Genomic DNA, 57,671 nt, shown 5'->3' with positions numbered 1-57,671 from the left:
AGCCATGGCATGCGGCGCGGCGGTAGTGGCCAGTGCCACGGGCGGCATTCCGGAGGTGGTCCAGCATGGCGAAACCGGGCTGCTGGTACAGCTGGAGCAAGTCACCGACGGAACAGGGACGCCCCTTGACCCGGAGAAGTTCGTCAGCGACTTCGCGGCTGCCTTGAACGAGGTGGTGGCAGATCCTGCACGTGCCCGCGACATGGGCATTGCGGGGCGCCGCCGCGCGGAAGAGCACTTCTCCTGGGAGTCCATTACGGAAACAACGTTGGAGGTCTACCGCTCGGTCCTGCGCTGAACCACCAGCGCCGCTACAGCGGAAGACAGGAAAACACGACGGCGCCGCCCCCTTTGGTGGGGACGGCGCCGTCGTGCTGTTCAACAGTTCCGCAGCTGTTAAGCGCGTGGCTGCCCGGGTCTGCTAGCGGGTTTTGGACGCCTTCAGTGCAAGAAGGGTTTTCTCGTCGGCGGGTGCGCTGCCGCTGGCCCGCTGCTCACGGAAGTGCTTCCGCGCCTCGTCCTGACGGGTGGATTCTGCGCCGGTCGCGATCGAGGCCCGCAGGTGCTCAGGTCCGTAGCCGAAAGCATCGACGAGGTCCACAGCGTGCGGGCGGATCTTGACGAGCAACCTGTTGATGTACGTGCCCACCGTTCGGCCACGCTGCATCGAGAGCCGTCCGTTCATGAGGTACCAGGACAGGTGCTTTTCAATCAGGGACAGCCCGAAGAGGTCACGCAGCCACGTCAAGACACGCTTGGTTCCCTCATCGGAGACCTGTGCCAGGGCTTCTGTGAAGGCCTCCCACTGGAGCAGTTCCGCGTGCGCCTGGGCGGCTTCGATGAGCTCGTTCTGATGCTGGTTGAACAGTGCCGCGGCCTGGTGCTGGGGAAGTTTGTTGGCTCCCTTGAGTGCAGCACCGACCTCGGCAACCATGGACTGCACCCGGTCGGCGAGCAACGTCCGCTGGCCTTCCTCGTCCCGCAGGGCCAGGGCGGCTTTCTGGACTGACCCCGTGTCGGCCACGAACTGGGCAACCTGGCGAAGCCCCGTCCGGTGGAGCGCCACTCCGGCCGCCTGGTCCACCACGTAGCGGGCAAGGACACCAAAGTCTGCGCTGCGGAATTCCTTGGCGTAATCGGCCAAAAGACGCTTGGCCACCAACTGCAGCAGCACGGTGTTGTCGCCCTCGAACGTGACGTACACGTCAAGGTCCGCGCGGAGGGAAGCAAAGCGGTTTTCGATCAGGAATCCGGCGCCACCGCAGGCCTCGCGGCATTCCTGCAGCGTGTCCAGGGCATGCCACGTGCTCAGCGGCTTGAGAGCGGCGGCCAACGTTTCAAGGTCCTGCCGGTCGGCGTCGGTGTCATGCGCACCGGAGAAGACGTCGTCGAATTTCTGCAGGAGCTGCTCGTGCGCGAAACTGGCCGCATAGGTAGTGGCCAGCCGGGTGAACAGCCGGCGCTGGTGCCGCTGGTAGTCCAGGAGTACTTCCTCGTCGGTTGCCGAGGAGGCGTTGAACTGACGGCGTTCAGTGGCGTACTGGATGGCAGTCTTCAAAGCAACCTTGCTGGCAGCAACCGCTGCTCCGTCCAGGGAAACGCGTCCTTGGACGAGGGTGCCAAGCATGGTGAAGAAGCGGCGCCCCGGGCTCTCGATGCTGGAGGAGTAGGTGCCGTCCACAGCCACATCGCCGTAGCGGTTCAGCAGGTTGGTGCGCGGGATCCGTACATTTGTAAAGTGCAACCGGCCGTTGTCGATGCCGTTGAGTCCACCCTTAATGCCGTCGTCTTCACCGCCGATGCCCGCAAGGAACTCCTTGGTGGCTGGATCACGGAGTTCCACATAGAACGCATGGACGCCGTGATTGACGTTCCTGGTGATCAGCTGGGCGAACACCACTGCGGCGAGGCCGTCGTTGGCAGCATTGCCGATGTAGTCCTTCCACGCCGCCCGGAAAGGTGTATTGATGACGAATTCCTGGCTGGCTTCGTCGTACGTCGCCGTGGTGGCGATGCTGGCAACGTCAGAGCCGTGGCCGGTCTCGGTCATGGCGAAGCACCCGGGAATCTCCAGGCTCATAATGCCGGGGAGCCATTTGTCCTGATGTTCCGTTGTGCCGAGGTGCATCACGGCAGAGCCGAACAGGCCCCACTGGACGCCGGCCTTGATCTGAAGTGACGGATCGGCGGTGACGATCTCTTCGAAGCCGGCGATGTTGCCGCCATGATCGTCGGAGCCACCCAACCGGGTGGGGAAGGCACGATGGACAGTGTTGTTGTCCACCAGGAACTTCAATTGCTCGAACACGCGGGCGCGGTGCTCGGTGTGGTGCAGTCCTTCGATCTTTTGTACCGCCGGATTGCCTGCCACTTTGCGGGCCTCGTGGCGGATGTGTGCCCACTTGCCGAGAAGCTGCTCTCCAAGCGAGGCGACGTCCACCGCAGGCTCGGCGCCAGTAGCGGCATCCTTGCTGCCTGTGGGGTGCTGGGCCGATGCGGTCCGGTCCACTACTTCAGTCATGTTGCTTCCTTCTTTGGTTTCCGACAACTGATGAGTCATTGCTGGTGTCAGGTGGATGTCTTGAGCGCTGGAGCAATGCCGAGGCACAACCAGTCGGTGATTTGAGCTGCCATGGTTTCCTGGTCCGGCTTGGCGTCGCCTGCCGGGCTCCCCAGCCACATCTCTCCGGCGTTCCTGACGAGGCCGATGGCGGCGGTGGGCCAATAGACAAGCACCGCTTCCTTCTCTTCGCCCAGGTACTCCCGCATGGGGGTGGCGATCATTTCAGTGATTTGCTCAAAGAAGTTCCCCAGCGCTCCCGAGGCGGCAATGGCGTCCTGCGCTGACGCTTCACCTGGAGTAAGCCGGGTAATGAACGCATACACGTGGGGGCTTGATTCGGCCATCTGCAGGTAGGCGGAGACCATGGCGAACAACCCTTCGCGGGGAGTCGATGCCAGCTGTGCGGCTTCCTGCATGCGGCGCTGCATCTGCCCCAGCACTACCTCGCCCATGGCTTGCTGAAGTCCCGCTTTGTCGCCGAAATAGCGATAGAAAACAGACTTCGACGTACCGGCGGCTCCCGCTATGTCCTCCATGGACGCATCACTACCGAGCCTGTGAACCGCTTTGCGCGCTTGCCTGATGAGTTCGGCACGCCGCTCCTCGCGGTGGGACTGCCAACGGGCAGTCCGGCCGTCGACGACGGTATTCTGCGCATCCGCTGCGGCACTGGCGAATTCTTCGTGGCGACTGTTCACGATACCCAGCGTATCAGGTACGCTGGGTATCAGTAACTGGCATTGATCGAAGGAGACCAGCATGGCTGCAGCAGACGTCACCACGGGTGGGACCCGGGAACCGGCTTCCACCCCCCAAGCACCACGCAAGGCGGTCATCGTGGGCGGCAACCGCATCCCCTTTGCCCGCACAGGAGGCGCGTACGTTAAGTCCTCCAACCAGGACATGCTCACCGCGGCGCTGGAAGGCTTGATCGCCAGGTTCGGGCTGCAGGACGAACACATTGGCGAGGTTGCCGCCGGAGCGGTGCTCAAACATTCGAGGGATTTCAACCTCACCCGCGAAGCCGTCCTCGGCTCAGCGCTGTCACCGGAAACTCCCGCCTATGATCTGCAGCAAGCATGCGCGACCGGGCTTGAAACGGTGATCGGGTTGTCCAACAAGATCAAGCTGGGGCAAATTGAGTCAGCCATTGCCGGTGGGGTGGATTCGGCATCCGACGCCCCGATCGCCGTGAGCGAGGGACTGCGTGAGATCCTGCTGGATCTCAACCGTGCCAAAACCCCTATCCAAAAGCTCAAGATCATCGGCCGCATCCGCCCCAAGGACCTGGCACCTGATGCACCGAACACGGGTGAGCCGCGCACCGGTCTTTCCATGGGGGAGCACCAGGCACTCACTACGGCGCAGTGGAAGATCACCCGCGAAGCCCAGGATGAACTTGCTTTCAACAGCCACCGCAATCTTGCTGCCGCTTATGAACGCGGCTTCTTTGATGACCTCATCACTCCCTACCGCGGCCTCAACCGCGACTCCAACCTGCGCGCAGATACCACTTTGGAGAAACTCGGATCGCTGAAGCCGGTCTTCGGCAAGAACCTCGGCGCGGAGGCGACCATGACGGCGGGCAACTCGACGCCACTCACTGACGGCGCATCCACCGTCCTGCTCGCAACGGGGGAGTGGGCCGACGCCCACGGCCTGCCTAAGCTCGCGACGGTCCTGGACGGCGAAGCCGCCGCAGTGGACTTCGTGCACGGTAAGGACGGCCTCCTCATGGCGCCCGTTTTCGCAGTTCCGCGCCTGCTGGCCCGTCATGGCCTGACGTTCGAGGACATCGATTTCTTCGAGATCCACGAAGCATTCGCCGGCACGGTCCTGAGTACACTCGCTGCCTGGGAGGACGAAGACTTTGGCCGTACCAGGCTCGGACTCGATGGAGCGCTCGGAAAGGTTGACCGGGCAAAGCTCAACGTCAACGGATCGTCGTTGGCTGCCGGGCACCCGTTCGCCGCTACCGGTGGCAGGATTGTGGCAAGCCTTGCGAAGATGCTGCATGAGAAGGGCTCCGTGGACGGGCGTCCGGCCCGCGGCCTGATCTCCGTTTGCGCCGCAGGCGGCCAGGGCGTCGTTGCCCTTCTGGAAGCAGCATAGGGGGAACTCCATGACAGACAAATACACACAACTGGTGAGCCACGGGCTGGGAAGGAACGTCGCCAAACGGCTCGGATTGCCTCAGCCGGTGGAGCTTCGCCGCTACCAACCCGGCAGCCCACTGGTCACCGGCCCGGTTCTGGTCAACGGAGACAGTCCAGGTGCGGACGATATTGCCACCACACTCCTCGGGTGGGGTCTTGACGTCCGACGGAACGCGTTGCCCAAGGAAAAACTGGGCGCCATCATTGTGGTCCTCGATGCTGTCCAACACCCCGGAGACCTTGCCGGACCCGTCCTGACCGCAGGCACTTCGCTTCGGGATCTGGGCGCCAACGGACGGGTAGTCACCATCTCCCGGACATCCCAGTCAGCCCAAAACCCTTCCGGGGCCGCAGCGCGCCAGGGCATTGACGGGCTGGTGCGGTCCTTGGCCAAGGAACTCCGTGCAGGCTCCACCGCCAACGGCATACTGCTCGACGACAACCTCGCCACCACGAGCCCCTCGGCATTGGGTGCACTCAGGTTCTTCCTCTCCGGGCGTTCTGCCTACGTGGACGGACAGTTCCTGACGGTCAGCTCGACGTCGGGCACCTTGCCCAGCGACCAGGACAGGCCGTTGGCCGGCAAGGTTGCAGTAGTCACCGGGGCGGCCCGGGGTATTGGTGCTGCCATTGCCCGGACGCTGCACCGCGACGGCGCCAGAGTGGTTGCAGTGGACATCCCGGCAGCCGGGGACCACCTGGCTGCAGTGGCCAACGAGGTACGGGGCACCGCTCTTCAGCTCGATATCAGTCGTGACGACGCCGGTCACCGGATCATCGAGCACGCGGTGGAACGCCACGGCCGGCTCGACATCGTGGTCCACAATGCTGGAATCACCCGGGACAGGCTGCTGGCGAACATGGACGAAAGCCGATGGCAGTCGGTGATCGCCGTCAACATCGCAGCCCAACTGAACATCAATGAGGTCCTTCTCGCATCCGAACACTTCAAGGACGCACCGCGCATCGTGTCGGTGGCTTCCACCAGTGGCATCGCAGGCAACAGGGGACAGACCAACTACGGTGCTTCCAAGGGCGGGGTGATCGGCATGGTGAGGTCCACGGCCTTGCTGATGGAACCCTTCGATGGAACCATCAACGCGGTGGCCCCCGGGTTCATTGAAACCGAAATGACGGCCCGGATGCCCTTTGCCATCCGGGAGGCTGCCCGCAGGCTTAACTCGCTCAAGCAGGGCGGACAGCCGCGGGACGTAGCCGAGGCCATCTCCTTCCTGGCCAGTGACGCCGCTGGTGGAATTTCCGGCCAGGTCCTGCGGGTCTGCGGTCAGCAATTGGTGGGAGCATGACCAATCCCCAGCCAGTGATCCTCGGGGAGCTGCCCTCACTGTCCAAGCTCTACGTCAATGCGGCAACAACCGCGGCCCGCCGTCGGGTATTGGGGGCGGCAACAGGCAAGCTCAGCTTGCCCTCAGTCAGCCACGAAGTGAGGAACGTCAAGGCAGAAGTGGGAAACCTGACGGCGTACCAACATCTGGTGGGGGAGACGGCCAGCGACACCCTGCCGGCCGGTTATGTCCATGCACTGGCCTTCCCGGTGTCCTTGAGCGTCATGAACCGGGATGATTTCCCGTTGCCGCTCCTGGGCATGATCCACCTGAAGAACCATGTGGAGCAACGGGTTCCCATTGCCTTCTCCGAGGCTTTGGACATCAGGTCCTGGGCTGAGAACCTCGCGGGCCACAAAGCCGGAACCCAAGTGGATGTTGTGGCGGAGGTCCGTTCGGCTTCCAGTGGCGAACTGCTCTGGCGTGGCGTCTCCACCTATTTGGCCAAGGGCATCTTCCTGCCGGGCATCGACAAACCAGGAAGCGCGAACGGAGCAACAGCACCCAGCGATTTTTCTCCTCCCAACCCCACCGCTCTGTGGCAACTCGGCTTGGATACCGGACGAAGCTACGCAACGGTCTCCGGGGACTTCAACCCGATCCACCTCAGCGTCCTGTCTGCCAAGGCTCTTGGCTTGCGTGGGTCCATTGCCCACGGAATGTACCTTGCCTCCCGCGCGCTGGCTGACGTGGGGGCCGTCAAGGCCGATGCGTTCACGTGGGACGTTGCCTTTGAGGCTCCGGTGTTCCTCCCGGCACGGGTCGCCGTGGATATCTCGACGGTTCAGTCGGTTTCAGGGGGTTGGGAACGCTCGGATTATGCAGCGTGGAATGCCCGCAGCGGCCGGCGGCATTTCACTGGCACTGTTGCTGCGTTGGGGTGAGTAGGGTCCCGTCGTCAAGCGAAGGGCGGCGGTCACCATATGGTGACCGCCGCCGTCGTCGTCAACCCCGTATCTGCTGCCTGGAACCGCAGGAGCGGACCGTGCGGTTCCACAGCGACACCAGAAAGTTCCGCAAACAAAACAAGGCCCGGAATCCGTGGATTCCAGGCCTTGCGATAGTGCGCGGAGGGGGACTTGAACCCCCACCCCCTTTCGAGGACTAGCACCTCAAGCTAGCGCGTCTGCCATTCCGCCACCCGCGCAGGTGGTGTTCGGTGGAGTCGTTTGCACCTTCCGGTGCTTCACTTTCCTCCGAAGCAGCGAGAAAAACTCTAACACGGTTTCCGGTGGCGAAAAAATCGGCGCTGGCCAGGATGGCCCCAAGGGACACCCGGCGACTTCCGGCGCCATGCATTCCTGACGGGGACCGCGTCCGGTGAGTAGGCTGATGGGACAGGGGACGTCCACGCTGCGGAAGCGGCAGTGCACGTCGCCGAAACCTGCAGCCCAGCCACGCAAGGAGAGTTTCCATGTCTGTCATCCGCCCCGAAGATGAAGTTGTCCGGATCTGCCAGGAGCTGATCCGTATTGACTCCTCCAACTTCGGCGACGACACCGGACCGGGGGAACGCGCGGCTGCCGAATACACGGCCGGCCTCATTACTGAAGTGGGGCTCGAGGCAGAGATCTTCGAATCCGCCCCCGGCCGCGCCAACGTCGTAACGCGGATGGCCGGCGAAGACCCGTCTGCCGACGCCTTGGTGGTTCATGGACATCTGGATGTTGTTCCGGCCCTGAAGGACCAGTGGAGCGTTGATCCATTCAGCGGCGAACTCAAGGACGGGCTGGTTTGGGGCCGTGGCGCCGTGGATATGAAGGACATGGACGCCATGATCCTGTCGGTCATGCGCGACTTCGCCAGGACCGGCCGCAAACCCAAGCGGGACATCATTTTCGCATTCTTCGCCGATGAGGAAGCAGGCGGCACTTACGGCGCCCGCTATGCGATCGAACACCGGCGCGAGCTTTTTGACGGCGCCACTGAGGCCATCTCCGAAGTGGGCGGCTTCTCCGCCACCATCGGCGGCCAGCGGACCTACTTGCTCCAAACAGCTGAGAAGGGCCTCTCCTGGCTCCGGCTGGTGGCACATGGCCGCGCCGGCCACGGATCGCAGATCAACACCGACAACGCCGTCACCCGTTTGGCTGCTGCCGTCACCAGGATCGGCGAATACAAGTGGCCGGTGGAGCTGACCCCTACCACCCGCCAGTTCCTGGACGGCGTCACCGAACTGACCGGCGTCGAGTTCGATGCCGACAACCCTGACATCATCCTGAAGGAACTCGGCACCGTCGCCCGCTTTGTCGGTGCAACGCTGCAGAACACGTCCAACCCCACGCTGCTGCGTTCCGGGTACAAGCACAATGTCATCCCGGAGTCGGCCGAGGCATTCGTGGACTGCCGGACGTTGCCCGGCCAGCAGGAACTGGTGTTCGAGACCATCAAGGAGCTTGCGGGCGAGGGCATCGACATCAGCTATGTCAACAAGGACGTGTCCTTGGAAGTGCCGTTCGCCGGCAACCTGGTGGATTCCATGATTGACGCCCTGCACTCCGAGGATCCCGGCGCCAAGGTGCTTCCCTACACACTGTCCGGCGGCACGGACAACAAATCCTTGAGCAAGATCGGCATCACCGGTTACGGTTTCGCCCCGTTGATGCTCCCTGATGAGCTTGACTTCACCGGCATGTTCCACGGCGTCGATGAGCGCGTGCCGGCCGAGTCCCTCCAATTCGGCGCCCGCGTCCTGAACAGGCTGCTGAGCAACTACTAGACCGATAATCAACGAGAAAGAGGCCTGGTGATGGCACCCGAGGAAATCCTCCCCGACGCCCTGCTTGAGCGGCTGCGCGGCCGCGCTGCCGGCTACGACCAAAACAACGGATTTTTCCACGAGGACCTGGAGGAGCTGGCCGCGGCCGGCTACTTGAAGCTTTTCGTCCCGGAGTCCGACGGCGGATTCGGGCTCGGTCTCGAAGCGGTAGCTGCCTTGCAGCAACGGCTCGCCACGGCTGCCCCGGCCACAGCGCTGGCCGTCAACATGCACCTGGTGTGGACCGGCGTCGCGCAGGTCATGGCTGCCCGGGGCGACAACTCGTTGGACTTCGTCCTCAAGGAAGCGGGCCAGGGTGAGGTTTTCGCTTTCGGTATTTCCGAAGCGGGCAACGACTCCATGTTGTTCGACTCGGGCACCGTTGCCGAGCCGCTGCCCGATGGTGGTTACAAGTTCACCGGCCGGAAGATCTTCACGAGCCTTTCCCGGGGCTGGACCCGGCTGGGCACTTTCGGAAAAGACTCCGATGCCAGGGCCGGTGAGGGAGAGCTGGTCTTCGGTTTCCTGCGCCGCGACGAGCCCGGACACGAAACCCTCAGCGACTGGGACACACTGGGCATGCGGGCCAGCGCTTCAAACACAACGCTCCTGCATGGCGCCGTGGTCCCGGCTGAGCGGATCTTCCGCAAGCTCCCGGTAGGACCCAACAAGGACCTGCTGATCTTCGCCATTTTCGCGTGCTTCGAAACGCTTCTCGCAGCGGTCTATACGGGGGTGGCCCAACGTGCTTTCACGCTGGGAGTAGAAAACGTCAAACGCCGGGTGTCGGCCAAGCACGGTGGACGCAGCTTCGCCCAGGACCCTGATATTCGGTGGAAGGTGGCCGACGCCGCACTGGCCATGGACGGCATCGCGCCACAAATATCCAGCATTGCCCGCGACGTTGACAACCTGGTGGACCACGGGGCCCAGTGGTTCCCCCGGCTGGTGGGGCTCAAATCCAGGGCTACGGAAAACGCGCGCTACGTGGTGGACCTTGCCATTCGGGTCACGGGAGGCTCCAGCTATTTCAGGGGCTCTGAGATGGAACGCCTCTACCGGGACGTCCTTGCAGGAATCTTCCACCCGTCCAATGACGAATCTGCGCACAACACGGTGGCCAACGCCTGGTTGGGGCCGCTGGAGGAGCTAGACGGTCCGCTGCACTGAATACACTTTGCGGCGCAGCCAAAAACGGCGGCCACCGCCAAGGTAGAGCACGCTGCGTTCGAGCTCCCATTTGCCGTATTCGGAATGCTCCGCGAGCCGGCGTCGGGCGTCGGGCAGAGAATCGTCAGGTCCCACCGTCAGTACGAGGTACTCGTACTGACGTGCATAGTCTCGTTGGCGCTCTACGGAGCTACCCGGAAATTGTTCTCTCATCCCTCTCCATTTTCGTCCTTTTCCGGCTAACGTGAAGGCATGAGCATCGATCCGCGTGTCGCGCTTCAATCATTGACCGGCGCCCTTGAAGAGCACCTGGCTGCGGCCTCCGCCCGCCGAGGTGAAGGGGATCCCACCGTCGAGGCCGCGTTCTTCGCTGTTGCCGACGCTTTCGAAGTGTATGAGGACGCACTCTACGAGGCATATTCCGAGGTTACTCCGCTCCAGGTGTTCGATGATGAGGAAGACGAAGACGACGAGGTGCCCGACGAAGACCTCGAAATCGTCGAGGACTAGCCCTCCCACCGACCGGCCGCCTTGGGGCGGTCGGTTTTTTGTGTCCTGCTCTCATCTTTGTAGCTCTTCAGGCCCGGATTTCCGGGGTTTTCTGGAGTCAAGGCACGTAGTCCCTGCACCCCCGGATAGGTACTCGCACGTAGGGGTCATAGGTAATCCTGCGCAAAGTTGAGTATCGACTACTGGTGCGCCTTCGGAGTGCCGCGGCTTCACTGATAGGTAGGCAACGGCAGGTCTGCAAAGAGGGCTGACATGGTGAGAGTTCCAGTCTTGCGATCAGGCAAGGCAGCGGCACCCGAGGGTGCCGCTCATGCCTCCGCGGGGTCAGCCTTCCGGACAGACTCTGCCGCCGCCACCGTCAATCCGCCGGCGTCTCCCTGGATTGGCAAGTCCGCTGCTGCACAGCGGACTGAAAAGGCGGGACTGGCGGCGCTGAGGTCGGATGTCACCCTGGACCACGTGACGCCGCCAGTCACCCACCGCCACGCGCGGATCAAGGCACCGCTCAAAGACCGTTTGACGTGGACTCGCTTCCTGACCACCAGCCTCCTGCTGGCTGACACGGCCTTGGTTGCCGGAGCTGTCCTGGCCGGGACAGCCCTGAGCCCCGATGGAATGGGCGTATCGCCCGGAAGCCCGGCACAGGCCCAACACTTGTCCATGGGGTTGGTCCTGGGAGTGGTCTGGTTGGCGGCCCTGGAGGTGTACAGGACGCGCGATCCCAAAGTCCTCGGAGTAGGCCCGGAGGAGTACAAACGGGTACTTTCCGCCAGCTTCCGGGTTTTCGGATTCCTGGCCATCGTTGCGGTGGTATTCCGTCTGGAGGCTGTCAGTTCCTTTGTCCTGATCTCCTTGCCGCTGGGCCTGGTGGCCCTGACCGGAAGCAGATGGGGCTTCCGCCGATGGTTGAGCCATGAGAAGTCGAGGGGCCGTTGCCTTTCCCGCGCGATCGTTGTGGGCGAACCCCAGGACGTCAGGTACGTCATCAAGCAGATCAACCGTAAGTCCGGTGCCGCCTACGACATCCTGGGTGCCTGCCTCCCAGGTGCCCGCCGCGGTACCGTCCTGGCCGTGGACCACCTGCGCGTACCGGTCCTTTCCTCCATTTACGGCGTGGCGCATACCGTCCGGCAGACCGGTGCCAACGCGGTGATCGTGGCAGGCCCGGTTCCTGGTGGAAAACAGTTCATCCAGGAACTTGGATGGCGGCTGGAGGAAAATGCCGCTGAGTTGGTTCTGGCCGCTACCTTGACCAACGTTGCAGGTCCACGCATCCACTGGCGGCCCGTTGAGGGACTTCCACTCATGCACGTTGACATTCCGCATTACTCCGGTGGCAAGCACACGCTCAAGCGGCTGATGGACATCACAGTCTCTGCAGCGGCTTTGCTCGTCCTGGCTCCTGTCTTGCTCGTCCTGGCCGCAATCGTCCGGGCCGACAGCCCCGGGCCTGTCCTGTTCAAGCAGGAGAGGATCGGAAAGCGGGGCACGACCTTCCAGATGCTGAAGTTCCGTTCCATGGTGGTGGATGCCGAAGCACACCTTGAAGCCCTTGGCAGCCAAGATGAGGGAGCCGGAGTCCTGTTCAAGATCCGCGGAGACCCCCGCGTTACCCGGTGCGGCCGGTGGATGCGCAAGTACTCCCTGGATGAACTGCCACAGTTCTGGAATGTCCTGGTGGGAAACATGAGCCTGGTGGGGCCCCGGCCGCCACTGTCACGGGAAGTCAGCGGCTACGAGCGCCATACTCACCGCCGGCTGTTGATCAAACCCGGAATCACGGGGTTGTGGCAAATCAACGGACGCTCGGACCTTCCGTGGGACGAGGCAGTCCGGCTGGATCTCTACTACGTGGAGAACTGGTCAATAGCGGGGGACCTCATGATCATGTGGCGGACCTTCCGGGCGATGACCCGGCCTTCCGGCGCCTATTAGTGAACGTTACGCATTACCTGATAAGAACCGCGCTTTCAACACAGAAGTCGAGTGGGAAATGAGCATACGAACAATTCCATCGGGACAACTGAATGGCCACGCAGTGCGGCCCAAGCTTCAGATTGCAGTGGTCGGGGCAGGCTATTGGGGTCCCAATCTCGCCAGGAACCTTAAAGCCAGCCCTGACTGGGACCTGGTGGCCATTTGCGACCTGGACGTAGAACGCGGGCTCAGGCTCGCCGAAACGGTAGGTGGCGTGGCCGTCGTCGAGTCCTTGGACGAACTGCTGGACACATACAACCTTGATGCCGTTGCGGTGGCGACACCGGCACACACCCATCACGGAGTGGTGATGACGGCGCTGCGCGCCGGGAAGCATGTGCTGGTGGAAAAACCCTTGGCGGACAGCCGGGCAAAAGGCCTGGAGATGGTGGAAGAAGCCAAAGCCAGGGGTTTGGTGCTGATGGCGGACCATACCTACTGCTTCACCCCGGCAGTCTTGAAGATCCAGGAGCTTGTAGCCACCGGGGCGTTGGGCGATATCCTCTACGTCGACTCGGTCCGTATCAACCTGGGCCTGGTCCAACCGGACGTCAACGTTTTCTGGGACCTGGCTCCCCATGACCTTTCCATCCTTGACTTCGTCCTGCCGGGCGGCCTGCACCCCACAGAGATCGCGGCCCATGGGGCAGATCCGCTGGGTACCGGCCGTGACTGCGTGGGACATTTAACGTTTGGCCTTCCCAACGACGCCATGGTGCACATCCACGTGAACTGGCTCAGCCCCACCAAGATCCGGCAGATGATCATCGGGGGATCGAAGAGGACCCTCGTGTGGGATGACCTGAACCCGCAACAACGCCTCAGCGTCTACGATCGTGGGGTCAGCCTTGAACACCAGCCCCGGTCAGCGGCGGACAAACGGACCTCCGCCATTTCCTACCGCCTCGGCGACACGTGGTCGCCTGCACTGCAGGAACGCGAGCCCCTGGGCCAGGTGGTGGCCGAACTCGCTGCGTCCATCCGTAACCACACCATGCCCCGTACCAGTGGAGAGTCCGGGCTCCGCGTCCTGTCTGTCCTGGAGGCCGTCACCCAAAGCCTGAGCACCGACGGGCAGTCCACAGTGGTGGCCGGCAACGAGGTCAATCTCCAGGTTGCACGGTGAAAAGGCTCCTCGGCGCCAACGTCCTGGTCACCGGTGGCGCCGGAACCATAGGGTCCACGCTGGTTGACCAACTGCTCAACGCCGGTGCCGCGCACGTGGACGTCCTGGATAACCTGGTGCGGGGACGCCTGGCAAACCTGGACGCCGCATTGGCCAGTGAACGGGTGGACCTGGTGGAAGGTGACCTGCGGGACCGCGACCTGGTGCATGACCTCACCCGGGGCAAGGACCTGGTGTTCCACCAGGCCGCCATCCGCATCACCCAATGCGCCGAGGAACCACGGTTGGCACTCGAAGTGCTGGTGGACGGAACGTTCAACGTGATCGAGGCCACCGCCCAACACGCCGTGGACAAGCTCATCCTGGCCTCCAGCGCTTCTGTGTACGGCATGGCCGAAGAATTCCCCACCACCGAACGCCACCACCATCACAACAACGACACGTTCTACGGCGCAGCCAAGTCCTTCAACGAGGGAATGGCGAGGAGCTTCCGGGCGATGACCGGCCTGAACTACGTGGCCTTGAGGTACTTCAACGTTTATGGTCCGCGGATGGACGTCCACGGGCTGTACACCGAGGTGCTGGTCCGTTGGATGGAGCGGATCGTCGATGGCCGTCCGCCACTGATCTTCGGCAGCGGTCAGCAAACCATGGATTTCATCCATACCGCCGATGTGGCCCGGGCCAACGTCCTGGCAGCAGTCAGTGACGTCACCGATGGTGTCTACAACGTGGCCAGCGGGACCGAAACCAGCCTCGCCGGGCTGGCCCAAACGCTGCTGGACGTCATGGAGTCACCGCTGCACCTTGAGCACGGACCGGAAAGAGCCGTCAACGGCGTGGCGCGCCGCCTGGCCGATACCTCGGCCGCGCGGGAGGACCTCGGGTTCGAGGCTGCCGTCGGCTTGGAAGATGGACTGCGCTCGCTGGTTGCCTGGTGGCGGCCACTGCGTGAAGAGATTGCCGCAGCACGCACCACCACCCGACCTGACGCTCCGGTAGCTGGTGCGAGATGACCGCCTCCGGTCTCCACCTGGCACGCATCGACGTCATGAAGCCGTGGCTGGGCGAGGACGAGGCCCAGGCAGTGGCCGAGGTGATCGCCTCCGGGTGGGTGGCACAAGGTCCCAAAGTCCGCCAGTTCGAAGAGGCGTTCTGCCTGCTGCAACAGGCAGGCTTCGCCGTCGCGACCTCCAACTGCACTACAGCCCTGCATCTGGCCCTTGTGGTGGCCGGCGTGGGCCCGGGCGATGACGTAGTAGTCCCGTCGTTCTCGTTCATTGCCACAGCCAACGCAGCAACGTACGTGGGGGCTCGTCCGGTGTTCGCCGACGTTGACGTCACAACCGGTTGTGTCACCGCAGAGACACTGCGTGCCGCCCTGACTCCGGCCACCAAGGCAGTCATCGCCGTGGACCAGGGCGGAGTGCCCGTTGATCTGGCTCCCATCCGGGCGATGTGCGATCCGCTGGGCATCACCGTGGTGGAAGATGCTGCCTGCGCCATCGGTTCCCGCTACCACGGCCGGGCTGTGGGGGCCGGAGCGGAAGTCGCCGCCTGGTCCTTCCACCCACGCAAGATCCTCACCACCGGGGAAGGCGGCATGCTGTCCACCTCGCGGCAGGACTTTGCTGATACATCAAGGCGCCTCCGTGAACACGCCATGAGCGTCTCTGCCGCCGACCGGCACGCCAGCATTCTCGCGCCCCCGGAGGAGTACCTCGAAATCGGGTTCAACTACCGCATGACTGATCTTCAGGCCGCCGTCGGAATCGTCCAACTGGGCCGGCTCCGGGAGGTCATCCAGCGGCGGCGGAAACTGGCAGCTACCTACGCGGACGCTTTCGCAGAAATCGAGGGCTTGCGCCTGGTCAGCGACCCGGACTATGGAATCAGCAACTTCCAGTCCTGCTGGCTTGAAGTCGGGCCAGGGTTTCCCCTGGGACGCGACGGGTTGATGTCTGTTTTGGCCGAGGATGGAATTTCTGCGCGGCGGGGCATCATGGCAGCCCACCGCCAACCGGCCTACGCCGGCAAAGACACCGGGAAGGCAGCCCTGGATGCCACTGAATGGCTGACTGACCACACCCTCATCCTGCCCCTGTACCACCAGCTTTCCCTGCACGATCAGGTCCGGGTCATCGATTCCGTGTATCGGGCAGCAGGTCGACTGACATGAGTGAACTTCTCCTCATAGCAGCCAGCGGCCTGGCCAGGGAGGTCCTGGCCATGGTCCGCAGCAACGGGCCCTTTGACGTCATCGGGATCCTCGACGACGACGAAGACAAACTCGGTCGGGTGGTGGACGGCGCCCACGTCCTGGGCCCCATCCGGGATGCCCTGAATTTCCCCCATGCATTGTTGCTGGTGTGCATCGGATCAGGATCGGGGAGGGAAGCCGTCGTCATGCGGCTCAGGACCCTGGGACTGGATGAAGGCCGATATGCCACGGCCATAGACCCCTCCGTGCAGGTCCCCGAAGGCTGCATGATCGGCAGGGGCAGCATCCTCCTAGCCCACGTGAGCATGACAGCGTCCGTGACGATCGGCAACCACGTAGTAGCCATGCCCGGCGTGACCTTCACCCACGACGACGACATCAGTGACTTTGCGACTTTCGCCTCAGGGGTTTCGCTCGGGGGCAACGTTCATATCGGGCGTGCCGCCTATGTCGGGATGAATGCCAGTGTCCGCGAGCGCACGTCCATCGGCGCAAATGCCACGATCGGGATGGGCGCGGCGGTCCTCACGGACGTACCGGCAGAGGAAACCTGGGCCGGGGTCCCGGCACGGGTGATCAAGCGGGGAAATTCCCCTGCGCTGGAGGGCATCCAATGAAACTGATGCGTCCCGTTCCCCTCCGGCACCCGGTGAGTGTTTCGGTGGTAGTGCCGTGCTACAACTACGGACACTTCCTGCCTGAGGCTGTTGCCAGCGCTTTGACGCAGGAGGGCGTGGACGTTGAGGTCATCGTGGTCGATGATGCGTCCACGGATGGCAGCGCCGCCGTGGCCTGGCGGCTGGCCTCCGAGGATCAACGCATCAGCGTTGTCCTCCACGACAGCAACAAGGGGCACATTGCCACCTACAACGACGGACTCTCCAGGGCGCGGGGCCGGTACGTAACGCTTCTGTCCGCAGATGATGTCATAGCCCCCGGTGCGTTGGCCCGGGCTGCCGCGCTGATGGAAGCCAACCCCCGGGTGGGAATGGTGTACGGCCTGCCCCGGGACTTCACTGACAAGCCTCCTGCCCCTTCCTCCCATGACCACAGCACATGGACTGTGTGGGAAGGCCGGGCATGGATTTCCCTGGCGTGCGCCCGCGGGAGGAACTTCATCCTCTCACCCGAGGTGGTCATGAGGACCGCGGCAGTGCTCAGCGTGGGTGCTTACAGCACCACGCTGCCGCACTCCGGGGACCTGGAGTACTGGCTTAGGGCAGCAGGCTCCTGGGATGTGGGCAGGATCAACGGGCCGGTGCAGGCGTTCTACCGGGTCCATGGGGCCAACATGCATCAGACGGAGTTCGCAGCGGCCGCTGTGGACCTGAAGCACCGGCTGGAGGCATTCCGGGTCCTTGAAGACTCCCGGTTTCCGGGCAATCCGAAGAACCGGGCACGACAGGTGCAGCGGGCCAAGTGCGCCCTCAGCAAAGAAGCCGCGCAGCTGGGGTTCAGGGAAATCAACCACGGCGGATCGGTGGAGGCCGCAGTCGAGCTCCGGAAATTCATCGAGAGCCTGCACGAGGTTCCCGGAAACATCCACCGGGCCAACGCGTTGCAAGCCAGGATCGCCCGGGCAGCCCGCGGCCGGAAACCAAGGGCAGAAAGGCTCGCCGCTGCTTTTGTGCGCAGCCAGCTGGACCGGGTCCGTTGGAGGCTATGGGCCATGACGGGAATCTCATGACCGCCGTCAGCGGCCAAGACCGCACACTGGGCAACCGGGCTGCGAGCGCCACGCTGTGGGGCGGTGTCAACATGGCCTTGGGCAGGATCGTCCAGTTTGCCACCACCATCATCGTGGCCAGGATGATTGCCCCGGAGCACTTCGGCGCGCTCGCCGTAGCCATTGTGGTGCAGACCATCGCCACCAACATGGCCGAGCTCGGTGCGACCGCAGCCTTGGCACGCGGCACCGGGGATCCGGACAAGATCGCCCCCACCGTCTTCTCCATTGCACTGGTCACCAGCGGAGTCATGACGGCGGCAGCAATCGCCCTTGCACCTGCCTTGGCAACAGCGTTTGATGACCCCGCCGCGACGCCCGTGATCCAGGTGCTCTCGCTCACCATCCTCCTCCAGGGAGCCGGCGCCGTCCCTTCCACCATGGTGTGGCGGGAGTTCCTGCAAAAGCCGCGGGTCGTCGTCGACCTCTGCAGCCTGGTCACCGTGCTGGTACTGGTGGTGCCGATGGCATTGGACGGCTGGGGAGCGATGGCGCTCGCCTGGTCCAGAGTGGGTGGACAGTTGGTGGCCCTGGCCGGCTATTGGATCATCACTCCCAAGCGGTACGCCCCGGGCTTTGACCGGACGGTGGCCGCGGAGATCCTGCGCCTGGGAATGCCGTTGGCCATGGCCAACCTGGTGGTGTTCGTGACCTTGAACGTGGACTATCTCCTGATAGGCCGGATGCTTGATCCGACGGCATTGGGCCTGTACCTCCTGGCGTTCAACCTGGCCGGGCTGCCCAGTTCGGTGATCACTGCGATCATCCGGGCCACTGCGGTGCCGACCTTTGGCCGACTGTTCGCGGAGGGCACCCTGGGGGCGGTGGCGGGCAGGTTTGTGGCCGGTACTTCCTACTGCGCATTCCCGATCTCGGCCATGGTGATAGCTCTTTCGCACCCTTTGATAGTGGTGGCCTATGGAGACGCATGGGCGCCGGCCGGGATAGCGCTGGCAACACTGGGAGTCTTCGGCGCTACTCGGATCTTGGTGGAAGTCTTCGCTGACCTGTGCGTGGGCGCCGGTCGTACTGTGTGGCTGTTCTGGTTGCAGGTGGCTTGGCTGGTGAGCCTCACTCCGGCACTCATCGTTGGGATTCAATGGTGGGGGATTGCCGGGGCGGGAATCGCGCATGCTGCAGTGGCCTGTTTGGTGGTCATCCCTTTGTATGTGGTGGCGCTCAAATCCGTGCTGGCTGTTGGCGCCTGGGAATTGGTGCGTGGAAGTCTTGTCCCACTCGCGGCCGCCATAATCGCCGGATCAACGGCGTGGCTTGCAAGCGTCAGCGTGACGGAGCCTTTGATGGCACTTCTGCTGGGGGGCTTCCTGGGTGGAGCGGTGTACGTAGCGTTGACGTACCGGCGGGGGAGGCTGCTGGTGCAAACTTTGCGGGGGCTGCTCCGTGAGAGGACTTCCCTCCCTGCGGGCGGACATACTGGTACGGGGGAATCATGATGGTAAACCTGCCAGTGAATGGTGCCAGTTCCTCACCGGGCAGCGACCTTGCGGTGGTCACACCAAGCTATGTGCCCGATCGTGAGTTGTGCATTGACCTTAACCGGTCGGTCCTCGAGATGACCGGCCCCGGCGTGGTCCATCACATCATCGTCCCGGATCGGGATTTGGGGGTCTTCGCTGTCCTCCGAGGGCCCAGGACAGAGGTGCACGCAGCCAGCGAATTCCTGCCGTCTTCGTTTATCAGGCTTTCGCGATTCAACGTCTGGATCAATGCAGCCCATCCGTGGCCGCCGGTTCGTGGCTGGATCGCACAACAGATACTTAAACTCGCCGTGGTTGCAGCACTCCATGTTGACGGCGCCTTGCTCCTTGACTCCGACAGCCTGCTCATCCGCGATACCAACCTTGATACGTTCCGCAAGGACGGCAGGATCGCCCTTTACCGCGCACCAGGGGCTGTTGATGCGTCCCTTCCCGGGCACAGGCAGTGGCACGTTTCAGGCCGTCGGCTCCTGGGGCTGCCGTCTCCTCCCGAAGGTGACCTGGCTGACTACATCTGCTGGCCGTGCCTTTGGGAACCGGCCGTGGTAAGAAACCTGCTCCAGCACATCCAGAACGTTACCGGCCGAGACTGGCACACAGCTGTCGGAGCGGAGCTGCATTTCTCCGAGATGATGCTGTACGGCCTGTATGTGGACGAAGTCACCGGCGGCCCTGCCGCCAGCATCAGTGAGATGTGCGGAATTGTCCACTCCGACGAGGTGCCCTTGGACCAAGCGGACATCGAACGGCTGCTCCACGGGGCGGCCCCCGGCAAACATGTTGTGATGCTCTCCGCCAAGGCCGGCATACCACTGGATGTGCGCAGGCGTGCCTTGAGGTCGTTCCGGCAGACCGCCCCCGGTTCAGAACGGGGTGATATCCAGTGATCAACGTGCTGGGACGAATTCTGGGCCAAGCCCGCAAGGATGGCTGGGGTTCGGTTGCCGCTAAAGTGCTGCAGAGGACTGCTGGCAAAGCACTGGAAAACCTGGCTTTCACCGAGCCCACGCTGCCGGTTCGGCCTGAGGACATCGTAGATTTTGATGTTTTATGCGCCGCAGGCAACCCCCGCCCCAGAACGGGGAGCCTCGATGTCGGGTGGGTCTGCACACCTCCTGGACCCGGCTCAGGCGGACATACCACCTTCTTCCGCATGGTTCAGGGCATGGCGGACCGCGGGCACCGGTGCACGCTTTTCCTCTACGACCGCAACAGCGATGACGTTTCCCGGCACACTTCCACCATCAGGCAATTTTGGCCGGATCTCGATGCCCACGTGAGAAGTGTTACCGAGGGGTTCGAGGGAATGGACGCCGTGGTTGCCAGTTCGTGGCCAACCGCGTACGCGGCCGCGGCCCGGCGGGGCCCGGACATTCACAGCTTCTACTTCATCCAGGACTACGAGCCATACTTTTACCCCCGGGGCACCCTGTATTGGCTCGCAGAGAACAGCTACCGCCTGGGGTTCACCAACATCGGACTCGGAGAGATGATCACCGCTGTGATGAAGGCAGAAACAGGCCAGGAGCCCGCCGCTTCAGTACCCTTCGCCTGCGACACCGCGACCTACCGCCTGCTGGAGACGAAAGACGGAAAGAATACCCGCCAAGGAGTGGTCTACTACGCGAAGCGGGCGGTGGATCGACGCGGTTACCTCCTTGCCAAACTGGCCTTGGAGCAATTCCACGCTATGCATCCGGAGCAGGAAATACACGTCTACGGCGACAGGATCAGCGGCTGGTCCATTCCCGTGCACAACCACGGCAATCTCAGTCCTGCCGCTCTAAATGAGCTCTATAACCGCACCATCACCGGGCTTGCCATCTCTTTCACCAACATCTCCCTCGTCCCGGAAGAACTGTTGGCTGCCGGCAACGTGCCCGTACTGAATGAGTCGCCCTTCGCTGCACAGGTCTTGAGCGACCCGGACGTCCTGTGGTCACCCGCCATCCCACGCCGGCTTGCCGAAACGCTCGCAGAAGCGGTTGAGGCCCCTGATATCTCCGGGCGTGCGGCAAGGATCGCGCAACGTCAGCGACTGGACTGGTCAGCCTCACGGGAATGCTTTGCCGCAGTGCTCGAATCCGTCTGTGCCAAAGAACCAGGAAGTCCGAGGCTGTCATGAGTGGTGCGCGTAGTTTCCTTGGCCTTCGGCAACCGGCGCAAATTCCAGAGCTGGACGACCTAACCGTGAGCGACCGATCAGCCAGCCCCCGGGTGCCCTTGCTTTTGAAGTTTGCCGCTTTCGGAATCTTCTTCTTTCCCTCCAATATGGTGCTGAAACCGCTGGGCGCGGTGGGTACATTGCCTCTGATTTTTGCATTGCTGCTGTTGGCTGTTTGGCTGTGTTCCGCCCTCTTTGGGTTGACCAACCCGTTGGATACCAGGCACCCCGGCCGCATGGGCTTCGTTCTCCTCTGGGTGGGAACGTGCGCTTCCTATGCGGCCATGTATTCCGGCTACACCGGAGGAAGTGAAAGTCCTGCACGCGCTGCAGCTGACAGGTGGCTGATTCTCCTGCTGGCCAGTGCAGGCATCATCCTCGTTACCGCGGAGGCCGTGAGGACGCTCAACACTGCCATGGAACTGACCCGTGCCTTGTTGGCCGGTGCGGCCTTCTGCTGCCTTGTTGCCGCCGTTCAATTTTTCTTCCGAATTGATCCCATGCAGTGGTTGCAATTGGCAATGCCGGGCTTCACCAATAACGGGGGAAATACAACGTTCCAGATACGCGGGTCGTTGATGCGCGTCTCAGGGAGCACTTTTCATTCCATCGAGATGGCTGTGATCTGTGCAATGCTTCTTCCCCTCTCCATCTGGCGGAGCCTCTACGACCCTAAAGGCAGAAAGTGGGTCCATTGGACCATCACGGCGCTGTTGGTCTTCGCCATCGCCTCCACGGTTTCCCGCTCAGGCATCCTTGGCCTCTTGGCGGGCATGGCCGTCTTCCTGCCCTTCCTTCCCCGTCTGGCCAGGCAATGGGCCTACGTCGCAGCTCCCGTCACCGTGGCCGCACTGTTCCTCGGAGTGCCGGGCCTGATCGGGACCCTCACTGCGTCTTTGACTGCCGGGGAAAGCGATCCTTCGATTACCACGCGGACCAACAACTACCCCCGTGTGGCAGCCATGGTGGAAGAACATCCGTTCTTTGGAGTTGGCCCGGGCAATTACATGCCAAGCAACGCGATCCACATCCTTGACAACCAGTACCTGAACGCAACGGTCACCATAGGTTTGGTCGGGCTGGTCGGGTTGATTGCCTACCTGACGTTCCCCGGCCTGACGACACTCCTCGCGGCTCGCGCTTCCCGCCTTGCACCCCTGCGCTGCCTGGCAGGCGCCGCAGCCGCAGCAGGAATTGTTGCCGCTATCTGCTCGCTCACCTTCGACTCCATGTCCTTCCCGGTGTTCGCACTCACCTACCCCTTCATCGTCGGATTGTCCGGAGGGGCCTGGATCATGGTCCGGCGGGAACTCGAACTTCAAAAAGTGCGTACCTCTGCCGAACAACCATCCGGGCCGACCCAAAGCACCACGCCACTAGTCCCCAAGGAGGGAACATGGACCCCGTAGCCGTTCTCAAAACCCTTTGGCGTTACAAGGTATTCGTAGTGCCCGTTCTGCTGCTGACGGCGGTGGCCGCTGTGTACATGTTCTCTTTCGCTCCACGAACCTATGAGGCCCGGACCACCTATGCAATCGTCAACCCGCAGACCCCTACAGCGGAGCAAATTGAAAAAGATCCTGCCTTGGGTCTGCTCAATCCGGATAACCCCTACCTGCGGTCTGCCGACTCGTCCCTTGTAGCCCAAGTTGCCGTGACCCGCCTGAACGACGTTGCCACTGGCGACATCCTTGCGGAACAAGGGCTCAGCACCGACTACAAAGTAGAGCGTCCCTCCGATGCGTTCCTCATTGACATCTCCGGCATCTCGGACGACAAGTCACAGGCCATTGCCACTGCCAAAGCACTGGGGGAGCGCCTGGAAGAGGACCTTCGGACCATTCAAACGATTAACGGAGCCTCCGACAGGTATCTTTTCACCGCGCTGGCGGTAGCCTCGCCCGACAAAGCCACGGAGCAGTTCTCCAGCAGGCTAAGGTCCGTGATCGTCGTTGTGGTGGCCGGACTCGTCCTCACCCTTGGCGCGGTCTCCCTGGCCCGTGCCGTCGAGACAACCCGGAAGCGAGGAAAACCCAAAAAGACCACGTCCGGCAAACGAGGGTCACCGATGGAACGCGAAACCAAACCGTCAAGCCTGGACCTTCCCGGCGCAGGCCTAACGGTCAACAAGACCTCGTTACCACCCGTGGAAGTCCTTCTTGGAGGCGATACCCGTCGACAAAACCAGGACAACAAGAGGGTCACCAGCCCACCGGCTGTTCAGCCAACCAACAGCCGTTAGGCTCAGGAAAGGTGCGGCCATGAACCGGTTTGGGTACCTGGTGCCGGAATTCCCCGGTCAAACACATGCCTTCTTCTGGCGTGAACTGAAAGCACTGACTGAGCTCGGACACCAGCCAGAACCAGTCTCCACACGCCATCCAGGACAGTCCGGCCCCATACCTACATGGACGCACGGGCGTATACCGGAAATCCACTACCTCGTACCACCGGACGCGCCACAGATTGCAGGTACTGCCTTGACCGCGCTCTCCGGACTGCGGCACCTTGATGAGCTTCGAGCAGCCTCCGGCCTGAAAGGCAGTCCCCTCCCTCCAAGGAAACTGATCCAAGACCTTCCACGGAAGGCCGCCCTGTTCCTGGCCGGAGCCGCGCTGGCCAGGCATGCACGAACCAGAGGGTGGACTCACATCCACGTCCACTCCTGCGCAGACGCAGCCCAGGTTGCGCTCTTCGCCCACGTACTCTCAGGCATTCCCTACAGCCTGACCCTCCACGGCCCCCTCAGCGACTATGGACCAAACCAAAGCGAAAAATGGCGCAACGCCGAGTTTGCCATCATCATCACAGAACAACTCCTTGCCGAAGCACAGGAGCACCTCAACGGGAGCCTGCCCACCACCGTGAAGGTTGCCCCCATGGGCGTCGAACTCTCCGCGTTCACCCGCCTCACCCCCTACAAGCCATGGACCCAAGGCACCCAGGCCCAAATCTTCAGCTGCGGACGGCTCAATCCCAGCAAGGGTCACATGGACTTACTCAGAGCCCTGCGGAGAGTTGTTGACTCCGGGGTGGATGCCGCCCTGACCATCGCAGGTGAAGACGAACACGGCGGCAGGGGCTACCGAACGGTCCTGCAACAAGCCATTACCGACTTGGGACTGACACGCCGCGTGACACTGCTCGGCGCAATCCCCGAAGACCGGGTCCGCGTGGAACTGGAGCGGACACACCTCTTTGCCCTGGCCAGTCTCCAGGAACCACTGGGAGTCGCCATCATGGAAGCCATGGCCATGGGTGTCCCGGTAGTCGCTACCGCTGCCGGCGGAGTTCCCCAACTCGTCACAGAGGGCCACAGCGGCCTCCTGGTGCAACCTCGAGAACCGGCAAAGCTGGCCACCGCAATGGTCGACATTCTGCGAAACCCGGCCCAAGCCGCCGAGATGGGCGCCCACGGCAGAATCAGGCTCGAATCCACTTTTGACGTTCGCCAAAGCGCTTCTGCCCTGTCCGAACTCATGTCTTGTCCGAACTGACAAAAACACCAGGAGATACCGTGAGTGCAAAAACCGTGGGACTGTGGACCGGCGCTGCGCTCGCCGTGGCATTGATTGGCGTGGCAGCAGCCAACGGGCTGGCACCGACTGCCGGACAGCGGGAGCCGGTGTCGCAACCCGCAACTGGGGCCGCAACTGGACCGAACACGACGGCGGTCACCCTCCGGACTGTTGACGGGGGAGCGGACTACTATGCCAGGTTCAGGAACAGTCTCCCGGCCGAGCCCACTTTCTTTCCTATTGGAGTGTGGCTGGAAAGTGTCCTCGACAAGGGGAATGTCGCTATGGACGCCGCGGCGGGACTCAACACCTATGTGGAATTGACCGCCAACTCAGACGTCCAACTGATCCACGATTCGGGAATGTACGCCCTGCCCGCCTTCGTCCATGAAGCCGCGGCCGGATTCACCCTGAGCGACGAGGTGGACATGTGGGCAGGCCCCGGAAATGCGACTTGGACGGGCAATTATCCCGGCGAGGGCCCTCCCTGTTCCCCCGAGGGAACTCCGTGCGGGTACACCATCCAGAAGGACCGCCGGGCGGTGGCCCCACAAGGTGCACTGCTCTACTCCAACTATGGCAAGGGCGTAACCTTCTGGGAATCGGACGAGGAAGCTCGCGAATTCTTCGCAGGCCTTCAGGATGTGGTGTCCGCAGATAACTACTGGTTCACCGATCCCAACATTTGCGGCCAAGGCGAGGGCGGCGCCATCGTAGGCTACACAAGGGACCTGACAAAGGAGGAATGCCGGCTGGCTGCCAACTACGGCTGGACCATTGACAGGCTAAGGAATCTGCAGGACCCGGCCACCAGAATTCCCGTCTGGGCGTTCGTAGAGAACGGTCATCCATCCGGCGACGTCCCCAATACCTCCACCATTACCGGTCCCGAACTCCGCGCCGCCGTGTGGAGCAGCCTCATTCACGGCGCCCGGGGGATCATCTATTTCAACCACAACTTTGGCGGGGAATGCCTCACCCAGCACGTCATCAGGGACTGTGGGAAGGATATCGTTCCCACCCTCACCGCCGTGAACAGGCAAATCACGGGTCTTGCTCCGGTTCTCAACGCACCGTTCCTCGACAATGCCACCACAGCAACCGGGCCCGTAGACTTCACCACCAAACTCCATGACGGAAAGGCCTACGTCTTCGCCGGAGCGAACAAGAAGGCGGGCGGCGAGGCCAGCTTCAAGGTCCGGTGTGGCGGCAGTACCGCCGTCGTACTTGACGAAAACCGGACTATTCCGGTGGTGGACGGCACCTTCACGGACACATTCGCTGACGGAAACGCCGTTCACCTCTACCGCATGGAAGGCGGGGGAAGCTGCGGCTTTTGACTAACGGCTGCTGTCGTCCCGCTCCCAGGCAAATGCAGGCTCTCCTCCCCGGAGCGGACGACGGCGACCACCAGCGGCGAAGGCGGCATAAACAGCTGCGTCAACGGCGGAGAATGGCCCTCTCACGGAGGACAACAATTCCCGGACAGTCCGTGACGTTGCAGCTTCCGCCCCCATCCTGTCCTGCTGCGCATTGCCGCGATAGCTCCGACGAAGAACAGCCAGCAAGGCGACCCAGGTCCGAGGCGTCCGAACCACCACAGGCTCAGTAGGCAGCACGGCTTTCTCCTCTCCGCTGAAGAGCCGGTCAACGTAATAGTCATCACCTGTCAGCGATGGAAAGACTCCGAGCCGATCGTGCCCGGCCTTACTGAGCGCATAGACCCCCGCACCCCAAAGGCCCTGCGCGGTGGAAGGAATCCGGCCCCTCGCCCGGTAATAGGACCTAACCAATGCAGAGGCACCATCAGTGTTGTAGCGGAACGCCGGACGGGCCGCCAGCAACGGGCCGTCCGAAAGAGCCTTCAGGACCGCATGGACGGCATCCGCACTGACTTCAATGTCCGCATCAAGATAAAGACGGGGCCAACGCACCGCAGCCTTGTCTGCGGCGTTCAACGCCGAGGTCTTGGAAGCAGCATCCACTCGCAGGACCCGCACGTCTTCAAACCCGGACGCGATGGCCTCCGTACCATCCGTACAGCCATTGCACGCAACAATGACCTCAACACTGCCCCAGGCCATGACACCCTGCAACGATTCCAGAGTCCTGGCAATGACCGCTTCTTCATTGTGTGCCGGGATGATCACAGCGCCCGATGGTGGCACCGCGCCCGTCACCTTGGAAAGCTCTCCGCGGGTAGCGTGCGGCAGCGCATCCCACCGCCTGCGGTCAACCACGGCAAGGGCAGCCTGACGATGCCCCGGCTTATGGAGCCGGACAAGCTCCGCAGCCATGACCACGGCAGTGAGCGCTGCCACAGTGCCCCGGCCGTGATACTTAGCCGCATAGCGCAAACGGTTCACGGACATCAGCGCGGTCAACTGTGGCGATGTACCCGACCCCCCACGTTCATGCCACATCCGCGCCAAGGGCTCAAACCAGATGGAAAGGCCCGCGGCTCGTACCCGTCGGCAAAAGTCTGTCTCCTCGGAGTACAGGAAGAACTGCTCATCCCAGCTGCCCACCTCACTCACAGCAGCCGCGCTGATCAAGAGCGCCGCACCCGTCGCCCAATCAACCCGGTGCGCATACACGTAACTCTCCGGATCAAAGTCCATCTCAGACAACCAACCCGGCCTGCCCTGAAGGTGCCCGCCCAAAGCCGCGTCACCCAGCGCTCGCAGGACCCCCGGCTCCCACCTCAGTGATGGATAAACGCTGCCGTCGTCGTCCAGCAGGACCGGCACCACCATGCCTGCCCCTGACACTGCCATCCGTCGCCGCATGGCCGCGATCGCCCCCGGCTCCACCCGCAGGTCCGGGTTGAGGATGAGATAGGCGTCCGCGTCACCAGCCACCCGCATGGCAGCATTGATTCCGCCGGCATAGCCAAGATTCCCACCCGTGCGTATCGCCAGGACATCCGGAAACCGGGCCAATTCGGCCATGGTCTTGTCGTCGGGGGAGTTATCAGCCACAACAACCCTGATGGTTTGTCCGGCGGTCTCCGCCCGGAGTCCCGCTACCAACGGCCCCACGTCATCTGCATTGTCATAGGTCACCACGATCACGGCGACGTTGGCTTTGACGTCACCCGCGACGAACTGTCCCGGAGCACGGCTGGGCCCGCACTCCGGGACGGATTCAACGGCGTTGAAGGGCACCGCCGCCCCAAATACGGTTAGCGGATCGGACGGGTCTGCGGCACTCTGACGCCGCAACGTCATGTATGCCTCTGGGCCGTCCACCAGGTACCGCCGGGCCAACCGTCGCGGTTCCAGCATCAGCCGCCACGCCCATTCCAGTCCACGGGTGCTCACCCACACCGGAGCGCGCCTGATCCTGCCGGCGAGGAAATCAACAACCGCACCAAAGGCCAGCATGACCTTGGCTCCCGCCAACTGCCCATATTCGGCGATCCAGAGCTCCTGCCTGGGCTTTCCCAAACCCACCACCAGGACGTCCACGGCAGCGCCGGCGATTTCCGCCGCCAAGAGCCTGGAGGCGTTCACATCGACAAGCACGGGACGCTCTGGGGCCCACCAGCCCGCCACCGTCAAACCGGGACGTTCCCGGGCAAACCTCTTCCGGATGAGTTCCTGCGCCTGCGGGCTTCCACCCAGAAAACCCACGCGAAGACCCAGGCGCTCGGCCTCGTCCAGCAAGGGTTCCACCACATCACTGCCGGCCAGCCGTGGCCAGGCCCGGCCCGTGACCCTGGCCGCTTCGGCCACCAACGGCGCACCGTCCAGCAAAGTCAGCCATTCCACTGGTGAAGGTTGGTCCAACGTGCCGTTCCACCGGCTCCCCGAACCGAAATGACGGAGGTGGTCCAGATTTGCCGAACAGACGCCCAAAGGCTTCGCACCGCCGGACTGTGCGCGGTCCATGATGAGCTCCACGGCCTGCTCGAAGTCCATCAGGTTCACCAGGGCACCGCCCAGGTTTACCGACTGCCCTGCGCTGGGCTGGTCTGTCGCGGGGCGACCCGGGCCGGCGTGGACGGTCGTGGCGGCGCCCCGGCTGGAGGCCGCCCTGGACCGGCGTCGGTGGGGAGTCAGCAGCAGTGCGCTGCCGTTCATCTCCGGGCCTGATGAAGGGTGGGGGAGTGCGCTTTGTCGGGGCGCGATCTTCGGCAGCAGCATGCTCGGCTCTCCAGGCTTCCGGGTCCAGCTCAGGACACAACAATTGAGCCGGCGATCCATGCTGCTGCACTGCCTGGATCGCCGCGGACAGCCAAGGCTGCCCTTCCAACGTGTTCACTTGAGTTGTCTCCCGGCCTGCCTCAGGCGGGCTGCCGTACGGCCACTGTAGGCCCTTTTTCCGGACGCCGCTAGGGTTCCAGGCCGTCCAAATACTCCGCCAGGCGCACGGGCGCTGGAGCCGGGTCAAATCCGGCAGCCCGGATCTTCGACAGGTCCAGGACGCTGCTGCGGGGGCGCGGCGCGGTACCAGGCTTGGCATAGTCCGCAGTGCTGACGGGGTTCACCCGGACGGGATCGGCCCCGCAGTGCCGGAACACATCCCGGGCTACGCCGGCCCAGGATGCCCGCTCGCCGCTGTTGCTGACGTTGTACGTGCCGTACGGGGCCCGATGGTCCACCAGGTGACGGATGGCAGCAGCGACGTCGACGGCGAAGCTCAGCCTGCCCCATTGGTCATCAACCACGGACGGCGAAACTCCTTGGGCGGCCAGGGCAGCCATGGTTCGAACAAAGTTTCGACCTTCACCTACTACCCAACTGGTCCGCACGATGTAGTGCCGCGGGACCGTCGCCACGGCTGTCTCTCCAGCTGCTTTGCTCTGGCCGTAGACCCCCAGGGGCGTCGGGTTCTCGTCCTCCCGGTGAACGTCGGCAGTTCCGTCGAAGACGTAGTCGCTGGAAACATGAACCAGCGTCAGTGAATGCTCGACGGCGGTGCTCGCCAAGCGGGCCACTGCAGTTGCGTTGATGGCCCAGGCAGCCGCGCGGCCCTCTGCGGTTTCGGCGGCGTCAACACCCGTAAAAGCCGCCGCATTGATGATGGTGGAGTACTTCCGCCAGTCCCGTGCCGCATACGATTCCCACGATGTGAGATCGAAGTCTGCCCGGCCGGCGAAGTCCACGCTGGCATCCCCGGCATACTCCCCCCGCAGGGCCTTGCCCAGCTGCCCGTCCGCTCCGAGGACCAGCGTTCGCCGTGGCTGCATGGGCTTTACGTCCGGCAAGCGTGGATGGCTCTTGTCCTGGGTCGACAGAACAGCACGGTCCAACGGAATGGGCCAGGGAACGGCTACGTGGTCGTCGGCTGCATTGAGGAAGGTGTAGTCCTTCTGCGCCTCAGCACTCCAGTGGTCATTAACCAAGTACGTGTAGGCCGTGTCGTCTGCCAGGGTCTGGAAGGCGTTTCCAACACCACGGGGAACGTACACCGCGTCCTTGGCCGTCATTTCCGCGCAGAACATGGTGCCGAAGCCGGGCCCTTCGCGCAGGTCCACCCATGCGCCGAAGATCCTCCCTGCGGCAACCGAAATGAACTTGTCCCACGGTTCGGCATGGATTCCCCGGGTGGTTCCGCGCGCAGCGTTGAAGGAGATGTTGTTTTGCACCGGCCCGAAGTCCGGGAGCCCCAGGTCCAGCATCTTCTTGCGATGCCAGTTTTCCTTGAACCATCCACGGTCATCCCCGTGAACCGGCAATTCGAAAAGCACCAGCCCTGGGATCGGCGTGGTGCGTGAACGCAACTGCTGTACCGGCTCCACGGCTTAGTGGCCCTGGCCGGCGTATTTGGATTCCGTTGAGGCTTTCTGGGGCCGCCACCAGGCTTCGTTGTCCCGGTACCACTGAACGGTGGCAGCCAGGCCGCCGTCGAAATCCGAAAACCGGGGCGACCACCCAAGTTCCCGGCGGAGCTTGCTTGAATCGATGGCGTAGCGCAGGTCATGGCCTGGACGGTCGGTCACCAGATCGTAGGCGTCACTGGGCTGGTTGGCGAGGGACAGCAGCTTTTCCACCACCTCCTTGTTGGACCGTTCTCCGTCGGCTCCAATCAGGTAGGTTTCGCCCACGCGGCCGCCCTCAAGAATGGCCACCACTGCCGAGGAATGGTCTTCGACGTGAATCCAATCGCGCACGTTGCGGCCATTGCCGTAGAGGCGCGGCCGCGTGCCTTCCAGGATGTTGGTGATCTGCCGGGGGATGAACTTCTCAACGTGCTGGTAGGGACCGTAGTTGTTGGAGCAATTGCTGATGGTCGCCTTGAGGCCGAAGGACCTGACCCATGCCCGCACCAGCAGGTCCGAGCCGGCTTTCGTGGCGGAGTAGGGGCTGGTGGGCCGGTAAACGGATTCTTCGGTGAACCGGCCCGGTTCATCCAGGGCAAGGTCGCCGTACACCTCGTCCGTGGAGATGTGATGGAACCGGGTGCCATGCTTTCGCGCGGCTTCGATCAGGGTGAATGTTCCCAGCAGGTTGGTGTCGAGGAAAGGCCGGGGCTCTTCCAGGGAGTTGTCATTGTGGGACTCGGCGGCGAAGTGCACCACGGCATCCGCGGCGGCAGTCAGCGCATCCACCACTGCGGCATCACAAATGTCACCCTGGACAAATTCGAAGCGTTCAGGCGGCAACCCGGCAAGTGATTCGATATTGCCTGCATAGGTCAATTTATCCAGGACCGTGACATGGAAGCCGGTGTGCCCCATGATGTAGTGGACAAAGTTGCATCCGATGAATCCGGCCCCGCCGGTGACAAGGATTCTCTGCATGGCCCTAGAGTAGCCGTCCGCGGCGGGACAGGGCACAGGTGAGGACGGCAGGTTTGCGAGGAATTATTCTTGCAGGTGGAACGGGTTCCAGGCTCCATCCCATCACGCTCGGAATCAGTAAACAGCTGGTCCCCGTGTTCGACAAGCCCATGATCTATTACCCGTTGTGCACACTGATGCTCGCCGGTATCCGCGATGTCCTCATCATCACCACCCCCGGCGACGCCACCCAGTTCCAGCGGCTCCTGGGCGATGGTTCACAGTTCGGCATCAACCTGACGTACGCAGAACAGCCGACGCCGGACGGGTTGGCCCAGGCGTTCATCCTGGGGGAGCGGCACATCGGGACCGGCAAAGTGGCCCTCATCCTCGGGGACAACATTTTTAATGGACCCGGCATGGGCAACCAGTTACGCCACTACGTGGATGTCGACGGCGGTGCCATCTTCGGATATTGGGTCAAGGACCCGTCCGCCTACGGGGTGGTGGAGTTCGACGACGACGGCCTGGCGGTATCCATTGAAGAGAAGCCGTCCATGCCCAAAAGCAATTACGCCGTCCCCGGCTTGTACTTTTACGACAATTCCGTAGTTGCCATGGCCAAGGACCTCAAACCCTCCCCGCGCGGGGAACTGGAGATCACGGACATCAACAGGATGTACATGGACCTCGGCCGGTTGCACGTACAGAAGTTCCCCCGCGGCACCGCATGGTTGGATACGGGAACCTTCAGCGACCTGAACGATGCTTCGAATTACGTTCGCACCACTGAGAACCGACAGGGCTTAAAGATCGGCGCCCCTGAAGAAGTTGCCTGGCGGATGGGCTACCTGGACGACGACGGACTCCGACAGCAGGCGGCAAAGCTGGCCAAGAGCGGGTACGGCAGCTATTTGCTGGACATCCTGGACCGGCAATAGACCGGCTTATTGGGCAGAAACGTCCTCCAGGGCACGTCCTATCTCCGCAGGCAAAACCGTCAATTGCGCGTCCAGCAGTTCCTTGAGCTGGACGGCGTTCCTCGGCCCGACGATTGCCGTTGCCACGCCGGGACGGGAGAGCAGCCAACTCAGGGAGACATCCATAGGGGTGCGACCCAGCCCGCGGGCAGCCATGGCCACCGCTTCCACCACACGGGAAGCCCTCGGTTCCAGGTACGGCTCAATATAGGCAGCCAGCCGGTTCTGCGCAGCACGGGAATCCGCTGGAATCTGGCCACGGTATTTGCCGCTGAGGACACCCCTGCCCAAGGGCGCCCACGCCATCAGGCCCAATCCGGCGTCCTCCACGGCAGGGATCAGTTCCTCTTCGGCCTTGCGCTGGACCAGGGAATACTCCGACTGGTTGGCCACCAGGGTGAATCCTGCCACAGCAGCGGCTTTGGCGGTCTGCCAGCCGTTGTAGTTGGAAATTCCCACATACCGGGCACGTCCGGTCCTCTGGGCAAGTTCCAGCGCTGAAAGGGTCTCATCGAGGGGCACGTTCGGGTCCCATTCGTGGGCGAACCAGATGTCGATGTAGTCGGTTCCCAACCGTGCGAGGCTGGCATCGAGCGCGGACAGCATGGCGCCGCGTGAAGCATTAATGCTGCGCCGTGAGTCCGACGACGACACGCCGGCTTTGGTGGAGATGACCAGTTCGGAGCGGGCCACGACGTCGCCCAACATGGAACCCAGCATGGCCTCGGCCTGCCCATGGGCGTAGGAGGCCGCCGTATCAACCACGGTGCCGCCGGCAGCGACAAATGCGTGGAGGACTTCGGCAGCGTCCTGCTCATCGGTCTCCTGTGCCCAGGACATGGTTCCAAGGGACAAGGAGGACACGCGGAACCCACTGTTCCCGACATAACGCTGCTGCATAGCTGCTAGCTTACGGGGAGTTCCCAGTCTTCATGACGTAGGGTCTATTCACGTGAACTGGATAGAAGCAGCCTTGCTGGGCCTGGTGCAGGGCCTCACCGAATTCCTCCCGATCTCCTCGAGCGCACACCTGCGGATCGTCGGCTCATTCCTCCCGAATGCTTCCGATCCCGGCGCCGCGTTTACTGCCATCACGCAGTTGGGAACCGAAACCGCCGTCATCGTCTACTTCTGGCGCGACATCGTGAGGATCGTCCGTGCCTGGTTCGGGTCCCTCATCGGCAAAGTGGAACGCAGCAATCCCGATGCCCGTATGGGCTGGCTGGTCATTCTGGGCAGCCTCCCGATCATCGTCCTGGGCCTGCTGTTCCAGGACCAGATCGAGTCGGTGTTGCGCAGCATGTGGATCGTCGCCACCATGCTGATCGTTTTCGGCATGATCCTGGCTGTTGCGGACGCGATCGGGCGGCAGGAGAGGGATCTCACACAACTGACGTACAAGCACGGCATCCTGTACGGGTTCGCCCAGGCCATGGCCTTGATTCCGGGTGTCTCCCGCTCCGGTGGAACCATCACCGCCGGACTGCTCATGGGCTACACCCGTGAAGCCGCTGCCAGGTATTCGTTCCTGCTGGCCATCCCCGCCGTATTCGGCAGTGGCCTGTACCAGTTGTACAAGACGGTTTCGAACGATGGTCTGGCCGGTCCGTACGGTCTGGCGGAGACTGCGATGGCTACGGTCATTGCTTTCGTGGTGGGCTACATCATTATTGGCTGGTTCCTGAAGTTCGTCTCCACCCGCAGTTACCGGCTGTTCGTCTGGTATCGGATCCTCTTGGGCCTGGCCTTGTATGTCTTGCTGTATTTCAATGTCATCAGCGCCTAGCACTAAGGTTGAACCGTGAAATCGTGGACCTCCCGCCCTGTTCCTGAGCTGCCCGGCAGCATGCCGCAATTACGGCTGTTCGACACAGCCCTAGGCCGCGTAGTGGAGGTTGAACGGCAACCGGAACAGTCCATGTATGTCTGCGGCATCACGCCATACGACGCGACACACATGGGTCACGCGGCAAGCTACGTGGCCTTCGACCTATTGAACCGGGCTTGGCGAGACGCTGGCCTCCGCGTCTCCTATGTCCAAAATGTCACGGATATCGATGACCCCCTGCTGGAGCGCGCCACCGCCACGGGAGTGGACTGGCGCGAACTGGCCCAGAGCCAGATCGAGCTTTTCCAGACCGACATGGACGCACTTAATGTCCTTGCACCCAATCACTACATCGGCGCCGTTGAGGCCATCCCGGACATCGTTCCCGCCATCGAGCGCCTCATTGCCGACGGCGTTGCCTACCGCGTTCCTGGTTCTGACGGTGAGCCTGACGGCGATGTCTATTACGACGTCGAAATGGCCGGCAAGCGCTCGGACGCGACAGACGCCTGGACACTGGGGGATGTGTCGGGACTCGGCGAAACAGAGATGCTGTCGCTGTTCGCCGAACGCGGCGGAGATCCCGCAAGGGCTGGAAAACGCCACGCACTTGATCCGCTGCTCTGGCGCGTGGCCCGTGAAGGCGAACCGCGTTGGCCTGGCGGAACCCTCGGAGACGGCCGGCCCGGGTGGCACATCGAATGCACGGTCATTGCACAGAAGTATCTTCCGGCACCCTTTACCGTCCAGGGCGGAGGCTCGGACCTCGTGTTCCCGCACCACGAAATGGGAGCAGGCCATGCTTACTCTCTGTCCGGAGTGCCGTTGGCACGGCACTATTCGCACGCAGGCATGGTGGGTCTGGACGGAGAAAAGATGAGCAAGTCCAAGGGCAACCTTGTTCTTGTCTCCAAGCTCCGCGCGGCTGGAGAAGAACCGCCGGCCATCCGCCTGGCGATTCTGGCCAACCACTACCGTTCGGACTGGTCCTGGACCGATGAGGAGTTTGCGGCAGCCAAGAAGCGGCTGGCGCAGTGGCGTGAAGCAGCGGAGCATGCCCAGGCCGGTTCGGCGGGACCACTGGTGGCCGCGATGCGCAAGGAGCTGGCCAACGACCTCAACGCTCCCGGTGCCATCTCCGCAATCGATCGATGGGCAGAAGACACCCTGCGGGGCAATGCTCCGGCATCCGAGCAGGACCGTGCCGTGATATCTGACGCCATTAATGCGCTGCTGGGCGTTGAACTCTGAGGCCGCAAAGTCCGCAGAAACACGCCCAAAACCCGTAGGAAGCAGCAACGGCCCCGACGCTTCGTCGGGGCCGTTGCCGGTTTATGACGGCAGCAGGGGTCAGGGTCGGTCCTTACCGCGCCGCTTGAGGTACCGCTCGAATTCGCGGGCAATGGACTCCCCGGACGCTTCCGGAAGATCGGCCGTGTCTTTGGCCTCCTCCAGTTGACGTACATACGCGGCAATTTCCGGGTCCTCGGTAGCGAGTTCGTCCACTCCGCGCTCCCAGGCTTCCGATTCTTCAGCCAAGGCCAGACTGTCCAACGGAACCTGCAGCAGATCCTCGACCTTGTGCAGAATGGCGAGCTGGGCTTTGGGAGAGGGTGGCTGGGCCACGTAGTGGGGGACTGCTGCCCACAGGGAGACAGTCGGCAGGCCCGCAAGCATGGCAAATTCAGCAAGCACACCGACGATGCCTACCGGCCCCTCGTACTGGGAAGCCTCAAGATTAAGCCGCTCCCGCAATGAGCTGTCCTCGGTGGTGGTGCTCACCGGAATGGGACGGCTGTGGGGCACGTCAGCCAGCAATGCGCCAATCAGGACCACGGAGTCAACCTTGAGTGCTTCGGCATGGACCAGCAATTCCGTGGTGTAGGCACGCCAACGGTACGAAGGTTCCGTTCCAAGGACGAAAACCACGTCCACGTTGCTGTCCGGTACTGATGCCTTGTAGATCCGGGTTGATGGCCATTTGACCTTGCGGGCACCGGAAGAAGTTCGCCTCACGGTGGGCCGTGTGAACTGGAAGTCGTAGTATTCCTCGGCATCTACAGTGGCAACCTTCTTGCCATCCCACAGCTTGTTCAAATAGTGCAGCGCATCGCTGGCCGCCTCACCGGCATCATTCCAGCCCTCAAACGCGGCGAGCATTACGGTGACACGCTGGCCTTCCGCGGGTTCCTTGAGGAAACGCTCGGGCTCCGCGGTGATGTCCTGTCCTTCGGGGGTCCCGTCCACACTGTTCATCCACTCACCCTACGTCCAAGACCCTCGTGGATGCATGGCATTTGATGTCAATGCGTGTCACCGATTCGCCCACAGCGCAAAGCACGGACAGCCCTTGGCCAGGTTCCACGTAGACTGGAAACCATGCATTCCTCACCCAGCCAGCCCCACCTCAAAGCCGTGCTCTGGGATATGGATGGCACACTCGTGGACACCGAACCCTACTGGATCGCTGCCGAGCGCGCGCTGGTTGAGGCACATGGAGGCAGCTGGTCGCACCAGCAAGCCATGCAGTTGGTGGGGCAGTCTTTGCTGCATTCTGCTGCTGTCCTGCAAGCCGCCGGAGTTGGGCTTGAAGCCCGCAAGATCGTGGATACCCTCAGCGCCCAGGTCATTGAGCAGATCCGCAAGGAAGTTCCGTGGCGCCCCGGTGCGCGCGAACTGTTGGATGAGCTCCAGCAGGCCGGCATCCGCTGCGCCCTGGTGACGATGTCCGAGGGCCCGCTGGCCGGCGTTGTAGTGGAAAGCCTGCCCAAGCCCTACTTCGAGTTCATGGTTACCGGGGATACCGTCGCCAACGGAAAACCGCACCCCGAGGCGTACCTTACGGCCGTTGAACGGCTCCGGCTGGACGACCCGTCCCTCACCATTCATCATTGCGTCGCCTTGGAGGATTCCGTTCCGGGCGCAACCGCGGCCATCGCTTCGGGCGTGATCACCGTGGGTATTCCGCATCAGGTACCGCTGCCCGAGGATCACCGGATGGTCATGTGGGACACCTTGGTGGGCAGGACCTCATCCGATGTCCAGCAATTGGTCGTTGACCGCTTTCAGGCAGCAAACCTCCTCGAAGGGGCCAACTAGGTGACAAGCTCCTCCACCCCGCATCATGCAACCAGTAAGAAGGACGGCATACCCCTCGGAAGGATTGCCGGCATACCTGTCTTTCTCGCCTACTCGTGGTTCGTGATCGCCGGCTTCACGGTCATCGTGTACGGACCCGCGCTCCTGGTACGGATGCCGGATCTCGGCATCGGAGCCTACTTCGTTGCCTTGGGATACGCCTTGCTGCTGGCCGTCTCTGTCTTGGTCCATGAGCTGGCGCACGCCTTGAGCGCCAAAGTGTTCAACTGGCCCACGGAGAAGATTGTGCTGAACCTCTGGGGTGGCCACACCCAATTCGAGAACTTCACGGCTTCGCCCGGACGTTCAGTAGTGGTCGCCCTGGCCGGCCCTGCCTCCAACTTCGTCTTGGCGGCCGGGATGTGGGCCGTACTCTCTACTGGCGTCCTCAGCGGCGTATCCGACATCCTGGCCAACATCCTGATGTGGGCCAACCTCCTCATCGGCCTCTTCAATGTCCTCCCCGGCCTTCCCCTGGATGGCGGGCGTTTGGTGGAATCGGCTGTGTGGAAAGCAACGGGCAGCCAGGACAAAGGCACCATCGCCGCCGGCTGGTCCGGCCGCATAATCGTTGCCGCCTTGGTCATCTGGTTCATCGGCCTGCCGCTCCTCAGCGGTTCACCCCTGGACATCAACCTCATCCTGATCACTGTCCTCGTCTGCGGATTCTTGTGGATGGGTGCTTCCAGTTCAATTCACCACGCGAAGCTCCGCAGCCGCCTTTACCTGGTGAGCGCCGCGGGCCTGGCAGAGCGCGCCGTGGGCGTACCGAACTCAGCCACCGTGGCCGACGTCCTGGACATATCACCGTCCGGAAGTCCCGCCGTCGTGATCTGTGGACCGGATGGCAAGCCGCAGGGCGTAGTGGACTTCGGCGCAGCGGCCGCAGTGCCTCCCCAGTCGACTGCGACGACGCCGGTCACCGCAGTGGCCCACGCCCTCGGCGCCGGGGCGTACGTCCCGGAATGGTCCAAAGGCCAGGAGCTGATCCAGTACTTGGCACGGCTGGAGGGCGGCGAATACGCTGTGGTGGACCACAACGGAATCGTGACAGGGCTTCTGCGCCAGCAGGCAGTTGTGACGGCCATAACAGGCAAGGAAGCCCGCAGGAGCGGGCGCCCCTGACATCCTTGCCGGTAGAGTTGCATGCCGGCGGTTTTACCGAAGAACCCATTGATTTTTGGCGCCCATCCGCCAGCACGATGTTGCGGCCAAGCCGTACAGGAGCGAGGAACAGTACATGAGCAGCGAAACCGCCGCCCCCGAAGCAAACGCCGGCATCGACGAGGCATCCGCGAGCCAGGCGATGACCGGCCAGGCCGTGCAGCCGACGGGCGCTGCCCGCCGCCGCGGCCCTTTCCGCGTCGGTGAGCGGGTCCAGCTCACTGACGAGCGCGGCCGCATGAACACCATCACCCTGGAGGTTGGTGGTGCTTTCCACACCCACCGCGGCTTCCTGAACCACGACGAAATCATCGGCAAAGTGGATGGCTCCGTGGTCAGCAACAACGTTGGCCAGCAGTACCAGACGCTGCGTCCCCTGCTCTCCGACTTCGTCCTGTCCATGCCCCGCGGCGCCGCTGTGGTCTACCCGAAGGACGCGGGCCAGATTGTCACCATGGCCGACATCTTCCCGGGCGCACGCGTCGTTGAAGCCGGCGTCGGCTCCGGCGCCCTGTCCATCTCCCTGCTGCGCGCCGTGGGTGACGGTGGTTACCTCCACTCGTTTGAGCGTCGCGAGGAATTCGCCGACATCGCCCGTGGCAACGTGGAGACCATTTTCGGTGGACCGCACCCGGCATGGCAGATCTCCCTGGGCGACTTCCAGGAAGAAGTGGTCAAGGCTGAAGCTCCAGGCTCCGTGGACCGTGTGGTCCTGGACATGCTCGCTCCGTGGGAGTGCCTTGATGCCGTGGCCACCGTCCTGGCGCCTGGTGGTGTCTGGATCAACTACGTGGCAACCGTCACCCAGTTGTCCCGTACGGCCGAGGCCATCCGTGCTGACGGACGCTTTACCGAGCCTGACGCTTGGGAATCGATGGTCCGCGGTTGGCACCTCGAGGGCCTTGCTGTCCGTCCGGATCACCGCATGGTGGCCCACACCGGCTTCCTCCTGGTGACCCGCCGCCTCGCCGACGGTGTCACCGGAATTTCCGTCAAGCGCCGCCCGTCCAAGACGGAGTTCAGCGAAGAGGACCTCAACGCGTGGACCCCTGGCGCAGTGGGGGAGCGGTCAGTATCCGACAAGAAACTCCGCCGGGCTGCCCGTGACGCCATCGCCGGCACCAACGTCCAGGACGATCCCGCAGTCACAAACTGACAAAGGTCACAATAGGGTCCGCATTCCGAATGTCACCCAGCACCCTGAGCTTTTCGGGACTAAGGTCTTGTTAAGCGCAGGAAGGGGCTGATGAATCGTGGATACGTCAAACAACGACCTTGGACGGCCAACGCCGGAGGAAGCACACGCCGCAGCGGAAGAAGCAGCAAGCCGGGGGCTTTCGGCTGTCCAACCGCCCGAGCCCTCGAGTGATCTGACCGTCGCCGAACGGCAAATCAATATCCTCCGGGACAAGCTTCGCCACATTGACCGCCAGTTGGCAGCCGCTACCCAGAACAACAGCAAGCTCGTGGGCATGCTGGAGACCGCGAAGGCCGAGATCCTCCGGTTGAAGGGCGCGCTGGAGCAGGAGGGCCAACCCCCCTACAGCTTCGGAACCGTGGTGCAGATCAATCCGCGGAAGCAACCGGCTGCCGGCAGTTCCAGCCAGGCCGCCACCGAAGAGTCCGTGGACATCTTCAATTCCGGCCGGAAAATGCGGGTGGGCGTCAGCCCACTGGTCAATGTGAACCAGCTCGCAGTGGGCCAGGAAGTCCTCCTGAACGAGGCATTGCTGGTGGTGGCCGGCCTCGGCTACGAACGCGCCGGCGAACTGGTGACGCTCAAGGAAATGCTCGGCAAGGACCGCGCACTGGTGGTGGGCCGGGCCGACGAGGAACGGGTGGTCCGGCTTTCGGGCGCACTGCAAAGTGTTCACTTGAAGGTCGGCGACGCCCTGTCATTGGATTCCCGCACCGGTTACGCCCTTGAGAAGGTGCCGCGGGCCGAAGTGGAGAACCTCGTCCTCGAAGAAGTCCCGGATATCACCTATCAGGACATCGGTGGCCTCGGCCCCCAGATCGAACAGATCCGCGACGCCGTGGAGTTGCCGTTCCTGCACCCGGACCTCTACCGTGAGCACGGGCTGAAAGCCCCCAAAGGCATTCTCCTCTACGGCCCTCCGGGTTGCGGCAAAACCCTCATCGCCAAAGCCGTGGCGAATTCACTGGCAGCGCGTGCGGCGGAACGTGCCGGCAACACCGACCTGAAGAGCTACTTCCTGAACATCAAGGGTCCGGAATTGCTGGACAAATACGTGGGCGAGACTGAGCGGCACATCAGGTTGATCTTCTCCCGCGCACGGGAAAAGGCGTCCGATGGCAGCCCGGTCGTTGTTTTCTTCGATGAAATGGACTCGCTGTTCCGGACCCGCGGCACCGGCGTTTCCTCGGATGTGGAGACCACCATTGTTCCGCAGCTGCTCAGTGAGATCGATGGCGTGGAACGCTTGGACAATGTGATTGTCATTGGTGCCTCCAACCGCGAGGACATGATCGATCCCGCCATCCTCAGGCCGGGCCGCCTTGACGTGAAGGTCAAGATACAGCGTCCCGACGCCGAGGCAGCGGCTGACATTTTCGCGAAGTACATCACCACCGACCTGCCCTTCCACGCGCAGGACCTGGCCGAATATGGGGGCGACGTCCAGGCCACCGTCGATGCCATGGTCCAGCGCACCGTGGAAGCCATGTATTCAACGGAGAAGTCCAACGAGTACCTTGAGGTGACCTACGCCAACGGCGACACCGAGATGCTGTACTTCAAGGACTTCAACTCCGGTGCAGTGGTGCAGAATGTGGTGGACCGCGCGAAGAAGTACGCCATCAAGGACCTCCTGACCAACAATCAAAAGGGACTCCGCATCGAGCACCTTCTGCGGGCCGTGGTGGACGAGTTCCGTGAGCACGAGGATATGCCCAACACCACCAACCCGGACGACTGGGCACGGATCTCGGGCAAGAAGGGCGAACGGATTACCTACATCCGCACCATCGTCCAGGGCAAAGCCGGCCAGGAACCGGGCAAGTCCATTGAAACCACTGCCAACACGGGCCAGTACCTGTGACAGCAAGACCCGAAGGTACGCCCGCTGAGAAGTTGCCCGCCGGCGGTGCCATGCGCGTCATGGGCTCCGAAACTGAATACGGCATCCATGCACCATCGGCTCCCGGGGCGAACGCCACCATGATGTCCGCGAGGATCATCCAGGCGTATGCCGCAGTCACCCGGCAACGGGCAGCCGGGGGAGCGGAAACACGCTGGGACTACACCGACGAGGAACCGTTGCACGATGCCCGCGGCTGGACCGTGGACCGGGCAGCGGCGGACCCCAGCCAGCTGACGGACCAGCCACCAGTGCTCGACGCCGAGGCAGTCGCGTTGGCCTATGGCCGCCAGGAGTTGGAACTTGACGGCGCGGATGAGTCCGGTTCCTTGCTGATGAACATGGTCCTGGGTAACGGTGCACGCCTTTATGTGGACCATGCGCACCCCGAGTATTCGAGCCCTGAGGTCACCAACCCCCGGGATGTTGTTGCGTGGGATGCGGCTGGGGACTTGGTTGCGTTGGCCACGGTCCGGAAGGTGGCGGCCGATGCCGGCCTGCCTCCCATCAACCTCTACAAAAACAACACGGACAACAAGTCAGTGTCCTATGGTTCGCATGAAAACTACCTCATGCCCCGTTCGGTTCCCTTCGGCGACATCATTCGCGGCCTGACACCGTTCTTTGTGTCCCGCCAGGTCATGTGTGGGGCCGGACGCGTTGGACTGGGGCAGGACAGTTCGACCCCCGGTTACCAGATCAGCCAACGCGCCGACTTCTTCGAAGCAGAGGTGGGGCTGGAAACAACCATCCGGCGCCCCATCATCAACACCCGGGATGAGCCGCACGCAACAGCTGACAAGTACCGCCGCCTTCACGTCATCATTGGCGACGCCAACCTCAGCCAGGCCTCGAACTACCTCAAATTCGGCACCACTGCCATGGTCCTGAGCCTTATCGAGGCCGGCCAGGCGCCCAGGATCGAGGTCCACGAACCCGTCCAGGCACTTCAGTCCGTCAGCCATGACACAACGCTGACGGCGACAGTGAGGTTGCTTGACGGCCGGAGGGTGACTGCCCTGGATATCCAGTGGATGTTCTACGAGGCGGCAGCAAAACTTTCCCAGGAAACGGGAGTGGCGGATTCCGTGACCGGAGACGGCCACACCCATGGTGTCTTGACGCGGTGGGAATCAACGTTGACAACGCTGGGCAGCGACCTCGATGCCGCCGCATCCTCTGTTGAATGGGTTGCCAAGAGGTCGCTCCTGGAAGGGTACCGGAAGCGCGACGGACTGTCCTGGGATGACGCCCGGCTGGGGCTGGTTGATCTTCAGTGGTCCGATATCAGGCCGGAAAAGGGTCTTTACTACAGGCTGCTGTCCAAGGACCGCATGCTGAGGATCGTCGACGACGCCGACATCGCCCGGGCGGTGACCGAACCGCCGTCGGACACCCGCGCATACTTCCGCGGCCGTTGTGTTTCGAAGTTCGGCAAGGACGTGGTTGGGGCAAGCTGGGACTCGGTTATTTTCGATGTCCCCGGGTTGGGCAAGCTGCAGCGGGTCCCCACCCGCGAACCCCTCCGGGGCACGGAGGCGTTGACCGGAGCGCTGTTTGAGCGCCATCAGGATGCAGGCGCCTTCCTGTCTGAGTTGATGGGCCGGAATGTACCCCCGGCGAAGAGCTGACGGCGCTCCGCCACGGGAAGATCCGGGCCTGGTCAAAGCCGTACGCAGCAGCCCGCAGCGTGGCAATATGGCAGTAGGAAGTCTCCGTCATCAGGAGACTGACAGTAGGGAGAAAGAAAATGGCAGCACAGGAGCAGCAACAACCACAGTCACGGGACACCGAAACTGAGGTGGATGTCCCTGAGGCCCCGCCCGCAGCACCTGCGGCACAGGCTTCGGACGCAACGCAGGGCGTGGATGACCTTCTCGACGAAATCGACGGCGTTCTCGAATCCAACGCTGAGGAATTCGTCAGGGCGTTTGTCCAAAAGGGTGGCCAGTAAGCGGACCCGCTACAGGATGTACTGCCCGGCAGGCGTGAGGCCGCCGGGCATCGGAACGCAGAGTCGAAGGAGTGCAGCAATGCAGGACCCATCAACCGGCCCCCTGGCCACCCAGGCAACATCTTCTTTCACGGAGCATCTCCAACGCTCGCGTCCCGAACTCCTCCCGTTCAATCAGTCCTTACCGGCCGGCACTGTCCCGTCCTCACCGCACGCCACCACGATCGTTGCCTTGACGTATCCGGGCGGCGTGCTGATGGCGGGGGACCGTCGCGCCACCATGGGCAATGTCATCGCCAGCAGGCACATCGAGAAAGTGTTCCCTGCGGATGAGTACTCCGTCTTGGGTATTGCCGGAACGGCTGGCCTGGCCATCGACATCACCCGTCTTTTCCAGGTTGAACTGGAGCATTACGAGAAGATCGAGGGCACTTTGCTCAGCCTCGTGGGCAAGGCGAACCGCCTTGGCGCCATGATCCGTGGAAACCTGCCAATGGCCATGCAGGGAATGGCGGTCATTCCCCTGTTTGCAGGGTTTGACCACGTCTCCGGCGTGGGCAGGCTGTTCTCCTACGACGTCACCGGTGGCCGCTATGAAGAGCAGGAACACCACTCGGTGGGTTCAGGTTCAGTGTTTGCCCGCGGAGCCCTGAAGAAATTGTGGAAGCCGAACCTCTCCGAGGAAGCCGCCGTTGCGGTGGCCGTTGAGGCCCTCTACGACGCCGCCGACGACGATTCCGCTACCGGCGGCCCCGATCCAGTCCGCCAGTTGTGGCCCGTGGTCTACACCGTCAACCGCGCCGGGACCCGCCGTGTTCCGGAACGGGATTTGGCGGCCATAGCGGGCGCCATCGTCGAATCCCGCGCCATCGCCGGACGGGAGGCCTGAGATGACCCAGCAGTTCTACGTCTCTCCTGAGCAACTCATGAAGGACCGTGCGGACTTCGCGCGGAAAGGAATCGCACGCGGCCGGTCAGTAGTGGTAATCAGTTGCGCCGACGGCATCGCGCTGATCGCAGAGAACCCCTCGCCGTCCTTGCATAAAATTGGTGAAATCTACGACAAAATCGCGTTCGCGGCTGTAGGCAAGTACAACGAGTTCGAAAGTCTCCGGCAGGCCGGCGTCCGCTACGCCGATGTCCGGGGCTATTCCTACGATCGCGAGGACGTCACCGCCCGCGGACTGGCCAGCGTGTATGCCCAGAGCCTCGGTGCCGTGTTCACGGCTGAACAGAAACCCTTCGAAGTGGAACTCGCCGTAGCCGAGGTCGGCTTGACGCAGGAGCAGGACCACCTCTACCGGCTGACGTTTGATGGCTCCATCGCCGACGAGAACGGCTTCGTGGTCATGGGTGGACTCGCCGAGCAAATTTCAGACGTCGTCAGCGGCGCCTGGGATCCTGAGCTCACCCTGTCCGGCGCCATGCGCTTGGCCCTGCGCGCCCTGTCCACGGACAAGGACGCCGATGCCCTGCCGGCCACCGCCGTCGAAGCTGCAGTGCTGTACCGCGCATCCGAAAGCCACCGCGGTTCCCGGAGGGCGTTCCGGAGGCTTTTGCCGGAGGACATGACCCGGTTGCTCACAGAGGAGGCTTGAGATGGACAAGAGAATATTTGGCATCGAAACGGAATTCGGGATCTCTTATTCCAGCCCGGATTCACGGCCCTTGGCTCCCGAAGAAGTAGCCCGCTACCTCTTCCGCAAGGTGGTCAGTTGGGGCCGTTCGTCCAATGTGTTCCTGACCAATGGCTCGCGGCTGTACCTGGATGTGGGTTCGCATCCGGAGTATGCCACGGCCGAGTGCGACGACCTCGCACAGCTGATTGCCCATGACAGGGCGGGCGAACTCATCCTGGACGACCTCGTGGATGAGGCCCAGGCAAGGCTGGCGGCAGAGGGCTTCAATGGCACTGTTTACCTCTTTAAGAACAACACCGACTCCGCGGGAAACTCCTACGGCAGCCACGAGAACTATCTGATCCCGCGCCGCGGCGAATTTTCCCGCCTTGCTGAAATCCTCATTCCCTTCCTGGTGACGCGCCAGCTGATCGCCGGTGCAGGCAAGGTCCTCAAAACACCCCATGGGGCCACCTTCGCGTTCTCCCAACGGGCGGACCACATTTGGGAGGGCGTGTCCTCAGCAACCACCAGGTCCCGCCCCATCATCAATACCCGCGACGAGCCCCATGCCGATGCCGAGTTCTACCGCCGCCTCCATGTGATCGTGGGGGACAGCAATATGTCCGAAACCACGGCACTGCTCAAAGTGGGAACAGTGGACCTGATCCTCCGCATGATCGAGTCGGGCGTCATCATGCGCGACATGCGCATGGAGAACCCCATCCGCAGCATCCGCGAAATCTCCCATGACCTGACAGGCCGCGCCCTGGTCAGGCTTGCCAACGGCAGGCAGCTCACCGCCCTCGATATCCAGCGCGAATACCTCACCAAAGTCACCGAATTTGTCGCCACCAACGGGGCGCACAATCCCCATGTACCGCTGATCCTGGACCTCTGGAAGCGCACGCTGGACGCCATCGAAAGCGGTGACACGTCCACCATTGATACCGAGGTGGACTGGGCCATCAAGAAGAAGTTGATGGACGGGTACATGCACCGGCACGAACTCAGCCTGGACTCTCCACGAATCGCCCAACTTGACCTCACTTACCACGACATCTCGCGGCAACGCGGCATCTTCTTCCTGCTGCAGGCGCGGGGGGCAGCACGTCGGTTGGTCACGGAAACAGAGGTCAAAGACGCCGTGGACGCACCGCCGCAAACAACGCGGGCGAAACTGCGTGGAGACTTTGTCCGCCGGGCCCAGGAGCTTGGACGTGACTACACCGTGGATTGGGTCCACCTGAAGCTGAACGACCGCGCCCACCAGACAATCCTCTGCAAGGACCCGTTCCGGAGCGTCGACGAGCGGGTGGATGCGCTCCTGGACTCTATGAGCTGACTCCCAGCTTCACGGGCTATTCTGGATAGTGGTCTCTTTACGGGACCCAACCTGCTTGGAGGCGCAAAGCGCCCTTCCGAGTGTCCCTTGCCCCGACGAAAGTGTCTTTTTGTGCGCCGACTCCTAGCAATCCTCCTGCCCGCCCTTTTGCTCATCACCGCCTGTGGCGGCGAGAGCACGCCGGCGGCCGAGCCCACCAGCAAGTCCGTAGGCGACGTCTCCAAGCTCGACTCCGTCAAGGTAACGGACAACGGCAACGACAAAGCGCCGGGCATTGAATTCTCCAAGCCCCTCACTGTGGCTGAGCCCACGGTTGACGTCGTCAGCGAAGGCGATGGAGCCCGCGTGAAGGCGGGGCAGACGGCTGAACTGGCCTACGTCGCCGTGGACGGCAACGATGGCAAGACCCTCGAGGACGGCTACGCGAACGGCCCCCAGCCGATCGATCTGACGGATCAGATCAAGTCCAGCAATGAACTGATCTACAACGCCATTATCGGCGCCAAGGTCGGCAGCCACGTTGCCATCGCCGCCCCCGGCAATTCCTCGGGTGACACCCCTGCCGGCACACAGCTGGTGGTCTTCAAGATCGTGTCCGCCAAGGACGCCGCTCCGGTCCTGGAGAAGCCCGAAGGTGAAACAGTGACTCCTCCGGCCGGCCTGCCCAGCGTGAAGGAAGACGACAAGGGCATTCCGCAGATTTCCGTGGATGGCGTCGCCGCGCCCAAGGAACTCATCGCCCAGGACCTGATCAAGGGCTCCGGAGCTGCCGTCAAGGCCACTGACACCCTGACCGTCAACTACGTCGGTGTAAACCTCGTAGGCGGCACCAAGTTCGATTCGAGCTTCGACCGGGGAGAGCCCACCAGCTTCCCCCTCACCGGCGTCATCAAGGGCTGGACGCAGGGCCTTGAAGGCAAGACCGTCGGCTCGCGCGTGCTGCTGGTCATCCCGCAGGACCTGGCCTACGGTGAAACCGGCCAGGGCGAAGCCAAGGGCGACCTCGTATTCGTCGTCGACATCCTCGGCGTCAAGTAACCACCACCGAAACGTCGACAAGACTGCCGGGCACTGGCTTAGGCTGGTTCCTGACACCAATCCGACCCCCACACCAAGGAGCAACCATGTCATTTGGTCAGCGTGACTTTGACCGCACCAAGCCTGAAATCGACTTCCCTGAGGGCGATGTCCCCACCGACCTCGTGATCACGGACCTCATTGAGGGCACCGGTCCCGAAGCCAAAGCCGGCGACACCGTCTCCACCCACTACGTTGGCGTCGCCTGGTCCACCGGCGAAGAATTCGACGCTTCCTGGGGCCGCGGCGCTCCGCTGGACTTCCGCGTTGGCGTCGGCCAGGTCATCCAGGGCTGGGACCAGGGCCTGCTGGGCATGAAGGTCGGCGGCCGCCGCCGCCTGGAGATTCCTTCGGAGCTCGCCTACGGTTCCCGTGGCGCCGGTGGAGCCATCAAGCCCAACGAAGCACTGATCTTCGTTGTAGACCTCGTGGCCGTCCGCTAGGACACCTCTCAGGGCAAGGCGCGTTACTTTCCGGTTTTACCGGTTGGTGACGCGCCTTGCTGCTTTCCCGCCGGACTTTAGTAACGTAGCAACCGTGTCCGCATCCCGCACTGAACGACTCTTGAACCTTCTCCTGGCTTTGCTCAATACCCGGGTGGGCCTGCCACGCTCCGTCCTGCGCGAGAAGGTCTACCACGATTCCGCAGAGAATGACGTTGCCTTCGGGCGCATGTTCGAGCGCGACAAAGTGGATTTGAAACAGTTTGGCTTTGAGATCGAGACACTCACGGATCCACGCCACTTCGGTGTCGACGACCCTGCGTCCACGCGCTATCGCATCGGCAAGGACTCCAACCGGCTGCCCGATGTGAGCCTCACGCCCGCAGAATGCACCGTGTTGCTTCTCGCTGCGCAGCTGTGGGAACGGGCAGCACTTGGCTCCGCGGCAGCCAACGCCGTCCGCAAGCTGCAAGCCGCAGGAGGTTTCACGGATGTGGACCTCCCCGCCGGGGTCCAGCCCCGGATCAAACCCGCAGGACAAGCCTTCGACGACGTCGTGGCAGCCATGCATGGCAACCATCCGGTCCGCTTCGGCTACCTCGCCGTCAGTACCGGGCGTGAAGAAGTCCGCGAGGTTGAGCCTTGGGGACTCGGCAGCCGCTTTGGCCAGTGGTACCTCGTGGGCTTCGACCGGGGGAGGGGAGCAAAGAGGCTCTTCCGGCTTTCACGGATGACTACCGCGGTGGCCCTGGTGCCGGGGAGCAGCTTCGAGCCGCCGGTCGGTTTCAATGCCAGGGCCGAGCTGGATGCCCTCCATGAATTACCCGTGCAGCGGGCCATGCTCTCCGTCGACAAGGACCGCCTGCTCGCCTTGCGCAAAAGGGCGGTCGAAACATCCCCCGTGGATTCCACCCGGGACCGCGTTATGGTGGAGTTCCGGGATCCCGAGGTTCTCGCCGAAGAGCTGGCCTCGTACGGTCCGCACGTAAAGGTGGACGGCCCGGCTGAACTGCGTGCCGCCGTCGTGCGCCGCCTCCAAGGTGCCCTGGACTTCGATGCTGGACCGCCCGTACCGGTGGTGTTCCCGGAGGCCGCGCGGGCCCAGCGTGCCCGTAAGCGCACCTCCGAGGACCAACTCGCCAGAATGCTGCAGCTGGTCCCGTTCCTGGTCCATCACCAGGGTCTCCACATCCAGGAAGTGGCAGACCACTTCGGCATCACCCGCAAGGCGCTGATAGACGATCTGAAGATCCTCATCTGTTCGGGACTCCCTGAGGGATATCCGGATGACCTCCTGGACATCCAGTGGGAAAACGACCATGTGTACATCTCCGAGCACCTGGACCTGAACCGCCCGGTACGCTTCAGCGAAGATGAAGCCGCTGCCTTGCTGACCGGCCTGGCCATGCTGGGAGACCTTCCGGCGTTGGCGGGCGTCTCCGAAGACGAGCCAGGGAGTGCCTTGGAATCCGTCACCATCAAGCTGACTGGCGCTGCAGGGCAGGCGGGACGCTTGGCTGGCGCAGTAGCCGGCCAATCCGTTGAGCCCGAGCAATCACAGGCGTTCGCCGTCATTACCCAGGCGATCAGGGACGGCCGCCAACTGCACTTGAAGTATCTTTCCCGGCAGCGGGACGAGCTGACCGAACGGGACGTTGACCCCCTGCGGCTCTATTCGCTGGATAATACGTGGTACTTCGAGGCGTATTGCCACAGCAAGGCAGGCATCAGGAACTTCCGCCTGGACAGAGTGGAAATCGTCGAACCGAACGGACGCCCTGCCTCAGGGACGGCCACTGCAGAGCAGGACTTCCCTGCCCGCTTGTTTACGCCCAGCGACGACGACGTCCTGGTGGTGCTGCACCTGACCAGGCAGGGTTTGGGGCTGGCGGATGACTACTACGCGGAGCGCACTGCGCAACTGTCCGACGGCGGCCTCCTTGCCGAGGTGCGGTTCGGCACAGCGGAGTGGCTGCCCATGTTCGTTTCCCAACACGGCGGCTCCGTCCGAATCCTGGAACCCGTGGCCCTGCGCGATCAAACCAGGACATGGCTTAACGTGGCCCTGGAGCAGTACGACTCTCCGTCCGACCGCGCGGCTGGCTAGACTACTCAGATGCCTTGGTGGTTCTGGATCCTGTTGTGGATCGCGCTCATAGCCCTGTCGTTGCTGCTTCACCTGACGCTGGGGTATCGCTTGTTCAGAAAATTCATGTCAACTGTTCATGAACTGGGCGACGCGGGTAAACGTTTCAGCAACCTTCCACCTGTCGTCGAAACCTCCGACGTTGAAACCTCGGAAAACCGCCCCGGGCCCGGGTCCGCAATTTTTGCCTCACCGGATCAGATGCGTCATGATTACCTGACGGCCAAAGCCTTCCGCCAGGAAGTTCGTCGCCAAAGGCGCGTCAAGCGCAAAGCAGAGCGGGGTCAGCCCCAATCCCTGCACGACATTGAATTCAGATAGACGTAGGATGTATCCAAAAGGAAAGGACCTCCCCACATGAGGCTCGAAGGCTGGCATCTCATCATCATCATCGTCCTGGCTCTGGTGCTCTTCGCAGCGCCGAAGCTGCCGTCCATGGCGCGCAGCATTGGGCAGTCGATGCGCATTTTCAAGTCTGAAGTCCGCGAAATGAAGAAGGACGGTTCTTCCGAAGCGAAGGACTCCCAGGACGCTTCCGACGCCGTTGAAGGCAAGGTAGTAGGCCACCCGGACGCCAAGGCCAAGAACACCGGCGAGACTGACGTTCCGCCCTCCAACCGCGTCTAGAGAGAAGTGGTGGAAACGAAGGGGCGCAAGGCCAACCCCGAAGCCCGGATGGCGCTCCTTGACCACCTCAAGGAGCTGAAGAACCGGCTCTTCAAGGCTGCAATCGGCATCATCCTTGGCACCGTGGTGGGCTTCATCGTCTACCAACCGCTTCTGGAGGCCCTGATCAAACCGATCAAGGACCTTAACGAGAAGGAGGGGCGAGCCGCCACCCTGAACTTTGACGGAGTGGCCAGCTCTTTTGACCTCATGGTGCAGGTCTCGGTGTTCCTCGGCGTGCTCCTTGCCTGCCCGGTGTGGATCTACCAGCTCTGGGCCTTCATTGTGCCTGGGCTGCACAAGAAGGAACGGCGCTTGGCGTTGGCCTTCGTGGCCGCGGCCGTACCCCTCTTCGTCGGCGGGGTACTCCTTGCCTGGCTGGTGCTCCCCAATGCCGTCAGGGTGTTGACGGACTTCACCCCGTCGGGTGCCTCCAACTTCATCACCGCCCAGGTGTACCTGGCGTTTGTCCTGAGGCTCCTGCTGGCGTTCGGCATCGCCTTCCTGGTTCCCGTGGTGCTCGTTGGGCTGAACCTTGCCGGGATCGTCAAAGGCAAGCAACTCATCAAGAGTTGGCGCATTACCATCTTCCTGGTCTGCTTGTTCGCTGCGATGGCCGCTCCCGGCGCTGACGCCATGAGCATGTTCTATCTCGCAGCACCCATGCTGCTCCTGTTCTTTGCGGCCATTGGAGTCTGCGTCCTTAACGACCGTCGCCGTGAACGCCGTGCCATCAAGCGGGCAGCTGAGACTGAAGCCACGGCGGACATCGCCACCCCGGCATCGGATCTGGAGAATCTCTAGACCGTGGGCCACTAGGCTTGATGCATGTCCTCCATCTCCGGGTCTCCATCACCATCAGAGAGCTACCAGGCTGCAGCGCAGCGGGCCTCTGAGTCCAAAACCTATCTGGGCGCCTTTGCCCGTTCCTTGGATTTTGACCTGGATGACTTTCAACGCGAGGCATGCAGGTCCCTCCAGGAGGGCCGTGGCGTCCTGGTGGCAGCACCCACGGGGGCAGGCAAGACGATCGTGGGGGAGTTCGCGATCTACCTTGCTCTGGAACGAGGCCTCAAGGCTTTCTACACCACCCCCATCAAGGCGCTGAGCAACCAGAAGTTCTCGGAGCTGGCATCAAAATACGGCGCTGCGAACGTAGGCCTGCTGACAGGCGATACCACCATCAATGGCGACGCCCCTGTGGTGGTCATGACCACCGAAGTCCTGCGGAACATGCTGTACGCAGACTCCGAGACCCTGGGCGACCTGGGGTTTGTGGTAATGGACGAAGTCCATTACCTGGCTGATCGCTTCCGGGGTGCAGTCTGGGAAGAAGTCATCATCCATTTGCCCAGCGAGGTCCAGGTGGCTTCGCTCAGTGCCACCGTTTCCAACGCTGAAGAGTTTGGCGCCTGGCTGGATACTGTCCGGGGTGATACCGACGTCATCGTCTCCGAACACCGGCCGGTACCGCTGTGGCAGCACGTCATGGTGGGCCGCGAAATAGTTGATCTCTTCGCCGGCGACACCACCTTCGATGAAATTGCACCCCAGGCCACCGGGGCGCCGGAGACTGAGGTGCCCGATATTTCCGAGGCCGCCGAGGTAGCCAGCGAACCCGCCCCCACGGACCGGCGAAACGTCCATGCCAAGCGTTCCTCCGCCGCCAAAGTCCAGCAGGCCGTCACTGGACCTGAGTTTGAGGTCAATCCGGATCTGCTGGCCATGGCCCGTTCCGAGAGCCGCATGAACATGAGCGGCCGTTTTGGCCACGGGGGACGCAGCCGCCGCCGTCAGGACCGTCACCGCGATGAACGCCAGCAGTCAGAGCAACGCAGCCCGGTTCGCAAGGCAAGCCGGCCCCAGGTCATTGAGAGCCTCAGGCGCCAGGATCTGCTGCCTGCGATCACGTTTATTTTCTCCAGGGCCGGCTGTGACGCAGCCGTCGCACAGTGTGCAGCCTCCGGGCTATGGCTGACAACGGAGCGTGAACAACAAATCATCGCCCAGCGCGTGGACGAAGCCAGTCACGAAATTCCTGCAGACGATCTCGACGTCCTCGGTTTCTGGGGCTGGCGCGACGGGCTCCTCAGGGGCTTTGCCGCCCACCACGCGGGCATGCTGCCCACCTTCAAGGAAGTGGTGGAAAAACTCTTTGCCGATGGCTTGGTCAAGGCCGTCTTCGCCACCGAAACGCTGGCCCTGGGCGTCAACATGCCGGCCCGCTGCGTGGTGCTGGAGAAACTGGAAAAGTTCAACGGTGAAGCCCATGTCAATATCACAGCGGGGGAGTACACCCAGCTGACGGGCCGGGCAGGACGCCGGGGCATCGACGTCGAAGGCCATGCGGTGGTGCTCTGGCAGCCGGGGACCGACCCCGCAGCCGTGGCAGGCCTGGCCTCACGGCGGACGTACCCCCTGAACTCCAGCTTCCGGCCCACCTACAACATGAGCATCAACTTGATTGCCCAGTTTGGCCGTGTTCGCGCCCGCGAAATCCTGGAGTCCTCTTTTGCCCAGTTCCAGGCAGACCGCTCCGTGGTGGGTATCGCCCGGCAGGTGCGGGGGCGCGAAGAGTCTCTGGCTGGCTACGCCAAATCCATGCAGTGCCATCTGGGTGACTTTACCGAGTACGCAAAACTCCGGCGGGAGCTGAGCGACGCAGAGAATTTCGCGGCCCGCGACCATCAGCGCGCCCGCAAGTCCCACGTTGCCGATTCCCTGGCCCGGCTGATCCCCGGCGATGTCATCAGTATCTTCAGCGGCAGGCTGGCCGGCCATGCGGTTGTTCTAGAAGTGGATCCGAATGCCCGTGAGCCCCGGCCATCGGTGCTGACCTCGGATAACCAGCTTCGCCGGATCGGCGTGCACGATCTCGACGGACCGGTCTCGCCCGTGACGCGGATCCGCATACCCAAATCGTTCAATGCCAAGGTGCCCAAGGCCCGCCGCGACCTCGCCTCCTCCATGCGCCACGCCATCAGTGAAGATGCACCGCACAGCCGCCGCAACAGCAGGCACGAGGACTTCGGCCTGGGGGCCCGCATGCCCGACCAGGAAAAGAAGATCGCCGATCTGAGGCGTGCACTGCGCGCCCACCCCTGCCACGGCTGCAGCGAAAGCGAAGACCACGCCCGCTGGTCGGAGCGCTGGTGGAAGTTGCGGAAGGAAACCGACGGACTGGTCCGCCAGATCCAGAGCCGCACCAACACCATCGCCAAAACCTTCGACCGCGTGTGTGATCTGCTCTCCGCTTATGGCTACCTGGAGACGAACGACGCCGGCCACGTCAGCATCAGTTTCGACGGGCAGCGGCTTCGCCGGATCTATGGCGAGAAGGATCTGCTCATTTCACAGTCGGTCCGACGCGGGGCATTGAACGATCTCGATGCCGCCGAGTTGGCGTCCTTGGCCAGCACGCTGGTCTACCAAGCCAAACGCGAAGACCGCGGCCTGCGGCCCAAGATGCCCAGTGTTTCGCTGGAGACCGCCGTGGATATTGTCGTCCGCGAATGGTCCCAGCTGGAGGATACCGAGGAACATTACAGGCTCCCTTTGACGGGCGAGCCGGAACTTGGACTGATGTGGCCCATGTATAAGTGGGCCAAGGGCCGCCACCTGCAGGATGTCCTGAGCGGAACCGACCTCGCCGCCGGCGACTTTGTCCGTTGGGCCAAACAGGTAGTGGACCTCCTTGACCAATTGGCCAAGATCCCCCAACTCGACCCCAGAGTGGCAAGGATCTGCCGTGAGGCCATTGAGCTGGTTCGTCGCGGCGTTGTTGCCTACTCCACTGTGGCCTAGCGCCACCCTTCACTGATTGACCGTTTCCAACGCTCAAGGAGCACAACGCATGAACCAGCCAGGCGTGCCAACCGGCCACAACCGTACCGCTGAGGGCCGCAAGGTCACCATGTACCGCAACGGATCCATTTATACGGCCGCTGATCCATTTGCCACGGCCATGGTGGTGGACGGCGATACCGTCGCCTGGGTGGGCTCCGAGCAAGCCGCCACGTCCATCGCTGACTCATCCATGGAGATCATCGATCTCCATGGCGCCCTCCTTGCGCCCGGCTTTGTGGACTCGCATGCGCACCTCACAGAAACGGGCCTTGCCCTTTCCGGCGTGGACCTCGCCACCGTGCGCTCAGCCAAGGAACTGCTCGACGCCGTTGCCACCGCCGGCGGCGACGGCACCATTATCGGGCACGGATGGGATGAGACAGCGTGGAACGACTCCTCGCTGCCCACCATCGAAGAACTTGACCGGGCAGGGGCTGGACGGCAGGTCTACCTCTCCCGCATTGATGTCCACTCCGCCTTGGTTTCTTCATCGTTGGCCGCAGCTGCCGGCCTGAAAGGCGTGGACGGGTTCTCCGGCGGCCCACGGGTTGTACGTGCAGCGCATACCGCTGCGCGCCTCACAGCCCGGCAGTTTCCCGAAGCGGTGCGGCGGGGACTCCAGGAACGTGCCCTCAAGGAAGCGGCGTCCCAAGGCTATGTAGCAGTGGCTGAAATGTCGGCACCCCACATCTGCGGCCCGGACGACTTGCGACTGGCAGCGTCGTGGAACGACCTCGGTGGCAGCCCTGAAGTGCTCCCGTACTGGGGCGAGCTGGCCTCGTCTGTGGAGCACGCCGAGAACATTCTGGGCGGCCTGGGAACCAAGGTCCTGGGTCTCGCCGGAGACCTTAACGTAGACGGTTCGCTTGGTTCCCGAACAGCTGCCCTCCTGGATGACTATTCCGATGCGCCTGGGCACCGCGGCAGCCTGTACCTCTCCGTGGATGATGCAGCCCGGCACCTTGCTGTAACCTCCCAGCTTGGCGTCCAAGCGGGCTTCCACGTCATTGGCGACGCTGGCCTCGCCACCGTTCTGGAAGCCTTGGACGTTGCCGCAGCTGAGGTAGGGGAGCAGCGGATCCGGGCCGCGGGCCACCGGCTGGAGCACGTTGAACTGGCCGATCAGTCCGCCATCGACAAGCTGGCCAAGTACTCCATCACCGTCAGCGTGCAACCTGGCTTCGACGCCGCGTGGGGCGCTCCAGGCGGGTTGTACGAGCAGCGCCTGGGAGGTCGAAGCAAGGCCATGAACCCCTTCGCGTCCTTCTACGCGAGTGGTGTCCCTATCGCCTTTGGCAGCGACAGCCCTGTCACGCCTCTTCGTCCGTGGACCAGCGTGCGCGCGTGCTTGGAACACAGCAACCCGGAACAACGGATATCCGCCAGGGCCGCTTTCCTGGGCCATACACGCGCCGGCTGGCGCGCCGCGAAGTACCGCAACCCCCTGATGGGCCAGCTGGTGCCCGGTGCACCTGCCAGTTTCGCGGTGTGGGAAGTGGAGGAGCTGATGGTCCAGGTGGCAGACAGCCGCGTCCAATCATGGAGCACGGACCCGCGGGCGCGGACACCGCTGTTGCCCGCACTGGATACCGGCAGCGACCCCCGGTGCCTGCAGACCGTCCGTGAAGGACAAGAGCTGTTCGCCCACGGGTCACTCCGGGTTTAGGGAATCAATTTCCAGCCGCCAGTAGCCTGCTGAACTGGGCCGATGCCAGGATCCGCAGGTCACCGGGCGGTTGACAGCGTGGGGTGAGTCCGTAGCATTGAGGCTCAACGGATGATCAGCCCGCGGGCGAAAGCCACGGTTTGATGGTTCGGTCGCGGCCGGAGCACGTTCATGGTGGCGGCAAACAGGTGGGCAGGTCCGCAGCGACCCAGAAAACAGTTCGTCCGGGACTCAGTTGCCCGGCGCCACTGGACCTGGGCTTGTGGACCTGCCCGCGGCATGCCGCCTCCGGCACCTCCGCCTGTGTCCCACGCCACTACCGCCCAGGGAGCGCGCTGCGGCGTCCTATAATGGAGAGTTGCGCCAGAATGCCAGCCGCCACGGCTGGTCCGGCACACTGACCGCTCCATCAAGGAAAGGCCTCTTCTTGCGTGTCCTGACGATCATTCCCACCTACAACGAGCTCGAATCGCTCCCGGTGACCCTGGGGCGGCTGCGCGCAGCAGTTCCCGAGTCCGATGTTCTAGTGGTTGACGACAACAGCCCTGATGGTACCGGACAACTGGCCGATGAGTTTGCTGCCAAAGACCACCAGGTTCATGTCTTGCATCGTAAGGGCAAGGAAGGCCTCGGTGCGGCCTATATCGCCGGTTTCAAGTGGGGGCTCGCCGCCGGGTATGACGTCCTGGTGGAAATGGACGCCGACGGTTCGCACAAGCCGGAACAGTTGCCGTTGCTCCTGGATGCCGTCAGGGATGGAGCCGACCTCGCCATGGGCTCACGCTGGGTCCCCGGTGGCAGCGTGGTCAACTGGCCGCTCTACCGCCAGGCCATCTCACGTGTCGGCAGTACCTATGCCCGCATCATGCTCGGCGTGAAGATCAAGGACGTCACCGGAGGCTACCGCGCCTTCAAGCGCAGCACCCTGGAGGCGCTGAACCTGGATGAGGTCGAGTCGGTCGGCTACGGCTTCCAGGTGGACCTCGCCTGGCGGGTGGCCAAGCTGGGCCTCCGCATCGAGGAACGCCCCATTACCTTTGTGGAGCGGGAGCTGGGTGCGTCGAAGATGAGCGGCAACATTGTGGTGGAAGCCATGATCAACGTCACCAAGTGGGGATTGGCGGCCCGCTGGGCAAAGCTCACCCGCAAGACGCCCGCCACGGCAAAGTAGCCCTTCCAAAAGAAAGGCCCGGTCCGGTTCCCTAGGGAACCAGACCCGGCCTTTCTTGGTCTGGGC

49 protein-coding genes and 1 tRNA gene (1 of these 50 running past the window's edge) are annotated in these 57,671 nt (G+C 62.8%); 41 read left to right on the top strand and 9 right to left on the bottom strand.

The window, feature by feature from the left end:
- Window positions 1–298: the 3' portion of a glycogen synthase gene (gene glgA / locus WBN73_RS11640; protein ID WP_207593552.1), read on the top strand. Its footprint begins 899 nt before the window's first position; the window shows 298 of its 1,197 coding nt (coding positions 900–1,197); its start codon lies off the left edge, out of view; it ends in the stop codon at window positions 296–298.
- Window positions 299–421: 123 nt separating this feature from the next.
- Here glgA and WBN73_RS11635 read toward each other — a convergent pair whose 3' ends face one another.
- Entirely contained in the window at window positions 422–2,521 is a 2,100-nt protein-coding gene (locus tag WBN73_RS11635; protein WP_207593553.1) for an acyl-CoA dehydrogenase family protein, read from the bottom strand.
- A 47-nt stretch (window positions 2,522–2,568) separates the two neighbouring features.
- Window positions 2,569–3,324 carry a TetR/AcrR family transcriptional regulator gene (locus tag WBN73_RS11630; protein WP_207597554.1) on the bottom strand — a complete coding sequence of 252 codons (756 nt, stop codon included), beginning with the start codon at window positions 3,322–3,324 and terminating at the stop codon, window positions 2,569–2,571.
- On the opposite strand from WBN73_RS11630, the gene WBN73_RS11625 reads away from it, so the two are divergent.
- The 3 genes from WBN73_RS11625 to WBN73_RS11615 are packed head-to-tail and all read left to right on the top strand — an operon-like array spanning window position 3,323 to window position 6,949.
- Window positions 3,323–4,675, top strand: coding sequence for an acetyl-CoA C-acetyltransferase (locus WBN73_RS11625; RefSeq protein ID WP_207593554.1), 1,353 nt, complete (start codon window positions 3,323–3,325; stop codon window positions 4,673–4,675). The genes WBN73_RS11630 and WBN73_RS11625 overlap by 2 nt on opposite strands.
- 10 nt (window positions 4,676–4,685) lie before the next feature.
- Complete coding sequence (locus WBN73_RS11620; RefSeq protein WP_337340319.1) at window positions 4,686–6,026, top strand: 3-oxoacyl-ACP reductase; 1,341 nt, start codon at window positions 4,686–4,688, stop codon at window positions 6,024–6,026.
- Complete coding sequence (locus tag WBN73_RS11615; protein ID WP_337340318.1) at window positions 6,023–6,949, top strand: MaoC family dehydratase; 927 nt, start codon at window positions 6,023–6,025, stop codon at window positions 6,947–6,949. The genes WBN73_RS11620 and WBN73_RS11615 overlap by 4 nt, the downstream gene beginning before the upstream one ends.
- Window positions 6,950–7,129: 180 nt before the next feature.
- Here WBN73_RS11615 and WBN73_RS11610 read toward each other — a convergent pair.
- Window positions 7,130–7,212 (bottom strand) — tRNA-Leu (locus WBN73_RS11610).
- A gap of 267 nt (window positions 7,213–7,479) precedes the next feature.
- Between WBN73_RS11610 and WBN73_RS11605 the strand changes: the two genes are divergently transcribed.
- Window positions 7,480–8,784 carry a M20/M25/M40 family metallo-hydrolase gene (locus WBN73_RS11605; protein WP_280622847.1) on the top strand — a complete coding sequence of 435 codons (1,305 nt, stop codon included), beginning with the start codon at window positions 7,480–7,482 and terminating at the stop codon, window positions 8,782–8,784.
- A 30-nt stretch (window positions 8,785–8,814) separates the two neighbouring features.
- Complete coding sequence (locus WBN73_RS11600) at window positions 8,815–9,993, top strand: acyl-CoA dehydrogenase family protein (RefSeq protein ID WP_207593558.1); 1,179 nt, start codon at window positions 8,815–8,817, stop codon at window positions 9,991–9,993.
- Here WBN73_RS11600 and WBN73_RS11595 read toward each other — a convergent pair.
- Complete coding sequence (locus tag WBN73_RS11595) at window positions 9,973–10,206, bottom strand: DUF5703 family protein (RefSeq protein ID WP_011774832.1); 234 nt, start codon at window positions 10,204–10,206, stop codon at window positions 9,973–9,975. The genes WBN73_RS11600 and WBN73_RS11595 overlap by 21 nt on opposite strands.
- A gap of 39 nt (window positions 10,207–10,245) precedes the next feature.
- Between WBN73_RS11595 and WBN73_RS11590 the strand changes: the two genes are divergently transcribed.
- The 14 genes from WBN73_RS11590 (at window position 10,246) to WBN73_RS11525 (ending at window position 26,074) form a co-directional block, all read left to right on the top strand.
- Window positions 10,246–10,503, top strand: coding sequence for a hypothetical protein (locus WBN73_RS11590; protein ID WP_207593559.1), 258 nt, complete (start codon window positions 10,246–10,248; stop codon window positions 10,501–10,503).
- 252 nt (window positions 10,504–10,755) lie between these two features.
- On the top strand, window positions 10,756–12,438 hold the full coding sequence (locus tag WBN73_RS11585) for a sugar transferase (protein ID WP_337340317.1): 1,683 nt from the start codon (window positions 10,756–10,758) through the stop codon (window positions 12,436–12,438).
- Window positions 12,439–12,496: 58 nt separating this feature from the next.
- Entirely contained in the window at window positions 12,497–13,606 is a 1,110-nt protein-coding gene (locus tag WBN73_RS11580) for a Gfo/Idh/MocA family protein (RefSeq protein WP_280622851.1), read from the top strand.
- Window positions 13,603–14,622, top strand: a complete 1,020-nt coding sequence (locus WBN73_RS11575) for an NAD-dependent epimerase/dehydratase family protein (protein ID WP_337340316.1) — start codon at window positions 13,603–13,605, stop codon at window positions 14,620–14,622. The genes WBN73_RS11580 and WBN73_RS11575 overlap by 4 nt, the downstream gene beginning before the upstream one ends.
- The gene (locus WBN73_RS11570; RefSeq protein WP_337340315.1) at window positions 14,619–15,785 is read left to right on the top strand and encodes a DegT/DnrJ/EryC1/StrS family aminotransferase; all 1,167 of its coding nucleotides are present in this window, start codon (window positions 14,619–14,621) and stop codon (window positions 15,783–15,785) included. The genes WBN73_RS11575 and WBN73_RS11570 overlap by 4 nt, the downstream gene beginning before the upstream one ends.
- Window positions 15,782–16,444, top strand: coding sequence for an acetyltransferase (locus tag WBN73_RS11565; RefSeq protein WP_207593564.1), 663 nt, complete (start codon window positions 15,782–15,784; stop codon window positions 16,442–16,444). Before WBN73_RS11570 ends, WBN73_RS11565 begins: the two co-directional genes overlap by 4 nt.
- Window positions 16,445–16,449: 5 nt before the next feature.
- Window positions 16,450–17,514 (top strand): glycosyltransferase family 2 protein, encoded by a 1,065-nt coding sequence (locus tag WBN73_RS11560; RefSeq protein ID WP_337340314.1) that lies wholly within the window; start codon window positions 16,450–16,452, stop codon window positions 17,512–17,514.
- The gene (locus WBN73_RS11555) at window positions 17,511–19,007 is read left to right on the top strand and encodes an oligosaccharide flippase family protein (RefSeq protein WP_337340313.1); all 1,497 of its coding nucleotides are present in this window, start codon (window positions 17,511–17,513) and stop codon (window positions 19,005–19,007) included. The genes WBN73_RS11560 and WBN73_RS11555 overlap by 4 nt, the downstream gene beginning before the upstream one ends.
- Window positions 19,004–19,939 carry a DUF6492 family protein gene (locus tag WBN73_RS11550; RefSeq protein WP_337340312.1) on the top strand — a complete coding sequence of 312 codons (936 nt, stop codon included), beginning with the start codon at window positions 19,004–19,006 and terminating at the stop codon, window positions 19,937–19,939. Before WBN73_RS11555 ends, WBN73_RS11550 begins: the two co-directional genes overlap by 4 nt.
- Window positions 19,940–19,944: 5 nt before the next feature.
- Window positions 19,945–21,177: a glycosyltransferase family 1 protein gene (locus WBN73_RS11545; protein ID WP_337340311.1), complete on the top strand. Its 1,233-nt coding sequence runs from the start codon at window positions 19,945–19,947 to the stop codon at window positions 21,175–21,177.
- A 65-nt stretch (window positions 21,178–21,242) separates the two neighbouring features.
- Complete coding sequence (locus tag WBN73_RS11540; RefSeq protein WP_242703308.1) at window positions 21,243–22,625, top strand: O-antigen ligase family protein; 1,383 nt, start codon at window positions 21,243–21,245, stop codon at window positions 22,623–22,625.
- Window positions 22,613–23,458: a chain-length determining protein gene (locus WBN73_RS11535; RefSeq protein ID WP_207593569.1), complete on the top strand. Its 846-nt coding sequence runs from the start codon at window positions 22,613–22,615 to the stop codon at window positions 23,456–23,458. The genes WBN73_RS11540 and WBN73_RS11535 overlap by 13 nt, the downstream gene beginning before the upstream one ends.
- A gap of 19 nt (window positions 23,459–23,477) precedes the next feature.
- Window positions 23,478–24,713: an exopolysaccharide biosynthesis GT4 family glycosyltransferase EpsE gene (gene epsE, locus WBN73_RS11530; RefSeq protein ID WP_207593570.1), complete on the top strand. Its 1,236-nt coding sequence runs from the start codon at window positions 23,478–23,480 to the stop codon at window positions 24,711–24,713.
- 20 nt (window positions 24,714–24,733) lie between these two features.
- Window positions 24,734–26,074 (top strand): hypothetical protein, encoded by a 1,341-nt coding sequence (locus tag WBN73_RS11525; protein WP_337340310.1) that lies wholly within the window; start codon window positions 24,734–24,736, stop codon window positions 26,072–26,074.
- Here the strand turns inward: WBN73_RS11525 and WBN73_RS11520 are convergent, their stop codons facing one another.
- The 3 genes from WBN73_RS11520 to rfbB form a co-directional block, all read right to left on the bottom strand.
- Window positions 26,075–28,819 carry a WecB/TagA/CpsF family glycosyltransferase gene (locus tag WBN73_RS11520; protein ID WP_337340309.1) on the bottom strand — a complete coding sequence of 915 codons (2,745 nt, stop codon included), beginning with the start codon at window positions 28,817–28,819 and terminating at the stop codon, window positions 26,075–26,077. It abuts the gene before it with no gap.
- Window positions 28,820–29,070: 251 nt separating this feature from the next.
- Window positions 29,071–30,480 (bottom strand): bifunctional dTDP-4-dehydrorhamnose 3,5-epimerase family protein/NAD(P)-dependent oxidoreductase, encoded by a 1,410-nt coding sequence (locus WBN73_RS11515; RefSeq protein WP_337340308.1) that lies wholly within the window; start codon window positions 30,478–30,480, stop codon window positions 29,071–29,073.
- A gap of 3 nt (window positions 30,481–30,483) precedes the next feature.
- Window positions 30,484–31,482, bottom strand: a complete 999-nt coding sequence (rfbB, locus tag WBN73_RS11510) for a dTDP-glucose 4,6-dehydratase (RefSeq protein ID WP_337340307.1) — start codon at window positions 31,480–31,482, stop codon at window positions 30,484–30,486.
- Between the two features lie 53 nt (window positions 31,483–31,535).
- Between rfbB and rfbA the strand changes: the two genes are divergently transcribed.
- Complete coding sequence (gene rfbA, locus WBN73_RS11505) at window positions 31,536–32,402, top strand: glucose-1-phosphate thymidylyltransferase RfbA (protein WP_207593573.1); 867 nt, start codon at window positions 31,536–31,538, stop codon at window positions 32,400–32,402.
- 6 nt (window positions 32,403–32,408) lie between these two features.
- On the opposite strand, the gene WBN73_RS11500 is transcribed toward rfbA, so the two are convergent.
- Window positions 32,409–33,341 carry an aldo/keto reductase gene (locus WBN73_RS11500; protein ID WP_337340306.1) on the bottom strand — a complete coding sequence of 311 codons (933 nt, stop codon included), beginning with the start codon at window positions 33,339–33,341 and terminating at the stop codon, window positions 32,409–32,411.
- A gap of 52 nt (window positions 33,342–33,393) precedes the next feature.
- Here WBN73_RS11500 and WBN73_RS11495 point away from each other — a divergent pair, with 52 nt between their 5' ends.
- Together WBN73_RS11495 and mshC are read left to right on the top strand one after the other, a co-directional pair.
- Window positions 33,394–34,227, top strand: a complete 834-nt coding sequence (locus WBN73_RS11495; RefSeq protein WP_207593575.1) for an undecaprenyl-diphosphate phosphatase — start codon at window positions 33,394–33,396, stop codon at window positions 34,225–34,227.
- Window positions 34,228–34,242: 15 nt separating this feature from the next.
- Window positions 34,243–35,520 carry a cysteine--1-D-myo-inosityl 2-amino-2-deoxy-alpha-D-glucopyranoside ligase gene (gene mshC / locus WBN73_RS11490; protein ID WP_207593576.1) on the top strand — a complete coding sequence of 426 codons (1,278 nt, stop codon included), beginning with the start codon at window positions 34,243–34,245 and terminating at the stop codon, window positions 35,518–35,520.
- 99 nt (window positions 35,521–35,619) lie between these two features.
- Here mshC and WBN73_RS11485 read toward each other — a convergent pair whose 3' ends face one another.
- Complete coding sequence (locus WBN73_RS11485) at window positions 35,620–36,525, bottom strand: PAC2 family protein (protein WP_207593577.1); 906 nt, start codon at window positions 36,523–36,525, stop codon at window positions 35,620–35,622.
- A 123-nt stretch (window positions 36,526–36,648) separates the two neighbouring features.
- Between WBN73_RS11485 and WBN73_RS11480 the strand changes: the two genes are divergently transcribed.
- The 18 genes from WBN73_RS11480 to WBN73_RS11395 all read left to right on the top strand — a co-directional run bounded on the left by WBN73_RS11480 (window position 36,649) and on the right by WBN73_RS11395 (window position 57,605).
- Complete coding sequence (locus WBN73_RS11480) at window positions 36,649–37,368, top strand: HAD family hydrolase (protein WP_207593578.1); 720 nt, start codon at window positions 36,649–36,651, stop codon at window positions 37,366–37,368.
- Window positions 37,369–38,532, top strand: coding sequence for a site-2 protease family protein (locus tag WBN73_RS11475; RefSeq protein WP_207593579.1), 1,164 nt, complete (start codon window positions 37,369–37,371; stop codon window positions 38,530–38,532).
- A 115-nt stretch (window positions 38,533–38,647) separates the two neighbouring features.
- Window positions 38,648–39,727 (top strand): tRNA (adenine-N1)-methyltransferase, encoded by a 1,080-nt coding sequence (locus WBN73_RS11470; RefSeq protein WP_278251927.1) that lies wholly within the window; start codon window positions 38,648–38,650, stop codon window positions 39,725–39,727.
- 97 nt (window positions 39,728–39,824) lie between these two features.
- The gene (gene arc / locus WBN73_RS11465; RefSeq protein WP_207593580.1) at window positions 39,825–41,633 is read left to right on the top strand and encodes a proteasome ATPase; all 1,809 of its coding nucleotides are present in this window, start codon (window positions 39,825–39,827) and stop codon (window positions 41,631–41,633) included.
- A 50-nt stretch (window positions 41,634–41,683) separates the two neighbouring features.
- Window positions 41,684–43,303, top strand: a complete 1,620-nt coding sequence (gene dop / locus WBN73_RS11460; protein ID WP_337340372.1) for a depupylase/deamidase Dop — start codon at window positions 41,684–41,686, stop codon at window positions 43,301–43,303.
- A 119-nt stretch (window positions 43,304–43,422) separates the two neighbouring features.
- Window positions 43,423–43,626 (top strand): ubiquitin-like protein Pup, encoded by a 204-nt coding sequence (locus WBN73_RS11455; protein ID WP_026540702.1) that lies wholly within the window; start codon window positions 43,423–43,425, stop codon window positions 43,624–43,626.
- A gap of 79 nt (window positions 43,627–43,705) precedes the next feature.
- On the top strand, window positions 43,706–44,515 hold the full coding sequence (prcB, locus tag WBN73_RS11450; protein WP_207593581.1) for a proteasome subunit beta: 810 nt from the start codon (window positions 43,706–43,708) through the stop codon (window positions 44,513–44,515).
- 1 nt (window position 44,516) lies between these two features.
- Window positions 44,517–45,224, top strand: coding sequence for a proteasome subunit alpha (prcA, locus tag WBN73_RS11445; protein WP_207593582.1), 708 nt, complete (start codon window positions 44,517–44,519; stop codon window positions 45,222–45,224).
- A gap of 1 nt (window position 45,225) precedes the next feature.
- The gene (gene pafA, locus WBN73_RS11440) at window positions 45,226–46,590 is read left to right on the top strand and encodes a Pup--protein ligase (RefSeq protein ID WP_337340305.1); all 1,365 of its coding nucleotides are present in this window, start codon (window positions 45,226–45,228) and stop codon (window positions 46,588–46,590) included.
- A gap of 111 nt (window positions 46,591–46,701) precedes the next feature.
- The gene (locus WBN73_RS11435) at window positions 46,702–47,628 is read left to right on the top strand and encodes an FKBP-type peptidyl-prolyl cis-trans isomerase (RefSeq protein WP_337340304.1); all 927 of its coding nucleotides are present in this window, start codon (window positions 46,702–46,704) and stop codon (window positions 47,626–47,628) included.
- An 86-nt stretch (window positions 47,629–47,714) separates the two neighbouring features.
- Window positions 47,715–48,110 (top strand): FKBP-type peptidyl-prolyl cis-trans isomerase, encoded by a 396-nt coding sequence (locus WBN73_RS11430; RefSeq protein WP_017200957.1) that lies wholly within the window; start codon window positions 47,715–47,717, stop codon window positions 48,108–48,110.
- A gap of 94 nt (window positions 48,111–48,204) precedes the next feature.
- Window positions 48,205–50,217, top strand: a complete 2,013-nt coding sequence (locus tag WBN73_RS11425) for a helix-turn-helix transcriptional regulator (RefSeq protein WP_337340303.1) — start codon at window positions 48,205–48,207, stop codon at window positions 50,215–50,217.
- Between the two features lie 9 nt (window positions 50,218–50,226).
- A complete protein-coding gene (locus WBN73_RS11420) occupies window positions 50,227–50,577 on the top strand; it encodes a hypothetical protein (RefSeq protein WP_207593586.1) in 351 nt (116 codons plus the stop codon).
- 36 nt (window positions 50,578–50,613) lie between these two features.
- The gene (tatA, locus tag WBN73_RS11415) at window positions 50,614–50,883 is read left to right on the top strand and encodes a Sec-independent protein translocase subunit TatA (protein WP_280622872.1); all 270 of its coding nucleotides are present in this window, start codon (window positions 50,614–50,616) and stop codon (window positions 50,881–50,883) included.
- Window positions 50,884–50,889: 6 nt separating this feature from the next.
- The gene (gene tatC, locus WBN73_RS11410) at window positions 50,890–51,726 is read left to right on the top strand and encodes a twin-arginine translocase subunit TatC (RefSeq protein WP_280622873.1); all 837 of its coding nucleotides are present in this window, start codon (window positions 50,890–50,892) and stop codon (window positions 51,724–51,726) included.
- Window positions 51,727–51,750: 24 nt separating this feature from the next.
- Window positions 51,751–54,726: a DEAD/DEAH box helicase gene (locus WBN73_RS11405; protein ID WP_337340302.1), complete on the top strand. Its 2,976-nt coding sequence runs from the start codon at window positions 51,751–51,753 to the stop codon at window positions 54,724–54,726.
- 49 nt (window positions 54,727–54,775) lie between these two features.
- Window positions 54,776–56,434: an amidohydrolase gene (locus WBN73_RS11400; protein WP_337340301.1), complete on the top strand. Its 1,659-nt coding sequence runs from the start codon at window positions 54,776–54,778 to the stop codon at window positions 56,432–56,434.
- Between the two features lie 427 nt (window positions 56,435–56,861).
- Window positions 56,862–57,605 (top strand): polyprenol monophosphomannose synthase, encoded by a 744-nt coding sequence (locus WBN73_RS11395; RefSeq protein ID WP_207593591.1) that lies wholly within the window; start codon window positions 56,862–56,864, stop codon window positions 57,603–57,605.
- Window positions 57,606–57,671 lie beyond the last annotated feature (66 nt).

Source organism: Paenarthrobacter sp. CCNWLY172, assembly GCF_037402035.1.
GTDB lineage: Bacteria > Actinomycetota > Actinomycetes > Actinomycetales > Micrococcaceae > Arthrobacter.
Note: the sequence above shows the minus strand (reverse complement) of the source record. Positions and strands in the feature narration are given on the sequence as shown.

Coding starts and splice junctions, on each gene's coding strand:
- WBN73_RS11455 (WP_026540702.1), top strand. CDS start 43,423: ATGGCAGCACAGGAGCAGCAACAACCACAGTCACGGGACACCGAAACT.
- tatA (WP_280622872.1), top strand. CDS start 50,614: ATGAGGCTCGAAGGCTGGCATCTCATCATCATCATCGTCCTGGCTCTG.
- prcA (WP_207593582.1), top strand. CDS start 44,517: ATGACCCAGCAGTTCTACGTCTCTCCTGAGCAACTCATGAAGGACCGT.
- WBN73_RS11500 (WP_337340306.1), bottom strand. CDS start 33,341: ATGCAGCAGCGTTATGTCGGGAACAGTGGGTTCCGCGTGTCCTCCTTG.
- WBN73_RS11580 (WP_280622851.1), top strand. CDS start 12,497: ATGAGCATACGAACAATTCCATCGGGACAACTGAATGGCCACGCAGTG.
- WBN73_RS11625 (WP_207593554.1), top strand. CDS start 3,323: ATGGCTGCAGCAGACGTCACCACGGGTGGGACCCGGGAACCGGCTTCC.
- pafA (WP_337340305.1), top strand. CDS start 45,226: ATGGACAAGAGAATATTTGGCATCGAAACGGAATTCGGGATCTCTTAT.
- WBN73_RS11635 (WP_207593553.1), bottom strand. CDS start 2,521: ATGACTGAAGTAGTGGACCGGACCGCATCGGCCCAGCACCCCACAGGC.
- WBN73_RS11600 (WP_207593558.1), top strand. CDS start 8,815: ATGGCACCCGAGGAAATCCTCCCCGACGCCCTGCTTGAGCGGCTGCGC.
- WBN73_RS11615 (WP_337340318.1), top strand. CDS start 6,023: ATGACCAATCCCCAGCCAGTGATCCTCGGGGAGCTGCCCTCACTGTCC.
- WBN73_RS11595 (WP_011774832.1), bottom strand. CDS start 10,206: ATGAGAGAACAATTTCCGGGTAGCTCCGTAGAGCGCCAACGAGACTAT.
- WBN73_RS11405 (WP_337340302.1), top strand. CDS start 51,751: ATGTCCTCCATCTCCGGGTCTCCATCACCATCAGAGAGCTACCAGGCT.
- rfbB (WP_337340307.1), bottom strand. CDS start 31,482: ATGCAGAGAATCCTTGTCACCGGCGGGGCCGGATTCATCGGATGCAAC.
- WBN73_RS11520 (WP_337340309.1), bottom strand. CDS start 28,819: ATGAACGGCAGCGCACTGCTGCTGACTCCCCACCGACGCCGGTCCAGG.
- WBN73_RS11420 (WP_207593586.1), top strand. CDS start 50,227: ATGCCTTGGTGGTTCTGGATCCTGTTGTGGATCGCGCTCATAGCCCTG.
- WBN73_RS11535 (WP_207593569.1), top strand. CDS start 22,613: ATGGACCCCGTAGCCGTTCTCAAAACCCTTTGGCGTTACAAGGTATTC.
- WBN73_RS11590 (WP_207593559.1), top strand. CDS start 10,246: ATGAGCATCGATCCGCGTGTCGCGCTTCAATCATTGACCGGCGCCCTT.
- WBN73_RS11620 (WP_337340319.1), top strand. CDS start 4,686: ATGACAGACAAATACACACAACTGGTGAGCCACGGGCTGGGAAGGAAC.
- WBN73_RS11560 (WP_337340314.1), top strand. CDS start 16,450: ATGCGTCCCGTTCCCCTCCGGCACCCGGTGAGTGTTTCGGTGGTAGTG.
- epsE (WP_207593570.1), top strand. CDS start 23,478: ATGAACCGGTTTGGGTACCTGGTGCCGGAATTCCCCGGTCAAACACAT.
- WBN73_RS11585 (WP_337340317.1), top strand. CDS start 10,756: ATGGTGAGAGTTCCAGTCTTGCGATCAGGCAAGGCAGCGGCACCCGAG.
- WBN73_RS11470 (WP_278251927.1), top strand. CDS start 38,648: ATGAGCAGCGAAACCGCCGCCCCCGAAGCAAACGCCGGCATCGACGAG.
- WBN73_RS11630 (WP_207597554.1), bottom strand. CDS start 3,324: ATGCTGGTCTCCTTCGATCAATGCCAGTTACTGATACCCAGCGTACCT.
- WBN73_RS11550 (WP_337340312.1), top strand. CDS start 19,004: ATGATGGTAAACCTGCCAGTGAATGGTGCCAGTTCCTCACCGGGCAGC.
- WBN73_RS11555 (WP_337340313.1), top strand. CDS start 17,511: ATGACCGCCGTCAGCGGCCAAGACCGCACACTGGGCAACCGGGCTGCG.
- WBN73_RS11565 (WP_207593564.1), top strand. CDS start 15,782: ATGAGTGAACTTCTCCTCATAGCAGCCAGCGGCCTGGCCAGGGAGGTC.
- WBN73_RS11570 (WP_337340315.1), top strand. CDS start 14,619: ATGACCGCCTCCGGTCTCCACCTGGCACGCATCGACGTCATGAAGCCG.
- WBN73_RS11430 (WP_017200957.1), top strand. CDS start 47,715: ATGTCATTTGGTCAGCGTGACTTTGACCGCACCAAGCCTGAAATCGAC.
- WBN73_RS11485 (WP_207593577.1), bottom strand. CDS start 36,525: ATGAACAGTGTGGACGGGACCCCCGAAGGACAGGACATCACCGCGGAG.
- dop (WP_337340372.1), top strand. CDS start 41,684: ATGCGCGTCATGGGCTCCGAAACTGAATACGGCATCCATGCACCATCG.
- WBN73_RS11480 (WP_207593578.1), top strand. CDS start 36,649: ATGCATTCCTCACCCAGCCAGCCCCACCTCAAAGCCGTGCTCTGGGAT.
- WBN73_RS11605 (WP_280622847.1), top strand. CDS start 7,480: ATGTCTGTCATCCGCCCCGAAGATGAAGTTGTCCGGATCTGCCAGGAG.
- WBN73_RS11400 (WP_337340301.1), top strand. CDS start 54,776: ATGAACCAGCCAGGCGTGCCAACCGGCCACAACCGTACCGCTGAGGGC.
- prcB (WP_207593581.1), top strand. CDS start 43,706: ATGCAGGACCCATCAACCGGCCCCCTGGCCACCCAGGCAACATCTTCT.